Origin of the sequence: Kitasatospora phosalacinea (genome assembly GCF_000716545.1) — a bacterium.
Lineage (GTDB): Bacteria > Actinomycetota > Actinomycetes > Streptomycetales > Streptomycetaceae > Kitasatospora > Kitasatospora phosalacinea.
Genome location: NZ_JNWZ01000083.1, coordinates 1 through 55,179 on the forward strand (window position 1 = coordinate 1; position 55,179 = coordinate 55,179).

General features: G+C 74.1%; 58 protein-coding genes and 4 pseudogenes (1 of these 62 only partly in view). 35 read left to right on the forward strand and 27 right to left on the reverse strand.

Annotated elements, in window-relative coordinates; genetic code table 11:
* Positions 1 to 153 precede the first annotated feature (153 nt).
* Positions 154 to 246 (reverse strand): annotated as a pseudogene (locus tag OO48_RS41080) (transposase); the annotation flags it as partial.
* Positions 247 to 304: 58 nt separating this feature from the next.
* On the reverse strand, positions 305 to 1,195 hold the full coding sequence (locus tag OO48_RS29860) for an RNA polymerase sigma-70 factor (RefSeq protein ID WP_033221947.1): 891 nt from the start codon (positions 1,193 to 1,195) through the stop codon (positions 305 to 307).
* 181 nt (positions 1,196 to 1,376) lie between these two features.
* On the opposite strand from OO48_RS29860, the gene OO48_RS29865 reads away from it, so the two are divergent.
* A complete protein-coding gene (locus OO48_RS29865) occupies positions 1,377 to 1,862 on the forward strand; it encodes a carboxymuconolactone decarboxylase family protein (protein ID WP_033221949.1) in 486 nt (161 codons plus the stop codon).
* 807 nt (positions 1,863 to 2,669) lie between these two features.
* Here OO48_RS29865 and galE read toward each other — a convergent pair.
* Positions 2,670 to 3,680, reverse strand: coding sequence for a UDP-glucose 4-epimerase GalE (galE, locus tag OO48_RS29870; RefSeq protein WP_033221951.1), 1,011 nt, complete (start codon positions 3,678 to 3,680; stop codon positions 2,670 to 2,672).
* A 49-nt stretch (positions 3,681 to 3,729) separates the two neighbouring features.
* A complete protein-coding gene (locus OO48_RS29875) occupies positions 3,730 to 4,065 on the reverse strand; it encodes a cytochrome P450 (RefSeq protein WP_342449669.1) in 336 nt (111 codons plus the stop codon).
* Between the two features lie 128 nt (positions 4,066 to 4,193).
* On the opposite strand from OO48_RS29875, the gene OO48_RS34640 reads away from it, so the two are divergent.
* On the forward strand, positions 4,194 to 4,772 hold the full coding sequence (locus OO48_RS34640) for an IS5 family transposase (RefSeq protein ID WP_425338597.1): 579 nt from the start codon (positions 4,194 to 4,196) through the stop codon (positions 4,770 to 4,772).
* Between the two features lie 11 nt (positions 4,773 to 4,783).
* A complete protein-coding gene (locus tag OO48_RS41280) occupies positions 4,784 to 5,008 on the forward strand; it encodes a transposase (protein WP_425338598.1) in 225 nt (74 codons plus the stop codon).
* Between the two features lie 121 nt (positions 5,009 to 5,129).
* On the opposite strand, the gene OO48_RS38650 is transcribed toward OO48_RS41280, so the two are convergent.
* From OO48_RS38650 to OO48_RS40305, 3 genes and pseudogenes are all read right to left on the reverse strand, one after another.
* The gene (locus OO48_RS38650; protein WP_157845570.1) at positions 5,130 to 5,282 is read right to left on the reverse strand and encodes a transposase; all 153 of its coding nucleotides are present in this window, start codon (positions 5,280 to 5,282) and stop codon (positions 5,130 to 5,132) included.
* Positions 5,269 to 5,412: a hypothetical protein gene (locus OO48_RS38655; protein ID WP_157845571.1), complete on the reverse strand. Its 144-nt coding sequence runs from the start codon at positions 5,410 to 5,412 to the stop codon at positions 5,269 to 5,271. The genes OO48_RS38650 and OO48_RS38655 overlap by 14 nt, the downstream gene beginning before the upstream one ends.
* Before the next feature lie 185 nt (positions 5,413 to 5,597).
* Positions 5,598 to 5,961: pseudogene (locus OO48_RS40305) on the reverse strand (PIN domain-containing protein).
* 256 nt (positions 5,962 to 6,217) lie between these two features.
* Here OO48_RS40305 and OO48_RS38660 point away from each other — a divergent pair.
* Positions 6,218 to 6,343: an LPXTG cell wall anchor domain-containing protein gene (locus tag OO48_RS38660; RefSeq protein WP_157845572.1), complete on the forward strand. Its 126-nt coding sequence runs from the start codon at positions 6,218 to 6,220 to the stop codon at positions 6,341 to 6,343.
* A 125-nt stretch (positions 6,344 to 6,468) separates the two neighbouring features.
* On the opposite strand, the gene OO48_RS29890 is transcribed toward OO48_RS38660, so the two are convergent.
* Positions 6,469 to 7,626 carry a glycosyltransferase family 2 protein gene (locus OO48_RS29890; protein ID WP_051733110.1) on the reverse strand — a complete coding sequence of 386 codons (1,158 nt, stop codon included), beginning with the start codon at positions 7,624 to 7,626 and terminating at the stop codon, positions 6,469 to 6,471.
* Positions 7,627 to 7,904: 278 nt separating this feature from the next.
* On the opposite strand from OO48_RS29890, the gene OO48_RS29895 reads away from it, so the two are divergent.
* From OO48_RS29895 to OO48_RS35815, 3 genes are all read left to right on the forward strand, one after another.
* Positions 7,905 to 8,678, forward strand: a complete 774-nt coding sequence (locus OO48_RS29895; protein WP_245194858.1) for a class E sortase — start codon at positions 7,905 to 7,907, stop codon at positions 8,676 to 8,678.
* A gap of 297 nt (positions 8,679 to 8,975) precedes the next feature.
* Entirely contained in the window at positions 8,976 to 9,215 is a 240-nt protein-coding gene (locus OO48_RS41285; protein WP_425338600.1) for a transposase, read from the forward strand.
* Complete coding sequence (locus OO48_RS35815) at positions 9,178 to 10,656, forward strand: transposase (RefSeq protein ID WP_157845574.1); 1,479 nt, start codon at positions 9,178 to 9,180, stop codon at positions 10,654 to 10,656. Before OO48_RS41285 ends, OO48_RS35815 begins: the two co-directional genes overlap by 38 nt.
* On the opposite strand, the gene OO48_RS29905 is transcribed toward OO48_RS35815, so the two are convergent.
* Positions 10,649 to 10,957, reverse strand: a complete 309-nt coding sequence (locus OO48_RS29905; RefSeq protein WP_157845575.1) for a hypothetical protein — start codon at positions 10,955 to 10,957, stop codon at positions 10,649 to 10,651. The two genes, OO48_RS35815 and OO48_RS29905, sit on opposite strands and share 8 nt — an antisense overlap.
* Positions 10,958 to 11,029: 72 nt before the next feature.
* A complete protein-coding gene (locus OO48_RS29910) occupies positions 11,030 to 11,449 on the reverse strand; it encodes an ester cyclase (protein ID WP_033221960.1) in 420 nt (139 codons plus the stop codon).
* A gap of 111 nt (positions 11,450 to 11,560) precedes the next feature.
* On the opposite strand from OO48_RS29910, the gene OO48_RS29915 reads away from it, so the two are divergent.
* The 3 genes from OO48_RS29915 to OO48_RS35530 all read left to right on the forward strand — a co-directional run bounded on the left by OO48_RS29915 (position 11,561) and on the right by OO48_RS35530 (position 14,186).
* A complete protein-coding gene (locus tag OO48_RS29915; protein WP_033221961.1) occupies positions 11,561 to 12,133 on the forward strand; it encodes a PadR family transcriptional regulator in 573 nt (190 codons plus the stop codon).
* 22 nt (positions 12,134 to 12,155) lie between these two features.
* Positions 12,156 to 13,136 (forward strand): NADPH:quinone reductase, encoded by a 981-nt coding sequence (locus OO48_RS29920; protein WP_033221962.1) that lies wholly within the window; start codon positions 12,156 to 12,158, stop codon positions 13,134 to 13,136.
* Between the two features lie 549 nt (positions 13,137 to 13,685).
* Positions 13,686 to 14,186: a YcxB family protein gene (locus OO48_RS35530; RefSeq protein ID WP_051733111.1), complete on the forward strand. Its 501-nt coding sequence runs from the start codon at positions 13,686 to 13,688 to the stop codon at positions 14,184 to 14,186.
* Here OO48_RS35530 and OO48_RS41290 read toward each other — a convergent pair.
* A pseudogene (locus OO48_RS41290) lies at positions 14,183 to 14,631 on the reverse strand (IS982 family transposase); the annotation flags it as partial. The gene OO48_RS35530 and the pseudogene OO48_RS41290 sit on opposite strands and share 4 nt — an antisense overlap.
* A gap of 132 nt (positions 14,632 to 14,763) precedes the next feature.
* On the opposite strand from OO48_RS41290, the gene OO48_RS29935 reads away from it, so the two are divergent.
* The 3 genes from OO48_RS29935 (at position 14,764) to OO48_RS29945 (ending at position 19,040) form a co-directional block, all read left to right on the forward strand.
* On the forward strand, positions 14,764 to 15,591 hold the full coding sequence (locus OO48_RS29935; protein ID WP_051733114.1) for an alpha/beta hydrolase: 828 nt from the start codon (positions 14,764 to 14,766) through the stop codon (positions 15,589 to 15,591).
* A gap of 278 nt (positions 15,592 to 15,869) precedes the next feature.
* Complete coding sequence (locus tag OO48_RS29940) at positions 15,870 to 17,156, forward strand: glycoside hydrolase family 16 protein (protein ID WP_033221966.1); 1,287 nt, start codon at positions 15,870 to 15,872, stop codon at positions 17,154 to 17,156.
* A gap of 198 nt (positions 17,157 to 17,354) precedes the next feature.
* The gene (locus OO48_RS29945; protein WP_033221968.1) at positions 17,355 to 19,040 is read left to right on the forward strand and encodes a glycoside hydrolase family 64 protein; all 1,686 of its coding nucleotides are present in this window, start codon (positions 17,355 to 17,357) and stop codon (positions 19,038 to 19,040) included.
* A 171-nt stretch (positions 19,041 to 19,211) separates the two neighbouring features.
* On the opposite strand, the gene OO48_RS29950 is transcribed toward OO48_RS29945, so the two are convergent.
* The 11 genes and pseudogenes from OO48_RS29950 to OO48_RS30005 form a co-directional block, all read right to left on the reverse strand.
* Positions 19,212 to 20,702, reverse strand: coding sequence for an MFS transporter (locus OO48_RS29950; protein ID WP_033221970.1), 1,491 nt, complete (start codon positions 20,700 to 20,702; stop codon positions 19,212 to 19,214).
* A 206-nt stretch (positions 20,703 to 20,908) separates the two neighbouring features.
* Positions 20,909 to 21,775: a Rieske (2Fe-2S) protein gene (locus tag OO48_RS29955; RefSeq protein ID WP_063830768.1), complete on the reverse strand. Its 867-nt coding sequence runs from the start codon at positions 21,773 to 21,775 to the stop codon at positions 20,909 to 20,911.
* A gap of 50 nt (positions 21,776 to 21,825) precedes the next feature.
* Complete coding sequence (locus OO48_RS29960) at positions 21,826 to 22,584, reverse strand: 2'-5' RNA ligase family protein (protein ID WP_157845576.1); 759 nt, start codon at positions 22,582 to 22,584, stop codon at positions 21,826 to 21,828.
* Positions 22,581 to 24,062 (reverse strand): NUDIX hydrolase, encoded by a 1,482-nt coding sequence (locus OO48_RS35540; RefSeq protein ID WP_051733116.1) that lies wholly within the window; start codon positions 24,060 to 24,062, stop codon positions 22,581 to 22,583. The genes OO48_RS29960 and OO48_RS35540 overlap by 4 nt, the downstream gene beginning before the upstream one ends.
* Positions 24,063 to 24,423: 361 nt before the next feature.
* Entirely contained in the window at positions 24,424 to 24,882 is a 459-nt protein-coding gene (locus OO48_RS29975) for an SRPBCC family protein (protein ID WP_033221974.1), read from the reverse strand.
* A 60-nt stretch (positions 24,883 to 24,942) separates the two neighbouring features.
* Positions 24,943 to 25,113, reverse strand: coding sequence for a hypothetical protein (locus OO48_RS29980; protein WP_033222018.1), 171 nt, complete (start codon positions 25,111 to 25,113; stop codon positions 24,943 to 24,945).
* 105 nt (positions 25,114 to 25,218) lie between these two features.
* The gene (locus tag OO48_RS29985) at positions 25,219 to 27,684 is read right to left on the reverse strand and encodes a SpoIIE family protein phosphatase (RefSeq protein WP_157845577.1); all 2,466 of its coding nucleotides are present in this window, start codon (positions 27,682 to 27,684) and stop codon (positions 25,219 to 25,221) included.
* A 5-nt stretch (positions 27,685 to 27,689) separates the two neighbouring features.
* Positions 27,690 to 31,053 (reverse strand): annotated as a pseudogene (locus tag OO48_RS34655) (HAMP domain-containing protein).
* Positions 31,054 to 31,362: 309 nt separating this feature from the next.
* Entirely contained in the window at positions 31,363 to 31,821 is a 459-nt protein-coding gene (locus OO48_RS29995; RefSeq protein ID WP_051733121.1) for an ATP-binding protein, read from the reverse strand.
* Positions 31,821 to 32,291: an anti-sigma factor antagonist gene (locus OO48_RS30000; RefSeq protein ID WP_063830769.1), complete on the reverse strand. Its 471-nt coding sequence runs from the start codon at positions 32,289 to 32,291 to the stop codon at positions 31,821 to 31,823. The genes OO48_RS29995 and OO48_RS30000 overlap by 1 nt, the downstream gene beginning before the upstream one ends.
* 106 nt (positions 32,292 to 32,397) lie before the next feature.
* Positions 32,398 to 33,381 carry a SigB/SigF/SigG family RNA polymerase sigma factor gene (locus OO48_RS30005; protein WP_167346487.1) on the reverse strand — a complete coding sequence of 328 codons (984 nt, stop codon included), beginning with the start codon at positions 33,379 to 33,381 and terminating at the stop codon, positions 32,398 to 32,400.
* Positions 33,382 to 33,790: 409 nt separating this feature from the next.
* On the opposite strand from OO48_RS30005, the gene OO48_RS30010 reads away from it, so the two are divergent.
* Complete coding sequence (locus tag OO48_RS30010) at positions 33,791 to 34,114, forward strand: hypothetical protein (protein WP_033221975.1); 324 nt, start codon at positions 33,791 to 33,793, stop codon at positions 34,112 to 34,114.
* A gap of 5 nt (positions 34,115 to 34,119) precedes the next feature.
* Positions 34,120 to 34,398 carry a hypothetical protein gene (locus tag OO48_RS30015; protein ID WP_157845578.1) on the forward strand — a complete coding sequence of 93 codons (279 nt, stop codon included), beginning with the start codon at positions 34,120 to 34,122 and terminating at the stop codon, positions 34,396 to 34,398.
* Positions 34,399 to 34,457: 59 nt separating this feature from the next.
* Here OO48_RS30015 and OO48_RS30020 read toward each other — a convergent pair whose 3' ends face one another.
* Complete coding sequence (locus OO48_RS30020) at positions 34,458 to 35,081, reverse strand: TetR/AcrR family transcriptional regulator (protein WP_033221979.1); 624 nt, start codon at positions 35,079 to 35,081, stop codon at positions 34,458 to 34,460.
* 186 nt (positions 35,082 to 35,267) lie between these two features.
* Between OO48_RS30020 and OO48_RS34660 the strand changes: the two genes are divergently transcribed.
* From OO48_RS34660 to OO48_RS30060, 8 genes are all read left to right on the forward strand, one after another.
* Complete coding sequence (locus tag OO48_RS34660; protein WP_245194860.1) at positions 35,268 to 35,648, forward strand: DUF4345 family protein; 381 nt, start codon at positions 35,268 to 35,270, stop codon at positions 35,646 to 35,648.
* A 107-nt stretch (positions 35,649 to 35,755) separates the two neighbouring features.
* Positions 35,756 to 36,307, forward strand: a complete 552-nt coding sequence (locus tag OO48_RS30030) for a hypothetical protein (protein WP_033221980.1) — start codon at positions 35,756 to 35,758, stop codon at positions 36,305 to 36,307.
* A 158-nt stretch (positions 36,308 to 36,465) separates the two neighbouring features.
* Complete coding sequence (locus OO48_RS30035; protein WP_033221981.1) at positions 36,466 to 36,846, forward strand: VOC family protein; 381 nt, start codon at positions 36,466 to 36,468, stop codon at positions 36,844 to 36,846.
* A 137-nt stretch (positions 36,847 to 36,983) separates the two neighbouring features.
* On the forward strand, positions 36,984 to 38,777 hold the full coding sequence (locus tag OO48_RS30040) for a thiamine pyrophosphate-requiring protein (protein ID WP_033221982.1): 1,794 nt from the start codon (positions 36,984 to 36,986) through the stop codon (positions 38,775 to 38,777).
* Positions 38,774 to 39,199 carry a hypothetical protein gene (locus OO48_RS36850; RefSeq protein WP_033221984.1) on the forward strand — a complete coding sequence of 142 codons (426 nt, stop codon included), beginning with the start codon at positions 38,774 to 38,776 and terminating at the stop codon, positions 39,197 to 39,199. The genes OO48_RS30040 and OO48_RS36850 overlap by 4 nt, the downstream gene beginning before the upstream one ends.
* The gene (locus tag OO48_RS30050; RefSeq protein ID WP_081952491.1) at positions 39,196 to 41,571 is read left to right on the forward strand and encodes a GMC family oxidoreductase; all 2,376 of its coding nucleotides are present in this window, start codon (positions 39,196 to 39,198) and stop codon (positions 41,569 to 41,571) included. The genes OO48_RS36850 and OO48_RS30050 overlap by 4 nt, the downstream gene beginning before the upstream one ends.
* A gap of 17 nt (positions 41,572 to 41,588) precedes the next feature.
* Entirely contained in the window at positions 41,589 to 42,698 is a 1,110-nt protein-coding gene (locus OO48_RS30055; protein WP_051733123.1) for an enolase C-terminal domain-like protein, read from the forward strand.
* 86 nt (positions 42,699 to 42,784) lie between these two features.
* Complete coding sequence (locus OO48_RS30060; RefSeq protein WP_033221986.1) at positions 42,785 to 43,165, forward strand: hypothetical protein; 381 nt, start codon at positions 42,785 to 42,787, stop codon at positions 43,163 to 43,165.
* 98 nt (positions 43,166 to 43,263) lie between these two features.
* Here OO48_RS30060 and OO48_RS30065 read toward each other — a convergent pair whose 3' ends face one another.
* On the reverse strand, positions 43,264 to 44,280 hold the full coding sequence (locus OO48_RS30065; RefSeq protein WP_033221987.1) for an SDR family oxidoreductase: 1,017 nt from the start codon (positions 44,278 to 44,280) through the stop codon (positions 43,264 to 43,266).
* Between the two features lie 39 nt (positions 44,281 to 44,319).
* Entirely contained in the window at positions 44,320 to 44,859 is a 540-nt protein-coding gene (locus OO48_RS30070; RefSeq protein WP_033221989.1) for a DUF6328 family protein, read from the reverse strand.
* A 140-nt stretch (positions 44,860 to 44,999) separates the two neighbouring features.
* Here OO48_RS30070 and OO48_RS30075 point away from each other — a divergent pair, with 140 nt between their 5' ends.
* From OO48_RS30075 to OO48_RS30080, 3 genes are read left to right on the forward strand one after another with little or no spacing between them, the layout of a single operon-like run.
* A complete protein-coding gene (locus OO48_RS30075; RefSeq protein ID WP_033221991.1) occupies positions 45,000 to 45,686 on the forward strand; it encodes an HAD family hydrolase in 687 nt (228 codons plus the stop codon).
* Entirely contained in the window at positions 45,683 to 45,853 is a 171-nt protein-coding gene (locus OO48_RS38665) for a hypothetical protein (protein ID WP_157845580.1), read from the forward strand. Before OO48_RS30075 ends, OO48_RS38665 begins: the two co-directional genes overlap by 4 nt.
* A gap of 45 nt (positions 45,854 to 45,898) precedes the next feature.
* Entirely contained in the window at positions 45,899 to 46,228 is a 330-nt protein-coding gene (locus OO48_RS30080) for a DUF3040 domain-containing protein (RefSeq protein WP_157845581.1), read from the forward strand.
* A 34-nt stretch (positions 46,229 to 46,262) separates the two neighbouring features.
* Here OO48_RS30080 and OO48_RS30085 read toward each other — a convergent pair whose 3' ends face one another.
* Complete coding sequence (locus tag OO48_RS30085) at positions 46,263 to 47,360, reverse strand: AI-2E family transporter (RefSeq protein ID WP_033221995.1); 1,098 nt, start codon at positions 47,358 to 47,360, stop codon at positions 46,263 to 46,265.
* 286 nt (positions 47,361 to 47,646) lie between these two features.
* Between OO48_RS30085 and ddaH the strand changes: the two genes are divergently transcribed.
* The 9 genes from ddaH to OO48_RS30130 all read left to right on the forward strand — a co-directional run bounded on the left by ddaH (position 47,647) and on the right by OO48_RS30130 (position 53,494).
* Complete coding sequence (ddaH, locus tag OO48_RS30090; protein ID WP_051733126.1) at positions 47,647 to 48,495, forward strand: dimethylargininase; 849 nt, start codon at positions 47,647 to 47,649, stop codon at positions 48,493 to 48,495.
* A gap of 62 nt (positions 48,496 to 48,557) precedes the next feature.
* Positions 48,558 to 49,700, forward strand: a complete 1,143-nt coding sequence (locus OO48_RS30095; RefSeq protein WP_425338599.1) for an iron-containing redox enzyme family protein — start codon at positions 48,558 to 48,560, stop codon at positions 49,698 to 49,700.
* Positions 49,697 to 50,200, forward strand: coding sequence for a flavin reductase family protein (locus OO48_RS30100; RefSeq protein ID WP_033221997.1), 504 nt, complete (start codon positions 49,697 to 49,699; stop codon positions 50,198 to 50,200). The genes OO48_RS30095 and OO48_RS30100 overlap by 4 nt, the downstream gene beginning before the upstream one ends.
* Positions 50,197 to 51,327, forward strand: coding sequence for a carboxylate-amine ligase (locus tag OO48_RS40840; protein ID WP_051733128.1), 1,131 nt, complete (start codon positions 50,197 to 50,199; stop codon positions 51,325 to 51,327). Before OO48_RS30100 ends, OO48_RS40840 begins: the two co-directional genes overlap by 4 nt.
* 55 nt (positions 51,328 to 51,382) lie before the next feature.
* Entirely contained in the window at positions 51,383 to 52,066 is a 684-nt protein-coding gene (locus tag OO48_RS30110) for a methyltransferase (protein ID WP_033221999.1), read from the forward strand.
* On the forward strand, positions 52,053 to 52,379 hold the full coding sequence (locus OO48_RS40320) for a CDGSH iron-sulfur domain-containing protein (protein WP_081952494.1): 327 nt from the start codon (positions 52,053 to 52,055) through the stop codon (positions 52,377 to 52,379). The genes OO48_RS30110 and OO48_RS40320 overlap by 14 nt, the downstream gene beginning before the upstream one ends.
* Positions 52,380 to 52,402: 23 nt before the next feature.
* Positions 52,403 to 52,633, forward strand: coding sequence for a DUF6213 family protein (locus OO48_RS30120; RefSeq protein WP_063830770.1), 231 nt, complete (start codon positions 52,403 to 52,405; stop codon positions 52,631 to 52,633).
* Positions 52,630 to 52,809, forward strand: a complete 180-nt coding sequence (locus OO48_RS30125) for a hypothetical protein (RefSeq protein ID WP_033222001.1) — start codon at positions 52,630 to 52,632, stop codon at positions 52,807 to 52,809. The genes OO48_RS30120 and OO48_RS30125 overlap by 4 nt, the downstream gene beginning before the upstream one ends.
* 112 nt (positions 52,810 to 52,921) lie before the next feature.
* The gene (locus tag OO48_RS30130) at positions 52,922 to 53,494 is read left to right on the forward strand and encodes a hemerythrin domain-containing protein (protein WP_051733131.1); all 573 of its coding nucleotides are present in this window, start codon (positions 52,922 to 52,924) and stop codon (positions 53,492 to 53,494) included.
* Between the two features lie 51 nt (positions 53,495 to 53,545).
* Here the strand turns inward: OO48_RS30130 and OO48_RS38670 are convergent, their stop codons facing one another.
* Positions 53,546 to 55,179 carry the 3' portion of a SpoIIE family protein phosphatase gene (locus OO48_RS38670; protein ID WP_157845582.1) on the reverse strand. It continues 841 nt past the right edge of the window, so the window shows 1,634 of its 2,475 coding nt (coding positions 842-2,475); its start codon lies beyond the right edge, outside the window; it ends in the stop codon at positions 53,546 to 53,548.

Here is a 55,179-nt window from a genome sequence, read left to right on the forward strand (position 1 = left end):
CACGTGAGTTGCACGCGATCGCGGCAGATCGCGACACCGTGACCGCCTGGGCCGGGCGGCGCGTCGCCTCATGCCGGAGGAAGCTGGGCCTGGATCCTGTGCCGCTCGCGATCAGCTGAACAGACCCGCCCAGTAGATACTGACTTCGGCTCGTCAGGGTGAGGTTGGGGTGTCGAGGGTCAGGCCGGTGCCGGCTATGAAGCCGTCGAGGGTGTCGGGTCGGTACTGCAGGCGTTTGAGCCGGTTGCTGCGGTTCCCGCGGTGACACGCCATTGCGGCGCCGGCCCGGGCGGCGCTCCCGGCGTCAGCGGCCCATCGCCGTCTCGCGGTTCATACGTGACAGCTTCTCGGGGTTGCGGACGGCGTAGAGGCCGGTGATGAGGCCGGCGTCCAGGCGGAGGGCCACGATCGTGTCGATCCGGCCGTCGCGGCGGACGATCAGAGCCGGGTGGCCGTTGACCAGGGCCGGTTCCAGCAGGGCGCCGCCGAGCCTGGCCAGGACCTCGGTCACGTCGGCCGCGCCCACCACCGGTTCCACGGCGGCCCGGACGATTCCGCCGCCGTCCGTCAGGAGGACGACGTCCGGGGCGATCATGTTGAGGAGCCGGGTCAAGTCGCCTGTCTCCACTGCTTGTCGGAAGGCGGCGAGCGCGTCGCGGGCCTGGGACGGGGAGACCCTCTCACGAGGGCGGCGCGCGGCTACGTGGGTGCGGGCGCGGTGCGCGATCTGGCGGACGGCGGGCGAGGTCTTGTCCACGGCCTGCGCGATCTCGTCGTAGTCCAGGCCGAAGACGTCCCGCAGCACGAACACGGCACGCTCGGTCGGCGTGAGGGTCTCCAGCACGAGGAGCATCGCCATGGAGACGCTGTCCGCGAGTTCGACGTCCTCGGCCACATCGGGCGCGGTGAGCAGCGGCTCGGGCAGCCACGGGCCGACATAGGACTCCTTGCGGCGGCGGAGCGTGCGAAGACGGGTCAGGCACTGGCGGGTGGCGATGCGCACCAGGAAGGCGCGCGGGTCGCGGACCGCGGTGTGGTCGACGCCCGACCAGCGCAGCCACGTCTCCTGGAGGACGTCCTCGGCGTCGGCCGCCGAGCCCAGCATCTCGTAGGCCACCGTGAACAGCAGGTTGCGGTGGGCGACGAAGCCGTCCGTGGCCGCCCTCGCATCAGTACCGGCATCCCTGTCCGCCATCGTCAGCTCCTGACTTCTGTCGCGCTACGTGTGGTGCGTGTCGTACACGGGACGCCGCCACCCCCGGTTCTGTGACAGCCACACCCTGTGGCCCACATCACGTCCGCCCCGTGTCACAGGAGGGCGGTCCCCGGCACCTCATGGGCATCAGCCGCACGACTCCACGAGTGAGGAAGCTCCGATGGAAACCCGCATGAACCTGTTCGACACCGAGCTCGGCACGAAGGTCGGCAAGCGGATCTACGCCGTCAGCCAGGTCATCCAGGGCTCGCCGCTGCCCAAATCCACCCAGGAGCTGGTACAGCTGCGAGCCAGCCAGATCAACGGCTGCGGCTTCTGCGTCGACGTGCACGGCAAGGACGCCGCCGCGGCAGGCGAGGACCCGGCCCGGCTCGGCCTCGTCGCCGTCTGGCGGCACTCCAGCGTGTTCACCGACGCCGAACGGGCCGCACTGGCCCTCGCCGAGGAGGGCACCCGCATCAGCGACACCAACGGAGGGGTCACCGACGAGACCTGGGCCCGGGTGCGCGAGCACTACGACGAGGAGCAGGCCATCGCTCTCGTCTCCCTCGTCGCCATGATCAACGCGGCCAACCGGATCGGCGTGATCCTCAACAACCAGGGCGGATCGTACGCGCCCGGCAACCTGGCCACCCTCGCCAGCTGACGCACCGAGACCGCCCCGATCGAGGGATCGGGCCGCCGGTGGGGTGTCACCGGCCCGGTGACACCCCACCGGGCCGGGGCGCCGTCAACCCCCGCGCAGATCGCGGCCGGCTTCCGGATCAGCGTCGGCACCGCCCACGCCCACGTCCACCAGGTCACGCCTGCTGCCCGTCGAGCGCGCCCCGCACGTGGAGCCGGACACCGCGGTCGGGCCCGGGGCTGAGGTCGAGGCCGAGGCGTCTCCCGCCCGTAGCCGCCCGGGACGGGGCTACCTTGCCGAGCCGACCTGGCCCCGCCGAGGAGCAGGGCCCCGTCGAAGCCAGGCGGGGCCCTCACGTGTTCTTGCGGCCGCCAGGGCGCCGGAAGCCCGGCGGCGGCCGGTTCAGGCCAGGCGCGCGGTGCGCCCGGCCGTTGGCCGAACGTGGTGCCGAAGTCGAGCCACGCGAAGTACGTTGCCGCGCCGGGTCGGTAGGTGACGCGGTCGCGGTCAGCTGGTCAGCAGGATGTCCTCGCGTTCCAGGCGGGCGCCGTAGCGGTCGCGGTAGAACGCGGCGATCGTCTCCGCGGGCCGCTGGTGGTGCAGGGCGGCGGGTAGACGAGCAAGTGGGTAAGGCGCTCGCGCAGGGCGGTGAGGATCGCCGGGTCGGTGGGCTGGTCCATGCCGGCGTCGGTGAGCGGGATCGTGCCCGGGGGTGCTTCGCGCCAGCGCGCGGAGTAGGGGTTGGCGGTCGGGGAGGTCCGGGTGGCTGTCCCGGTGCTCCTGCGGTTCGGGTCCGGGGCCGGCCGTGTGGTCGGCCCCGGCCCTGGGTCAGCTGGCGCTGTCGAGTTGGGCCATCCACACCTTGCGCCAGGTCATGGCGTCGCGGATGCCGTCGGCGAGGCTGTGGCGGGGCTGCCAGCCCAGCACGGTGCGGGCGGTGTCGCCGGTGGTGTAGCAGCCGATCACGTCGCCGGGGCGCGGTCCGGCTTCGCGCACCTGGATCGGGCCGACGACCTCCTGGAACGCGGTGACGAGTTCGCGCACGGTGGTGCCGGAGCCGGTGCCGATGTTGAAGACGCGGTAGCGGTCCTCGGAGCCGGGGGCGATCGCGTCGTCGAAGTGCGCCAGTGCGGCGACGTGGGCGGCGGCGAGGTCCCAGACGTGGATGTAGTCGCGGATGCCGGAGCCGTCGCGGGTGGCCCAGTCGGTGCCGGTGACGGTGAACGGCCGGCCGCTCTCGTACGCCTCGATGAGCTTGCCCAGGGCGTGGGTCGGATTGAGGCCCTGCAGGCCGCTGCGCATCTGCGGGTCGGCGCCGACCGGGTTGAAGTAGCGCAGCGCGATGACGCGCTGCTCGGCGCCGTCGCCGCGGGTCCAGTCCTGCAGGACCTGCTCCATCATCGCCTTGGTGCGGGCGTAGGGGCTGGAGGCGTCGACGGGGCTGGCCTCGGTGACGCGGGCGTCCGGCGCGGGGGCGTAGATGGAGGCGGAGGAGGAGAACAGGACGCGGGGGCAGCCGTTGCGCTGGAGGGCTTCCAACAGCTCGATGGTCTTGCCGACGTTCTCGCGGTAGTAGTGCAGCGGGGCGGCGACGGAGTCGGGGACGACGATCTTCGCGGCGCAGTGCACGGTGGCGTCGATGTCGGGGTGCTCGGCGAAGACGCGGTCGAGCAGGCGGTGGTCGGCGATGTCGCCCTGGTAGAAGGCGCGGCCGTGCAGGAACTCGCGCCGACCTTTGGACAGGTCGTCCAGGATGACGGGGGTGTGGCCCTCGTCCTGGAGGGCGGAGGCGATGGTGGCTCCGATGTATCCGGCGCCGCCGGTGATCAGGATCTTCACGGGGGTGCTCCTTGTCTGACGGTTCGTCATCACGGTTTGGACAGTTCGGTCATGGCGCGCACGATGAGTTGGCTCTGCCACGAATGACCCGCCGTAGCCACCCGCAGGTTCGGCAGGCGGTCGAACAGGATCGGCGGGGCGACCTCGGCGGGTCCTTGGCGGCGAACGCGCCGGGGCGGCGGTGCGGGCCGTGTCCGAAGGCCAGGTGCGGGTTGCGGTCGCGGGCCACGTCCGGCTCGTCGGGCTCGTCGAAGACGGCCGGGTCCATGTTGGCGCTGATGGTGGACGGCAGCACGATCTCGCCCACCCGCAGGCGGTGGCCGGCGATGGTGACGTCCTCCACGGTGGTGCGCGGGAAGCCGCCGCTGAGAAAGTGTCGGGTAATTGGTCAACTACGCGGGGTGAGGCGCTGGCGGTGATCTTTGCGGTGTTTGGTCCGCGAAGATCACCACCATGTGTGTCTGTGCGTGCAAACCGTCCTACGACTCGTCGTTGACGGATGCTCAGTGAGCCGTGATCGAGCCGCTGCTGCCGCGGCGCGATCCGCGCGGGGCGGGCCGGCCGCTGAAGTTCCCGCGTCGGCTGAGCGTGGACACCGTGCTGTACGCGCTGGTCGGCGGGTGCGCGTGGAGGCTGGTCCCGCACGATCTCGCCCCGTGGGACGCGGCCTACCGGCGGTTTCGCGCCTGGAGTGCCGACGGCACCTGGGGCCGGGTCCACGACGCGCTGCGCGAGAAGGTGCGTGTGGCGGGCGGACGCGATCCGCAGCCCCCGGCGGCGGTGCTGGACTCGCAGTCGGCCCGCAGCCACCAGGGCGGTCAGGCGGTCGGCCACGACGCGGACAAGCGGGTGCGGGGCCGCACACGGCACCTGCTGGTGGACACCTGCGGCCTGGTCCTGCGGGCGGTGGTGCACTCGGCCTCCCTCCAGGACCGAGCGGGCGCGAAGCTGGTCCTCGCCGGGATCCGGGAGCTGTTTCCGCAGGTCGGACCGGTCTGGGTCGACGGCGGGTACGTGAACGCGGACTCGTGGGCTGGGCGGCCTCGCACGAGGACCTGGCGATCGTGGCGGTGCCGCGCAACGCGGATGTGAAAGGCTTCCGGGTGCTGCCCCGCAGGTGGGTGGTGGAGCGGACATTCTCCTGGCTGGGACGGTGCAGACGGTTGGCGAGGGACTACGAGCGCAAGACCGCGCACGCCGAAGCGATGATCAAGGTCGCCATGATCCGGCTCATGGCCGCCCGCCTCGCCGGCGAGGAGATCGAACCACACGGCCCCATCGAGACCGAAGCAGCCCGCCGCCTCGCCGACGACCTCAACAACCAGTAGCCGGCCAATTTCCCCACACTTTCTGAGCCGACGCCTTCTCCGGTGCCGACTCTGCGATGGTTGCACGGAGGCGCGGGCGGTGGCGGAAGACGCGCCGCTCGGCCGCTTCGTCGAGGTTGCGTCAGAGGTGGAACCGGTCGGCGACCTGGGCCGCGGTGGGTGCCCCGATCCTGGCGCCCTCGGCGAAGGACGGGGTGCGGTCGCGGCAGACGACCTCGATCCCCGGATGTTCGGCCGGCCAGGCCGCCACCGTGCCCGCTTCACGATCCGGCAAGTAGGTCCACCGGTCTGCGGGTCTCGACGTCGACCAGCACGGTCCCGTAGGCGCGGCCCTTGCGCATCGCGTACTCGTCGGCGCCAACTACGCGCGGGCCCTCGGTACCCGGACGGGGACGGACCGACATCTCGCACTCCTCGGAAATCTCGCGGCCATCGTGCACCCGCGAGACTGGCGCACCACCGTGATCATCTGCAGCCGAACACGAAGATCCCCGACCGGGTCAAGCCGAGTGGCCGGGGATCTCATTTTCGGCGACGCGCAGGACCGGCCGGTGGGATCAGCGGCACGGAGGGCAGTCGGGTGCCGTGTTCAGGGGACGAGGTCGATGACCCGGACCGGTTGGCCCTTCCATCGGGCGGCGGCGTCGGTGGTGGCAGCGACGGGGTCGTCCGGGCGCTCGGGGGTGGGCGCGGCCGCGTAGCGGGGGTGGGCCTCGGCCCAGGTGGTTTCGGCGGTGAGGGCGAGGGCTGCGGGCAGGTCGAGGACGGTGAGCGCGGGCAGGGAAGCTAGGTGGTCGGCGGGGACGGGGCGCTCGCGTCGGCTTCGACGGGGCGCAGGTGGGGGCGTAGAGGTGCCGGTCGGGTTCGGCGTGGGCGCGGTGAATCAGGCGGGAGGCGAGGAGGTTGCCGTGACCGGCGGCGACCATGGCGGTGTCGTCGAGGATGATGTGCAGTGCGGTCACCGGGCGTCCGCCTGGGCGAGGCGCTTGTCCAGCTCGGCGTCGAGGCGTGGAACGACCGGGCCCTGGGGCATCCGGATGCGGAGGAGTTCGCGTCATTGCCGTTCAGGCTTCACCCGAACAACATACGTGGCTATCGCGGAAAACCGCTGTCGTCGGTTTAAGACTTACTGGTACTAGCTGCCCGGCTGGACTGCCGGCCGGGTGTACCGGGGCTGAGGCCCCTCCTCCTCGAAAGGACAATCCCGCCATGGGTTACGGGCATTCTCTTCCCAAGACCGGTTTCAGTGGACTCGCCTACGTCGGTGTGGCGTTGGTTCTCGGCGTGTCCGGCATGGTCATGAAGTTCTTCGCCCGCCGCTCGGCGGTGCGCTGACCGCCCCGGCCGGTACCGGCATCCCACGCGCGTTGCTGCCTGGGCGCACCCCTTGCAAGGGGTGCGCCCAGGCAGCAGTGCGAGGGGCGCGGAAGCAGGTGCTCGGGGGCGCCCCTCCGGTCAGATCAGGAGGAGGGTGCCGTAGCGGGCTTCCCGGCCTCGAGGCCGGCCCGGGTGGGCGGTGCCGGGAGGGCCACGGGGGCGTCGGCGCGGCCCTTCTCGTACATCACCAGGCCCTTCGAGAGGCGCAGTGGTACCAGGATCAGTTCGACGACCAGGGCCTTCCACTGGTAGCAGAAGTCGACCAGTTTGGTGAGGAAGACATAGGGCAGGTTGCGCAGGACCCGGCGGAGGGGGATTTTGCGTTTGCGGGCGGCGTAGACGAGGGGCAGGCCGATCATGAGGGTGCTGGTGGACAGCCACCACAGGAACCACCAGAGGAAGGCGTCGCCGACGGAGAAGCCGGCGTCCGGCATGAGCAGCGGGAGGATCAGCCAGATCGGTACGGCGATGGTCTCCCATAGTTTCAGCGCGACCCAGAATGCGAGCATCGGCTTCTTGAAGATCATCCGGGGGAGGTGGATGCGGACGTTCTGGAAGTAGCCGGCCGCCCATCGCCAGGTCTGCTTGCGCAGGTAGGTGAGGTCTTCGGGGTCGGCGGCCCAGGCGACGGCCGAGCTGACGTAGACGGCCTTTTTCCCGGCCATCTGCACGGACCAGGTGTAGTCCATGTCCTCGACGATGGTCCGCTCGGGGAAGCCGCCGAAGTCCAGCAGCGGGCGGAGCCGGAAGACCGAGCAGCAGCCGGAGCAGACGACCGGCGAGTTGGCCATGTTCTCGATCGGACGGTTCCAGTGGAACCCGTACAGGTACTCCACGGAGCGGCCGCGTTCGGCCCAGGTCCGTTCGAAGCGGCTCTGCACGCAGCCGGCCGCGATCATCACGTTCTCGTCGTCGAAGGCCGGTTTGATGTTCTCGATGTAGTCGTCGGCCAGCACGGTGTCCGCATCCACGGCGAGGACCAGGTCGGTCGTGCAGAACGGCAGCGCATAGTTCTGCGCCTTGGCCTTGCTGCCGAGGTTCTGCGCAGGGCGCAGCACGGTCACCCCGTACCGTGCGGCGACTTCGCCAGTGCGGTCGGTGGATCCGTCGTCGATGACGACGATCTGTTCAGCCGGCACCGTCTGACGAAGCAGCGCCTCGAGTGTCGCGGGCAGGCCTTGCTCCTCGTTGTGCGAGGGAACGATGACCGTGAGGGTGAGAGGACGGGTGGCAGTACTCATGGCAGATGGCCTCGCAGGGGAACGGAGTGACGCCGGAAACGGGCGTTGAAGTCGAAGGGGCCGTGTGGTTCCAGAGTTGTATTCCGCGGTGCGGTGTCCGGTGCAGGGCGCGCGTGCCGTTCGAGTGAATGAACCCCACCGCACACCCCGCCGCCCTCCGACGGGCGACGCCACCCGAATGCCACGCTGCGCCTGCCCGGGTCCGTGTCCGGTGTTCGGGACACTGGCGGGAACGGACGAGCGGCGTCGCCGGGCGTGGGTCTGACGGCATCTGGCCGGTGCGCGGGCCGCACCTGGTGGGCGCCCTGCGGGAGGACCGGATGGACCGGGACCTGGCGGACACCGTGCGACGGCCCGGCGGCCGGTGGACGAACGCCCTCGGCAATGGGCTGGTGACGGTCGCCTTGGCGGCGATGTTGTTCGCCGTGTATTCGCTGTGGGGGACGGACGTTCTCGCCGACCGGCAGGCCGGGCAGGCCGGTGACCGGCTGCGGCAGAGCTGGGCGACGCCGGGCCCCTCCCGTGCCCCGGTGCCGACGGCCACCGGTGAGGATGTCGGCTTCCTGCACGTGCCCGCGATGGGCGCGGACCCGGTGATGATCAAGATGGGGACCGATCCTGCGGTTCTCGACCAGGGTGTCGCCGGCGTGTACCAGGACCCCCGTGCGGCGATGCCCTGGGATTTGGCCGGCAACTTCGCGCTCGCCGCCCACCGCGACGGCCACGGCGCGAGGTTCCATGACCTCGACGCGGTGGGCGTCGGCGCCCCGATCGTGGTCGAGACCCGCGATCACTGGTACGTCTACCGGGTCGACGGGGTCCTGCCGCAGACCGGGCCCGACAACATCGGCATTGTCGCCCCGGTGCCGGTCGGTTCCCCGTACCGAGCGCCCGGACGGTACATCACCCTGACGACCTGCACCCCTGTCTACACCTCGCTGTACCGGATGGCGGTCTGGGGCAGCCTGGTCCGGATCGACCCAATGGACGCCGCCCGCACCCCGCCCGCCGAACTGCGCAGCCCCACGCAGCCCGCTCCGACGAAGACCTGACCCCGCTGCGCCGCCCCGCTCCGCGGACGCGGCCCGGGGGAGGAGTGCCCGGGAGTGTCTGATCAACGGCTCTGCCCCGTAATCGGGGTGCTGTTGGTGATCTTCACTTGTGAGAGTGAGGTTGCTGGGATCGGTGGTCGCTGAGCGGGTCTTCCTGGTGTCCTGGCCTGGTAGTTCAGGCCGGTCGAAGGGTGGGCTGGGGCGGCGATGGGTTCCTGCTCAGGGCGGGAGGTCCCGGTGCTGACGGCGCGGATGGCGCGGATGGCGCGGGCGAGTAATCCTCGGGGCACGGCGGCGATGTGGGTGCGGGACCACTTGGACGGCCTGTTCACGGACCGCGACTTCGAGGAGTGGTACCCGACCGACGGGCGTCGTGGACTGTCGCCGGCTCGTCTGGCGATGGTGTCGGTGCTGCAGTACGCGGAGAACCTCACCGACCGGCAGGCCGCTGAGGCCGTGCGGTGTCGTCTGGACTGGAAATTACTGTCTGGGACTGGAGTTGGACGATCCGGGCTTCGACTTCTCTGTGCTCAGTGAGTTCCGCGACCGGATGGCCGAGGGTGACCGCGCCGACCGGCTGCTGGCCGTGATGGTGGAGCGTCTGGTCGAAGCGGGGCTGGTCAAGCGGCACGGACGGCAGCGGACCGACTCCACGCACATCCTGGCGGCGGTTCGGCGCCTGGACCGGATTGAGTTGGTGGGTGAGACCCGGCGCGCGGCCTTGGAGGAACTGACCGTCACCGACGAGGAGTGGGTGGCCGCCCGGATCACCGACGAGTGGGCACGGCGCTATGGACGGCCGGTGCGCTATGACCGGTTGCCCAAGGAGACGAAGGAACGCGAGCGGTACGCGCTCACGGTCGGCGAGGACGGTATGCGGCTGTTCCACGCTCTCCTTGCTCCCGACGCCCCGGCCCGACTCCGGCGGTTGCCCAAGGTCGAGGTCCTGCGGCAGGTCTGGATCCAGCAGTACTGGTACGACGAAACCGGCGGTCTGCGCTGGCGCGGGCCGAAGCAGACTCGGGACCGGCTCAGCCGGCGGTCCACCGACCGCCGCTCCGCTTCCGGGGCGACGGCCGGCCGCGGCAGTCCGGACCCCGCCTCGGCCACCGTCCCGTGGTCGCCGGTGGAGATCGTCTCTCCGCACGATCCGCAGGCGCGCTTCAGCCACAAGCCCGGCAAGGCCGAATGGGTCGGCTACAAGGACCACCAGACCGAGACCTGCGACGAGGGTCTGCCCAATGTGATCGTCCATGTCGCCACCACGCCGGCACCCGAGCAGGACATTGACGCCCTGGAGCCGATCCACGCCGACCTCGCGGCACGCGACCTCGCCCCGGCCGAGCACCTCGTCGACGGCGGCTACACCACCCCGGCCGCCATCCACAGGGCCAGGACCGAGTATGGAATCGATCTGGTCGGCCCCGTCCGCGTCGGGCCCGTCTCCCGGTCCCGCCCGGGCTTCAACAAAGAGGACTTCCATCCCAACTGGGCTGAGAAGACGCTGACTTGTCCGAACGGCGCAACCAGTCCGCCCTGGAAGCCGACCCTGGCAGACGGCCAGCCACGCCTGTCCGTGCTCTTTCCCCGCGCCGTCTGCCGGCCCTGCGAGGACCGCCTCAAGTGCACCGGAAACGTCGACGGCAAGGGCCGCCACGTCCTGCTGCTGCCGCAGCCCTTGCAGGAGATCCAGAACCGGGTCCGAAAAGAGCAGCAGACCCGGCCCTGGCACGACCGATATGCCCTCCGGGCCGGCTGCGAGGCCACCGTTTCGGAGACCGTGCACGCCCACGGCCTCCGCCACTGCCGCTACCGCGGCATCGCGAAGACCCACGTCCAGCACGTGCTCACGGCAGCCGGAACCAACATCATCCGCCTCCACCAGCACCAGCCGGACAGCGACCGAACCAGAGACACGACCCGGTTCACGCGCCTCTGCCGGAACCTGAGCGACGGGACTCGAACCCGCACTACTTGAAGATCACCAACAGCATCCGGAAGTTGAGCCAGAACCCGAGATTCGACAGCGTTTGTTCATGACTTCGGACAGCACCCGGTCGCCCCGTGTTCGATTCCTGGGGCCGCTGCGGCGGCACAGCGGTGGGTCGCAGCTCCGCAGAGAGGGCCCGCTCCTCGGCGAGCGGCTCACCGTGGCCACGATCGTCGGCACGGAGCTGATGGTCGTGGCCACCGGCGGCCGCGGTCGCCGAGTCGCGACCGAACGCGAGGAGCTGACCACCGGCGGGGTGACATGGGACGAGGGTGGTGTGCCAGACCATGGTCTGGCACACCACCCTCGTACCGCCGGAAGCCGGTGGACGTCCGGCGCTGCCGCCGACGGGCCTGTGCTCTCAAGGCGCAGGCACGGCACCGATCTGCTGCATCACCCCGAGGAGGTCGGGCTGGCCCCGCTCCTTGATGATCTTTCCGTCGGCCAGGTAGTAGAAGTTCATGGCCTGGACCGAGATGGTCTTTCCGGTGGCCGGGACTCCGAAGAACTCGCCCTGATGCGTTCCGCGCATGGTGAACCGGGCGGCCACCGTGTCGCCCTCGGCGACCGTCTCTTCCAGAGTCCACCGGACATCCGGGAAGCCCGTGCGCATCATCGCGATCAGCTCCAGGTAGCCCTCAGGGCCTCGCAGCGGTTCCGGGTGGCTCGGCGCATGAAACTCGGCATCCGGGGCGATGACCTCACGGGCAAGGCCCTCGTCGGCCGTGTTGATGAACTCGACGAAGCGACTCATCACGGATTCGGTGGATTGCGGCGACATGTCCGTCCGCCTCTCTTCTCGCACTGCCCCTCGCGACGAGCGAGCGGAAGAACCACAGTACATCGATTCGATGTGCGCATCGAACCGATGTAGGTGTGGGACGATAGGGCCATGCTTGACCTAGCGATACTGGGCTTCCTGGCCGAGCGGCCGCTGCCCGGACACGAACTGCGCCGCCGACTCTCGGAGCTGACGGGCTACACCCGGCCGGTGAGCGACGGCAGTCTGTACCCGGCGATCAAGCGTCTCGCCGCGGCGGGCCTGCTGGAACGGCGCGCGGATCCGGCCGCAGGCCCGGCCCGCTACATACTGAGCGTGACCGACGCAGGGCGCACCGACCTGCTGAAGCGGCTGCGCACACCCGCCGACCACGAGATCAGCGACTTCACGCGGTTCTTCACCGTGCTGGCGTTCCTGTCCCTCCTGCCGGACATCGCCGAGCAGCACGCGGTGCTGCGGCGGCGACTGGAGTTCCTGGAGGAGCCGGCGAGCTTCTTCTACGACGGCGACCGGCCGCTGCGTGCCGAGGACATGGCCGACCCCTACCGGCGCGGCATGCTGCTGACCGCCCGCGCCATCAGTAGCGCCGAACGGGCCTGGTTGCGCCAGGTTCTGGACGGTGACGAGCCAGTCACCGCGCGCACCGAGACGGACCCTTCTACGCTCGGACAACCTGTGCGCTGACCAGCCCCGGAGGTAGCCGCCCATGCTTGCGTCCTGGTACGACCGACAGGGCCCCGCCGCCGACGTGCTGCACGTCGGCGAGCTGCCCGACCCCGTCCCCGGTCCGGGCGAGGTCCGCGTCCGCGTCACCGTCTCCGGTGTCAACCCCGGCGACACCAAGAAGCGGCGCGGCTGGCTCGGCTCCTCGATGCCCTACCCGCGGGTGATCCCGCACAGCGACGCCGCCGGAGTCGTCGACGCCGTGGGCGAGAGGGTCGACGGGCGTCGGGTCGGACAGCGGGTGTGGATCTACGGCGCCCAGTCCTACCGGCCCTTCGGCACGGCCGCCCAGTACACCGTCGTACCCGCCGATCTGGCTGTTCCACTTCCCGACCACCTCAGCGACGAACTCGGAGCGGCCCTGGGCATCCCCGGCATCACCGCCCACCGCGCCGTGTTCGCCGACGGACCGGTCGACGGCAAGCTCGTGCTGGTGCACGGCGTTCTGGGCGGGGTCGGCTCCCTGGCCGCGCAGCTCGCCCGCTGGGGCGGGGCCAAGGTGTTCGCCACCGTCCGGCGCGGCGCGGATCTCGCACAGGTCGATCCGGCCGTCGTGTCCCACGCCGTGGCCCTGGACCAGGAGGACCCGGCGGCGGCGATCCGCGCGTACGCGCCCGAGGGCGTGCACCGGATCGTCGAGGTGTCCCTGTCCGACAACGCCGACCTCGACAACGCCGTCGCCGCGAACGGCGCGGTCATCGCCGCCTACGCGACGAGCGCGGACCGGACCGAGATCCCCTTCTGGCCCCTGCTGTTCAACAATGTCATCCTGCGCTTGATCGGCAGCGACGACTTCCCCGAAGAGGCGAAACGCCGGGCAGCACGCGATCTGACCGCCGCGGCCGCCGTGAGCGCCCTGACCGTCGAAGTCGGCGACCGTTACGAGCTGGCGGACATCGCCAAGGCCCACGACCGCGTCGACGCCGGCAGCCGCGGCCGCGTCCTGGTCACCCTCCCCCAGTGACCCCGCCCGTCGTTCACCATGCCCACGGGTGCGTCCCCTGATCAGCCGAGGCAGCAGCCGAGCGGTACCAGGGACGCGCGACGTTCTCAGCCGAGACAAGACCTGAGCGTGCCTCCCGTGACAGAACGTCTGATTCCGCTTTGACCTGCGAGGTCAAGAAGACATCCCAGATCGCGGTCGTCACCGGCACGGTGCTGATGCTCGCCTCCATCGGCGGCCTCGCGGTCGCACAGTCTCGGCTGAACGCGACGGACTGACGACGCGCCGAGACTGGTCAGCCTGGACACCCCGCCTGGTTAGCCAGCCCCATTCGGGCCGGTGACCAAACGGGCCGCAGGGCTGCGCTGTTCGAATTGCCTGACCAAGCCGTGCTGGCGGAAGTCATGAACAAACGCTGTCGAATCTCATGGACAGAGCCACCTGGTGCGCGTCGCAGAAGCCGAGTGGCCCGATACTCCAGCGACGCAGGCCGCTCGACTATGCGCCCGCCTTGCTCGAACGGGCGATCGCCCCTAGGCTCCCCGGACGATCGTCCCCGGGAGCAGTGCTGTGCACATCACCACGTCCTACCAGATCAGCTACGACGACCTGCGCCGAGGCATGGTCCTCGCCCATCGTGGGCGCCGCCGGTTCCTCTGGGTGTGCACCGGCATCCTGGTCATCTGCGCCGGGCTCATGGCCGTGGGCGCGGCCATGGGTGACGAGCCCTGGTTCTACCTGCTCGCCGTGTGGCCGCTGACGATGGCCGCGCTCTGGGCCTATCGGCTCACCCTGGGAACCAGCCGGAGCTTCCAGAAGGCGATGCCGGCCTTCGCCGGAACCACAGAGGTCACGCTCACGCCCGAGGGCATTCGCATCCACCGCCCGACGACCACGGCCGAGCTCGCCTGGAGCCTCTTCCCGAAGATCGAGGACACTCCCGACCACCTCTTCCTGCACCAGGACAAGCGGGTCGTGACGATGATCCTCAAGCGGCACCTGACCGCCGAACAGCGAGCCGAGCTGGCCGACTTCGTCTCCTCCGTCAGCCGCACACGAGCGGCCGCCTAGAAGACCGATGCGAAGGGTTGGTGGTCGTGGGCGGTCGATGAGCGCTGGACGGGTCGACCGGTGTGGTCGTCGTGCCAGATCGTGCTGGTCAGAGCGAGGATGCGTTGCAGAACGCGGACCATCACGCCTTTCGGGGTGCGGCCGTGGTGGTGTTCGACGTCGAGTTGGGCCTTGAACGTCCGGTTGACCGACTCGACGACCTGCCGCAGCGGTTTGAACAGGCCGGCTCCGGCCCGCTCGGGTTCGCCCCTGCCGACCGGGCGGAGCAGGCGGACCCCCACGCGGCGAGTTCGTGCTCGAAGGCGCGGCCGTAGTAGTGCCGGCCGGCGGTCAGGGCGCGTACCGGGTGCAGGCGAAGCCTCCGGAAGTGGCGGGAGTGGCTGGCGCAGTAGCCGTACTCGGCCCATCCGGCGAGCTCGGAGCGCTTGGCGGTCTCGCCCCGGCAGGCACACCGGGCCGGAGCTCGGCGCCGACTGGCTGCGCGCGGTCTGCCACCACAGCGCGGCCCGGCTGTTCGACCTGTGAGACGCCCCGCCGGGCGGGAATGAAGGGCGGGAGGCGGGCGCTCGGGGCCGTCATGGACATCTCCCTGCCCCCGGTCGCCCCCGTCCCGTCGCCGTACGGCGGCCTCTCCCGCCACGGTGTCAGCTACGCGCTGCGCACCGGTTTCCGCCCGCTGCTGCTGGACCTGCACGTACCGGCCGGGGAGGGGCCGTTCCCGGTGGCGGTGTGGCTGCACGGCGGCGCGTTCCGGGAGGGCGACCGCCGCTACCTGCCGAGCACGCTGCGGCCCGGTTCGGTGTTCGAGGCGCTGGTGGCGGCGGGCATCGCGGTCGCGACGGTCGACTACCGGCTCTCCGGCGAGGCCCACTACCCGGCCCAACTCGACGACGTGACGGCCGCGTTGCGCTACCTGCGGAAGTACGCCGGGGAACTCGGCCTGGACACCGACCGGCTCGGGGTGTGGGGCGAGTCCGCGGGCGGGACGCTGGCCGCGCTCGCGGCGCTGACCACCGACGCGGTCACCGCCGCCGTCTGCTGGTACCCGCCCACCGACCTGGCCGCCCTGGGCCACCACGGGCCGGACTCCCCGGTCACCCAACTGCTGGGCGGCTGCTCGTCCGAGCTCGTCGCGGAGGCCGACCGGGCCAGCCCGGTCCGGCACGTCACCCCCGACGCGCCGCCGTTCCTGCTGGTGCACGGCGTGCAGGACGACCTGGTGCCGCTGTCCCAGTCCGAGGCGCTGCACGAGCGCCTGCTCGCGGCGGGCGCCCGCTCCGTCCTGGTGCCGGTCGAGGGGGCCGGGCACTGCTTCGGCGAGTACCCGGACACCTCGGGGTTGATCGCCGATGCGGTGGCGTTCCTGTCCGCCGAGCTCTCGGTCCGTACCGCACAAGGGAGTTGACGGAACCGGTCCGGCGGCGCGCCGCCCCTGCCGGGCGACCGGCCGGGGCGCGCGGCCGGAGCGCGGGCCGGAGCGCGCCACTCGCGCAGAGAGCGCTCTCACGAGTACCGGCGGTCGCTCCGGCATCAGCTTCCAAGGTCTGAAGGGGAGTTGCGGCCAAAGGTCCGAGAAATCCACCGTTCTTTGACATTGCCATGCCGATAACCCGTCCGTACGATTCAGGCCAACCGGCGGAGGCGCCCCGCCGAAGAGAGCGCTCTCAAGCAAAGGATTCCACCATGGCTGCTGCCCCACGCACGCGCCGTTGGCCCCTCGGCGGGTTCGTGCTCCTCCTCGCCACCGCCCTGGTCGCCGCCGCCCCCTTCGGCTCCACCCCCACCGGCACCGCCTCCGCCGCCGCACCGCTCGCCGCCGCGCCGGTGGCCGCCACCAACTGGGGCGACGACTTCGACGGGCCGTCCGGATCCGCCGTCGACCCCGCCAAGTGGACGATGGAGACCGGCGGTTCGGGCAACGGAAACCACGAGCTGCAGTACTACACGGCGGGCGCCGCGAACGCCGCGCTGGACGGCCAGGGCCACCTGGTGATCACCGCCAAGCGCAGCACCGACCCCGGCCTGTCCTGCTGGTACGGCACCTGTCAGTACACCTCGGCCCGGCTGAACACCTCCCGCACCTTCACCCAGGCGTACGGGCACTTCGAGTCCCGGATCAAGATCCCGCGCGGACAGGGCATCTGGCCCGCGTTCTGGATGCTGGGCAACGACCTCGGCACGGTCGGCTGGCCCACCAGCGGCGAGCTCGACATCATGGAGAACATCGGCCGCGAACCCGGCACCGTGCACGGCACCATCCACGGCCCCGGCTACTCCGGCGCGGCCGGCATCGGCGCACCGTACAGCCTGCCCGCCGGGCAGTCCTTCGCCGACGCCTTCCACACCTTCGCCGTCGACTGGAGCCCCACCGCCATCACCTGGTCCGTGGACGGCACCGCCTACCAGACCCGCACCCCCGCCGACCTGGGCGGCAACCGCTGGGTCTTCGACCACCCGTTCTTCCTGATCCTCAACCTCGCGGTCGGCGGCGACTGGCCCGGCAACCCCGACGGCTCCTCCACCTACCCGCAGACCATGACCGTCGACTACGTCCACACCACCACCTGGGGCGGCAGCACCGGCGGCACCTACACCGGACGGATCACCGGCCCCGGCGGCATGTGCATGGACGTGGCGGGCGGCTCCAGCGCCGACAGCACCCCCATCCAGCTGCACAACTGCACCGGCAACGCCGCCCAGCAGTGGACGGTGGGCACCGACGGCACCGTCCGCGCCCTCGGCAAGTGCCTGGACGTCGCCGCCGCCTCCCACAACGACGGCGCGGCCATCCAGCTCTACACCTGCAACGGCACCAGCGCCCAGCAGTGGACGCACCGCTCCGGCAACGACTTCCTGAACCCCGGCTCCGGCAAGTGCCTGGACTCCCCCAACGGCTCCGCGGCCGACGGGACGAAGCTCCAACTGTGGACCTGCAACGGCTCCGGCGCGCAGAAGTGGATCTTCGGCTGACGGAAGGCCGCTGACGGCGCGGTACCGGTGCCGCGGCACCGACCGCCGCGTCCGCCGACCGCCGCACCGCCGACCACGGGCCGCCCTCACCGGCCCCTCCCCCGGCGCGGCCGACCGGTCCCCCCGCACCCGCCGCCGGTCGGCCGCGCCCCACCCGTTCCCGCCCCGCCTCCCCACCCGAGAGGACTCCCCCACGCCATGACGCCCCGTCCCCGCCACGCGGCGAAGCTCTCCCGCCGCACCCTGCTGACCGCCGCTGCGCTCGCCCTGCCCGCCGGGTACCTGGCGATCGGCGGGCAGGCCCAGGCGCAGACGCCCGCGACGCTGCCGCTCGACCTCGCCAACACCACCGGCAGCAACACCGTCTACGCGTACGTGGTCGGCCGCGACCCGGCGGCCGGCGGCGGGTGGGCCTTCCTGCGGTCCGACGGTTCCAGCCTGTACCACCCGCCGAACCCGGCCAACGACCAGACGCCGCTGGGCGCGGACTGCGCGATCGCGCTGAACGCCTCGGGGGCCGCGCCGCGCCGGGTGACGCTGCCGCACCTGGACAGCGGGCGGATCTACTTCTCGGTCGGCGCCAAGCTGACCTTCCTGATGAACCGCGGCGGCGGACTGGCCCTGCCCTCGGTGGTCAACCCGTCCGACCCGAACATCGACGTCCGGCACGACTTCTGCGAATTCACGTTCAACAACGACCAGTTGTTCGGCAACATCACCTTCGTCGACATGGTCTGCCTGCCGATCGCCTTCCAGCTGGAGACCGCCCAAGGGGTCACCCAGACGGTGCGCGGCCTGCCCGCCGACGGCCTGGCCAGGGTGGCGTCCGCGCTGCGCGCGCAGTCGGGCGTCGACGGTTCGGACTGGAGCCGGCTGGTGGTCAACCGTTCCGGCGCGGACCTGCGGGTGCTGGCGCCCAACCTGGCGATCCGCGGCAACAGCGCCCTGTTCAGCGGGTACTTCGAGCCCTACGTCGACCAGGTGTGGAGCAAGTACGCGAGCACCGACCTGCGGATCGACACCCAGTACACCTGGGGCGCGTTCACCGGCCGGGTCAGCGGCGGCACCCTGAACTTCCCCGGCGCCGGCTCCTTCGCCAAGCCGTCCACGCTGGCGGTCTTCTCGTGCAGCGACACCCCGTTCACCACCGGCAACGATCTGATGGGCAACCTGAGCGCCCGCCTGGCCGCCGCGTTCAACCGCACCACGCTGCTGAGCAACCCCGACCAGCCCACCGGCGAGAACCCGGCCGCCTTCTACACCCAGCCCCGCACCAACCACTACGCCCGGATCCTGCACTCCACCACGCCCGACGGCCTCGGCTACGCCTTCCCGTACGACGACGTCCACCCGGCCGGCGTCGACTTCGAGGGCAAGGTGCAGTCCGGCAGCCCGACCCGCTGGGTGATCACCGTCGGCGGCCTGGCCGGCAGCGGCGGGGGCGGGGGCGGCGGCACCATCACTCCGCCCCCCGGCGGCGGCAGCGCGTTCGCCACCGTGCAGGCCGAGTCGTACGCCGCCCAGTCGGGTGCGCAGACCGAGGCGTGCTCGGACACCGGCGGCGGCACGGACGTCGGCTGGCTGGCCAACGGCGACTGGCTGCGCTACTCGTTGGACTTCGGCTCCACCGGCGCGACCCGGATCGACGCCCGGGTGGCGTCCGGCGCGGCGGCCGGGGTCAGCGGGCTGGTCCAAGTCCGGCTGGGCAGCCCCACGGCCACCCCCGTGGGCAGTTTCGCCGTCGCCAACACCGGCGGCTGGCAGAGCTGGCGGACCGTCCCGGCGGACCTGAGCCGGATCACCGGCGTCCAGACCGTGTACCTGACCTTCAGCAGCGGCCAGCCCGCCGATTTCGTCAACCTCAACTGGTTCACGTTCTCCTGACGGGCTGTCAGGTACGGCGCGGTCCGTCAGGTACGGCGCGAGGGCGCCCGGCCCCCGTCCGGAGCGCCCCCGCGCCGCACCCGTCGCCCGCCGGCCCACCGCACGATCCGCAGGGCGGCCCACCACGCGGCCCACCGCGCGGCCCGTCGGAGGACCCGGAGGGGGAACACGTCAGGAGGGCGCGGTGCCCGCGCGCTCGACCTGGCTGAGCGGGGCGGCCAGCGACTCCAGGCTGCGCCGCTCGGCCCGGACCCCGAGGAAGGCTTCGACCACGCCCGCGGCCGTCATCAGGGCCGCGCCGATGCAGAACGCGAGCGTGGCGTCGCTGACCTCGCCGCTGCTGACCAGGCCGTTGAAGAGCAGCGGTCCGGAGATGCCGCCGGCCGCCGTGCCGACCGCGTAGAAGAAGGCGATGCACAGGGCGCGGGTCTCCAGCGGAAAGATCTCGCTGACCGTCAGGTACGCGGCGCTCGCCCCGGCGGAGGCGAAGAACAGCACGGCCGTCCAGCAGGCGGTCATGGTGGTGGCGCTCAGCGAGCCGTGGTCGAACAGCCAGGCGGTGCCGAACAGCAGGACGCCGGAGCCGATGTAGCTGCCCGCGATCATCGGTTTGCGGCCGACCGAGTCGAAGAAGTGGCCGAGCAGCACCGGGCCGAGGAAGTTGCCGACCGCGATCACCGCGAAGTAGTAGCCGGTGCGGCCCGCCGGGACGTCGAAGAACTGGGTGAGGATCACCGCGTACCCGAAGGTGATCGAGTTGTAGAGGAAGGACTGCCCGATGAACAGCGACAGGCCGAGGATCGTGCGGCGCGGGTAAGTGGAGACCAGGGTGCGGGCAATGGTGACGAAGCCGATCGGGCCGCGCTCGCGGATCGCGATCGGCGGTTCGTCCACCGGCGGCAGCGGCTTGCCGGTCTCGCGTTCGACGATCGCCTCGGCGTCCCGGACGATCTCCTCCGCCTCCTCGCCCTTGCCGTGCGTGAACAGCCATCGCGGGCTCTCCGGGACGTGCCGGCGCACCAGCAGGATGACCAGGCCGAGCACCACGCCGATGCCGAACGCCAGCCGCCAGCCGACGTCGGTGGCGAACAGCGAGGTGTTCAGCAGCGCGATGGAGGCGAACGCGCCGAGCGCCGCGCCGATCCAGAAGCTGCCGTTGACGACCAGGTCGACCCGGCCGCGCACCCGGGCCGGGATCAGCTCGTCGATCGCCGAGTTGATCGCCGCGTACTCGCCGCCGATGCCGAAGCCGGTGAAGAACCGGCAGACGAAGAAGAACCACGGCGTCCAGGACAGCGCGGTGACGCCGGTCGCGAGCAGGTAGACGGCCAGGGTCAGCATGAACAGCTTCTTGCGGCCCAGCCGGTCGGTCAGCCAGCCGAAGAACAGCGCGCCGCAGCAGGCGCCCGCCACGTAGATCGCGGCGGCGACGGTGGTGACCTGGGCGGTGCTGATCGCGATGCCGCTGCCGGGTTCGGCGAGCCGGGCGGCCAGGTTGCCGACGATGGTGACTTCCAGACCGTCCAGGATCCAGACGGTGCCCAGGCCGATCAGGATCCGCCAGTGCCAGGGTGACCAGGGCAGCCGGTCGAGTCTCGCGGGAACGTCGGTCTCGACGACTGCCGGGTCGTCCTCGGCTGTGCGGTGTTGCGGTGCGGACATCACGACCTCCGTCGTCCAGCCGCACACCCGGCCCGTCCGGGCGTGCCGCGGGCGCGTCTGCCCCGCCGCGCCCCGAACCATACGTCCGGGCCCCGTGCCGGATTCCGGGCCCGGCCCGGCCCGGCTCGGCCCCGGCCCGGTGCCGCCAGGGCGCGGCTGAACGGGCCGGCCGGGGGACGACCCCGGCCGGCCCGTTCGGCCGCGACTCAGCTCCCCGGCTGCGGCCGGGCCTCCAGCCGCCCGGCCAGGACGCGGGTCTCGAAGCGCGGCTGGTCGGCGGTGGCCGGGCCCCGGACCGGGCGGCCGTCGGAGAGCCGGAAGCGGGAGTGGTGCAGGGGGCACTCCAGGCAGCCGTCGACGATCTCGCCGCCGGACAGGGAGGCCGCCATGTGGGTGCAGCGGTCGGCGAGGACGGTCCAGCCGTCGTCGTGGGTGCGGACCACGACCACGGGGACGTCCCCGAGCATCCGGCGGACGGGGGCGCCGATGGGGATGTCGGCGGTCGCCCCGAGCGGGTGCCAGTCGGACGGGGCGAGCCGGGGTTCGGCCTCGGCGTGCGCGGCGCCGGCGGCCTGGTGGTAGGCCAGGTGCCCGCCGAGCGCGGCGGTCAGGCCGACGACGCCGGTGCCCGCCAGGCCGAGCAGGCGGCCCCGGGCGGTGCGGCCCTGGCAGCGGGCCCGCAGCGAGCAGGCGTGCAGCAAGGCGGCGGTGGCGGCCCCGGTGGCGTGCACCAGTCCGGTCCGGCGGTGGGCGGGCGGCAACCGGGACCAGTCGACCCAGCCGGCCAGCAGCACCGGCGGCAGCACAGCCAGCCCGGCGGCGGTGAGTCGGCGGACGGCCCGTTCGTCGCCCCCGGTCAGCTCCAGCAGGCTCGCGGCCGTCCAGCAGCCGATCGGGGCCTGCGCGAGCGCGGGGTGCAGCGGATGGCCGAGCCACACCCCGTGCAGCACGTCCCTGGCCGGGCCGAGCGGCAGCCGCTGCACGAGCGCGGCGATCCGCTCCGCCACCGGGTCCAGGAACGTCCAGCTCGCGGGGGCGTCCAGCCGGTCGGCAGCAGCGTGGTAGGTGTCCATGTCCTTGCGGCTGTCCGTCCCGCCCGGCCCCAAACACCCGGCCGCGCCGGTCAGCGGCCGGTGGGCGCGTCCGCGAGCCCTTCTTCCGCGAGCCCGTCCGTGGGCCGGTACTCCGAACTGTTCTCGGGGCTGTCCTCGGGCCCGCGCTCGGGGCTGTCCTCGGGCGGCCCGAGGAGCACCTGGTCCAGCACCGTCCAGTCGATCGTCCATCCGCTCGCCCCACCGACGGGTGTCTCGGCCCGGTGCCAGAAGACCTCCACCAGGGCGACCCGGCGCAGTGTCAGCGGGGCGTGTCCGGGCCGGACGCGGTGCAGCAGCACCGTGAGCGGGTCGGTGTCGGTGTCGGCGGCGGCGTAGCCGGCGCTGAGGTGGATGACCCCGAGGCGGTAGCCGGTGGAGTCGGGGCCGCGGACGGCGTGGATCGCGGCCCGCACGCGCCGCTGCAGGTCGGCGAGCTCGCCGTCGGGGTGGAGGTCGATCAGCACGCCCCGGGGTGTCACCGTGGCGGATCCGGCCAGCAGCGCGACCGGTGCCGTGCCGGCCAGGGCTTCGCGCAGGGCGCCGGCGAGGGCGGCGCGTTCCCGTGCGGTGACGGCGTGCGCGGGTGCGTCGGTGACCATGTCGAGGGTGACGTGGAGGCGCTCGTCCGGGATCGGCACGATCGGCGCGCCGGACATCGCCGCGCGCACCCCGCTCACCAGGGCGCGCAGCGCGGGTTCGGCGGGCGGGTCGGGCAGCGCGTAGACCTGGAGGACCCGCAGCCCCTCGGACCACGGGACGGTGCCGAACGTCGGATCGAAGCGCCTCATCGCGTCCACCCCTCCCCGGGACCGCCGAGCGGGACTCGGGCGGTCTCCTCCTCGCGGGTACCACCCCGTCCGGACGGCACGGGTCCGTCCGGACCGGCGCCGTCCGTACCGGCGCCGTCCGGGTGGTCCGCCGGTGCGGTGGTGAGCAGTGGCAGGTAGTGGTGCAGGTAGGGCGGGACGCGCAGGGCGGGGAGTTCGTCGAGCGGGACCATGCGGACGGCCGGGCCCTCGCCGCCGGGGCTCGGTTCGTGCTCGGGGCCGTCCCACCGGGCGTGCAGGACGCGGGTGGTGGGGTGGACGAGGTGGTGGTGCGGTCCGGGCACGGGGCGGATCCGGGTGATGGTGATGCCGGCCTCCTCGCGGGTCTCGCGGATCGCGGTCTCCTCGGGCGTCTCGTCGGCTTCCCGCCAGCCGCCGATCGGGGTCCAGTGGCCGGGCCAGGCGGTGCCCGGCCTGTCGTCGCGGTGGTGCATCAGCAGGCGGCCGCGCCGGTCGGTGACCAGGACCAGGACGCCTTCGAACTCGTCGTCGCGGTCGGGCCGTTCGAGGTAGAGGGCGCGTCCGGAGCGGTGCGCGCGCAGGACCTGGAGGAGCCACCGGTAGCGGTCGGGGTCCATCCGGGTGCGCCAGTCGTGGGCGGTGGCGAAGCGCCATTCGGTGTGTTCGGCCGGGTCGAGGCGGATCCTGGCCTGCTGTTCGGCGGTGAGGACGCCGCCGTCGAAGACGTAGCCGCAGAACGGGACGGGGTGTTCGGTGCCGGCCTGCTCGTGCAGGACGGCGACCAGGCGGCGGCGGGAGACGACGTCGGGGTTCTCGGCGGCGAGGTCGAGGCCGAGTTCCTCCCTGGTCTCGCGCAGGGCGGCGGCGAACGGGGTCTCGCCGGGGTCGACGTTGCCGCCGGGGATGTTCCACACCTCGGGGTCGGTGGTGGAGCGCATGCCGAGGACGCGGCCCTGCGGGTCGGTGAGCAGCAGGCAGCTGTAGGCGCCGGGCCGGTCGACGGTGGTGAGGTGGCCGCCGGCCGGGCGCCAGCCGGGGCGGGCGAGCCGGGCCAGCAGCCAGTCGATCACGCCGCGCTGGGCCTCGTCGGTGGCCGGCAGCCGGCCGGGATCGGCCCAGCGGTGCTGGTCGTGGTCGGCCGAGAGGCGCACGGGGGTGCCGTCCGGGACGACCGCGGTGAAGACGAACTGCCGTACGCGCAGGCCGCGTCGGTCGGTGAAGTCGAGGTGCCGGAGGTACTCGAGCGGCAGGCCGTCGAGCCCGGTCCGCTCGGCCAGTTCCCGCGCCGCGCCCGCCGGTACGCTCTCGCCGTCCCCCCGCGCGCCGCCCGGGTACTCCCAGTGGCCGGGCAGGACGTCGTGCGCGGCCCGGCGGATCAGCAGGATCCGGCCGGTCTCGTCGCGGGCCAGCACGCCGACGCCGATCCGCTCGATGCCCTCGCGCCGGGCCAGTTCGGTCAGCACCGTGAAGTCGATCACCGGTCGGTCCCCTCCTCGTTCTCCCGAATCCGGGCAGCGGGCACCCCAAGTCGGCGACGAAGGAATGGAGTTGGCGCTACGGCCGGGGTGGACGCGCTTCGATCATGCGGCCGTCCGGGTACGGGGTTCAAGTGCGCCGCCGACGGGCGGAGGCGGGCCGGACGGGGGTTTCCACCCGCTGTCCGGCCCCGGACCAAGGCGTCGCCGGTCGGCGGCGCCGCCCGGGCCCTCCACCGAATTCACCCGTTCGGACGACCGGCCCGCGAGCCCCGCCGGTGCGCGGGCCGACGGGCGCACGGGCGCGCCGCCCCGCCGAACGGTGCGGGGCGGCGCGAAGCGGCGCGGGGTCCGGTCGGGCCGGTCAGGCCGGGGTGATCCGTCCGCGCCAGCCGCCGTTCTCGACGCCGCGTTCCTCGATGAAGGACTTGAAGCGGTCGAGGTCGCCGCGGACCCGCCGGTCGATCATGCCCATGGTGTCGGCGGCGTGCTCGGCGACGCCCTGCGGTTCGTAGTCCATCGCCAGCCGCACCTCGCAGCGGGCGTCGTCCAGCCGGGCGAAGCTGACCACGCCCATCTGCTTGACGTCGCCGCCGACGGTCCGCCAGGCGATCTTCTGGTCGGGCAACTGGTCGACGATCTCGGTGTCGAACTCCCGGGTCACTCCGGCGATCTTGGTGCGCCAGTGGTTGTGTCGCTCGTCGATCTGCACGACCTCCTCGACGCCGTCCATGAAGCGGGGGAAGTCCTCGAACTGCGTCCACTGGTCGTACGCGGTGTGCAGGGGGACGTCCACCTCGATGGTCTCCTGGACCATGCTCATGCGTTCTCCTCCGTTTCGTTCAGTGGATTTTTCCGTGGCTGCGGACGGTGGCCGGGAGGGTCACCATCGGTACCAGCGGGTACGGCGGCCTCCGGTTCCGGCGCCCCGGGCGACGAAGCCGATCAGCCACAGGACCAGGACGGCGAGCGCGATCCACCACAGCACCTTCACGGCGAATCCCGCGCCGAACAGGATGACGATCAGCAGCAGTACCAACAGCATCGCGAGCACGGTGGTCACACCTCCTCGGTCCACGGACGGCCACCGGCACGAGGTGCGGTCGGCGACCGCCGACCCGCTGCGGGTCTGCCGGACGTCTGACCGGTTCGTCCCGGCTCAAACGTTTTCGTCCGCATCGGCTGCTCCGCCGTCCGCCGGCTCGGGCGGCTCGGACAGTTCGGGGGGCTCGGACGGCTCGGACGGCACGGGCGGTTCGGGCGGTTCGGGCGGTTCGGGCGGTTCGGGGGCGAGGACTTCGACGGCGATCAGGCAGGTGTCGTCGTCGGTGTCGGCGGTGCTGGTCTCCAGGGCGCGGTCGAGCAGGGCGTCGAGGTCGGCGGCGGGTTCGGCGAGGGTGCGGGCGAGGTGGTCGAGCGGTTCCTCGACGGACCGGTCGCGCCGTTCGACCAGGCCGTCGGTGTAGAGCAGCAGGACGTCGCCGGGGCGCATGGCGAGGCGGTGCTCCTGGTAGTCGGGGTCGTCGGCCGCACCGAGCAGGATGCCGTGCGGCATCGGGAGCGGGCGGGCGGTGCCGTCGCGCAGCAGGACGGGCGGGAGGTGGCCGGCCCTGGCCCAGTGCAGGGTGCGGGTGTCGGGGTGGTAGCGGGCGCAGACGGCGGTGGCGGTGGCGGCGCCGGTGAGGTCGGCGGTGGCCTGGTTGAGCCAGTCGAGCAGGCGGGCGGGGCCGGCCCCGGTGTAGGCGAGGCCGCGCAGCGCGTTGCGCAGGGCGACCATGCCGGTGGCGGCCTCGACGCCGTGCCCGGCCGTGTCGCCGACGACCAGCAGGGCGGTGCCGTCGGGCATCAGGACGGCGTCGTACCAGTCGCCGCCGACCCGGGCCTGCTGGGAGGAGGGCCGGTAGCGGACGGCGGCGCGCAGACCGGCGCTCTCCAGCGGGGGCGGGTCGGGCGGCAGGATGGCCTGTTGCAGGCGCAGCGCGAGCAGGTGGCGTTCGGCGGCTTCCTGCCGGGTGTAGGCGAGGCTCTCGGTGGTGGCGGCGAGCGCGGTCTCGGTCCAGTGCTGGGCGGAGACGTCCTGGAAGGCGCCGCGGACGGCGGCGGTGCGCCCGTTCGGGTCGGGGACGGGTTCGGCGACCAGCCGGACGTAGCGGGTGTAGCTGTCCAGGTGCCGCATCCGAAACACCGCGGAGTCGGAACGCCCGTTGTCGATGGCCGAGTTGACGACCCTCCGGACGGTCTGCTCGTCGTCGGGGTGGACGTGTGCGGGCAGGGCGGCGAGCGGGATGGGGGTGGCGTCGGCGGGCAGGCCGAGCAGGTCGGTGGTGCGCGGCGTCCAGTGGATCTCGCCGGTGCGCAGGTCCTCCTCGAAGCCGGCCAGGTGGCTGAGGCGCTGGGCGATGCGCTGCAGGCGGACGGTGCGGTCCTCGGCGGTGGTGGGCTGCCAGCTGACCAGCAGGCTTCCGGGCGGGGTGGTGAGCCGGGCGGCGGCCAGTTCGAGCAGGACGGGGACGGGGGTCTGGTCCTCCAGGAGGGTCAGGGCGAGGCTGTCGGCGTGGCGCGGGCGGCCGGTGGCGTGCACCCGCAGCAGCAGGTCGAGCAGGCCGTCGGCGCAGGCGCGCGGGTAGGTCTCGGTGAGGGTGCGGCCCTCGATGCGGTGCGGGGGGCGGCCGACGAGGTCGGTGAAGGCCGTGTTGACGCGCAGGACGCGGAAGTCGACGGGCGTTCCGGTGGCGGGTTCGGGGGTGAGCAGCAGGGCGGGGGTGAGTGCGGCGTCGAGGGCGGCGGTGTCGGGGTCCGTTCCTTCGGCGGTGGGGCCGGGGCGGTCGGTCAGGGCGAGGGCGCCGATCTCGGCGGCGGCGCGCAGGCGGCGGCGTTCGGCGGGGGTGGGGTCGGGCGGGCGGGTCTCCCAGGCGAGTTCGAGGACGGCGGCGGGGCCGGCGGCGCGGTGCAGCGGGACGGCGAGGCGGTAGGGGGCGCGGGCGGCGCCGAGGGTGGCGTCGACCGGCCCGGTGGGGCCCAGTTCGGCGCCGCTGGCCAGGGCCTGCTGGGCGGGGGTGGGCAGGCCGGGCGGGACGTGCCGCCAGACGGCGCGCTCGGTCTCGGTGAAGCCGGGTGCGGCGGCGGGGTGCAGGACACCGCCGGGTTGGACGGTCCAGAGCACGGCGGCGGTGGCCCCGAGCATGTCGGCGGCCTGGCTGAGCGCGGCCTCGACGACGGGGGACGGCCTGTGGGGCGGGGCGGCGGGCGGCGCGGGCGGGGCCGGGCCCGGCCCGGTGGTGGTGCCGGCGGTGTCGGTGGGCAGGGTGGTGAGGATGTCGGCGGCGAGTTCCTGCGGGCCGAGGCGGGCGCGTTCGGCGAGCGCGAGGAGTTGGGCCCCGGCCTCGGCGGGTCCGCAGCCGAGCCGTTCGGCGAGGACGCCGGTGGCCAGCGCGGTGAGCGGGCGGACGGCGAGCGCGGCGCGCAGTTCCTCGGTCTCGGCCTGGGCGTCCCGCAGCCGCAGCGCCAGCAGGTGGCGCACGTCCGGGCGCGGCTCGGACGGCGTCGGCGGCCCTGGCGTCAACGGCCCGGGCGGCGTTCCGGGCTCCGGACCGGCGGGCCCGCTGGGCTGTCCGGGCTCGTTCACGGGGGTCAACCCTCCACCCAGCGCTGCACGGTGGCGATCAGCTCGTCGGCGTCGACGGGTTTGGTGAGGTGGTCGTCGGCCCCGGCGGCGAGGCTGCGGGCGCGGTCGTCCGGCATGGCCTTGGCGGTGACCGCGACGATCGGGACGGTGGGCCGGTCGGTGCCCTCCCGGATGGCGGTGGTGGCGGCGTAGCCGTCCAGCTCGGGCATCATCAGGTCCATCAGCACCAGGTCGGTCTCGGGGTGGGCGCGCAGCAGGGCGAGTCCGGTGCGCCCGTTGGCGGCGTGCAGGGCGGTGGCGCCCTCGAGTTCGAGTGCGGTGCTGAGGGCGTAGACGTTGCGCGGGTCGTCGTCGATGACCAGGACGGTGCGCCCGGCGAGGCGTCCGGGCCGTTCGGCGGGCGGGGGGCCGGGCGGGTCGGCCGCCGGGGCGGGCGCGGAGTGCGGGGCGGCGGTTCGGGCGATGCGTTCGCGCAGTTCGTCCAGGCCGGTGGCGACCTCCAGCCGGTCGGCGGTCGGGAGGGGCGGCTCGGCGCCGCCGGCGTGGCCGAGGACGGGGACGGGGTCGGCGCGCCGTTCGAGGGCGGCGAGCAGGGTGCGGGCGCCGTCCCCGGGCAGGCCGAGGTCGAGGACGAGCAGGTCGTGGGGGGCGCGGTCGAGTGCGGCGAGCGCGCTGTCGGGGCTGTCCGCGCTGTCGACGGTGGTGGCCGGGTCGCGGCCGGTGACGCCGCTGCGGGTGAGCAGGGTGAGCAGCCCGGGCGGGTCGGGTTCGACCACCAGGATGCGGCGCTCCCCGCCCCGGCGTCCGGTCGCTCCCTCCCCTCCCCCGGCCTCCGGTTCCGCTCCGGCCTCCGGTTCCGTCCCGGGTTCGGTGTGCGCGGCGGGCAGCAGCAGGGTGAAGCTGCTGCCTTCGCCGGGTACGGATTCGGCGCTGACGGCGCCGCCGAGCAGCCGGGCGAGTTCGCGGCTGATGGACAGGCCCAGGCCGGTGCCGCCGTACTTGCGGCTGGTGGTGCCGTCGGCCTGCTGGAAGGCGCCGAAGATGGATTCCAGGTGGTCGGCGCCGATGCCGATGCCGGAGTCCTGGACGCGGAACGCGACGGTCGCCAAGTCCCGCCGTTCGGTCGGGAGTTCACCGGGCCTGGCGGGTTCGACGGCGAGTTCGACGAACCCCCGGTCGGTGAACTTCACCGCGTTGGAGAGCAGGTTGCGCAGGATCTGCCGCAGCCTGGCCTGGTCGGTGTGCAGTTGCTCGGGCGCGCCGGGCGCGGTGGTGATCCGGAAGTCGAGGCCCTTCTCGGCGGCGAGCGGGCGGAAGGTGGTGTCGACGTAGTCGAGCAGTTCGCGCAGCTCGAACGGTTCGAGGGTGACGTCGAGTTTGCCCGCCTCGACCTTGGACAGGTCGAGGATGTCGTTGATCAGTTGCAGCAGGTCGGAGCCGGCCGAGCGGATCACCTCGGCGTACTCGACCTGCTTGCCGGTCAGGTTGCCCTCGGAGTTCTGGGCGAGCAGCTGGGCGAGGATCAGCAGGCTGTTCAGCGGGGTGCGCAGTTCGTGGCTCATGTTGGCCAGGAACTCCGACTTGTACATCGAGGTTCGGGTCAACTGCCGCGCGCGTTCCTCCAGTTCGCGGCGGGCCTGTTCGATCTGCAGGTTCTTGGCCTCGATGTCGCGGTTCTGCGCGGCGAGCAGTTCGGCCTTCTCGCCGAGTTCGGCGTTGGAGCGCCGCAGCTCCTCCTGGCCGTCGACCAGCTGTTCGGACCGGGCCCGCAGTTCGGAGGTCAGGCGGCGGGATTCGCGCAGCAGTTCGTCGGTCCTGGCGTTGGCCAGCAGGGTGGCCAGGGTGGTGCCGATGTCCTGGGCCAGGCGTTCCAGGAAGTCCCGGTGCAGGCCGGTGAAGCGGTGCAGGGTGGCGACCTCGACCACGCCGAGCAGCCGGTCCTCCATGGTGATCGGCTGGATCAGCAGTTCGCGGGGGGACGCCGATCCCAGCCCCGACCCGATCTCGGCGTAGCCGGGCGGGAGTTCGGTGATCGCGATGGGGCGGCGGCTGCGCGCGGCCTGGCCGATCAACGACTCGCCGAGGACGAACCGGCGCGGGGTGTCGGCGTGGTGGTGGCCGTAGGCGGCGGCCCGGGTGAGCACGGCGCCGCCGTCCTCGGTGTCCTCGGCGAGGTAGCAGGTGCCGTACTGGGCGTCCAGCAGCGGGCACAGCTCGTCCATCAGCAGTTCGGCCACCGCGGCCGGTTCGCGCCGGCCCTGGATCAGCGCGGTGAGCCGGGCCAGGTGGGTCTTCAGCCAGTCCTGTTCGCGGTTGGCGCGGGTGGTCTCGCGCAGCGACTCGACCATCACGTTGATGTTGTCCTTGAGGTCGGCGACCTCGCCGGAGGCGTCCACCGTGATCGAGCGGGTCAGGTCGCCGGCGGTGACGGCGCCGGTCACCTCGGCGATCGCCCGGACCTGCCGGGTCAGGTTCCCGGCGAGCTCGTTGACGTTCTCGGTGAGCCGCTTCCAGGTGCCGGAGACGCCCTCCACAGGTGCCGGCGACGTTCGGCACCCGGGCCTGGCCGCCGAGCGTGCCGTCCGTGCCGACCTCGCGGGCGACGCGGGTGACCTCGTCGGCGAACGCCGAGAGGGTGTCCACCATGGTGTTCAACGCCCCGGCCAGCGCGGCGACCTCGCCCTCCGACTCGACGGTGACCCGCTGCGACAGGTCGCCCCGGGCCACCGCGGTGGCGACCTGGGCGATCGAACGGACCTGGCCGGTCAGGTTGGAGGCCATCACGTTGACGTTGTCGGTCAGGTCGCGCCACGTCCCGGAGACGCCCCGGACGTCGGCCTGCCCGCCGAGGATGCCCTCGGTGCCGACCTCGCGGGCCACCCGGGTCACCTCGCCGGCGAACGAACTCAGCTGCTCCACCATCGTGTTGACGGTGCTCTTCAGCTCCAGGATCTCGCCGCGCGCCACCACGTCGGTCTTCCGGGTCAGGTCGCCCCGGGCCACCGCCGTGGCGACCTGGGCGATCGAACGGACCTGCGCGGTCAGGTTGCCCGCCATGAAGTTGACGCTGTCGGTCAGGTCGCGCCACGTCCCGGAGACGCCCCGGACGTCGGCCTGCCCGCCGAGGATGCCCTCGGTGCCGACCTCGCGGGCGACGCGGGTGACCTCGGCGGCGAACGAACTCAGCTGCTCCACCATGGTGTTGACGGTGTTCTTCAGCTCCAGGATCTCGCCCCGGGCGTCCACGTCGATCTTCCGGGTCTCGTTGTAGACCCCGGAGATCTCGCCCAGCACGCCCGGCGCGTCCGGCAGCCGCAGCGTGAGGTCGCCGTCCCGGACGGCTGTCAGGCCGGCCAGCAGGCGGCGCAGCGCGGCGCCGTCCGATCCGGCGGATCCGGCCGGTCCGGGGGCCGACCGCGGGTGCTCCGCGCCCCGGTCCGACCCGTCGAAACCGCCCGACCCGTCGAAACCGCCGGGGCCGTCGAACCTGCCGGGGCCGTCGGGCCTGCCAGGCCCTCCCGGAGGACCGCCCGGCCTCCCCGGCTCGCCGCCCGGGAACGGCGGGTGCGGCCGTCCGGGATCGGGTGTGCTGTCCACGTGACCACCACCTCGGCTCCGAGAACGCGGCGCGGCCCCGGCGAACGGGACCGTTCTGCTTCCACTGTGGCACTTCCGCGCTCAGGGTTCCGCCGGAGGGCGGACGACCTCCAGCCACACCGTCTTGCCGCCGCCCGCCACCGGATCGCTGCCCCAGGCGGCGGCCAGCCGGTCGACCACCCGCAGCCCGTACCCGCCCGGCCTGGCGGGCAGCCGGACCGGGCGCAGCACCGGCGGCCGGTCGTCGGCGTCCCGGACGGCGACCCGCAGCAGCGGCCCGTACCTGGTCAGTTCCAGCAGGTAGGGGCCGGTGGCGTGCTGGCAGGCGTTGGTGACCAGCTCGCTGGTCATCAGCAGCACGTCCTCGGCGGCGATCCGGGTGTCGGCGTCCGGCGCGGGCAGCCAGCCCCAGGCCCGCAGCGCGTCGCGGGCGAACTCGCGGCCCAGGGCGACGGTGCCGGGCTCGCCGGCCAGCGGGAGGCTGCGCCGGTCGGTGCCGGTCCGCAGCGGCCGGGCGGGACCGAGGGGGTGGCCGGCCATCACCGGGCCCCGCTCACGTCGCCCGCACCGCCCGTACCTCCCGCACTGCCCGTACCGCCCGCACCGCCCGCGCCGGGCGGCACCCCCGCGTCCGGGCCCGTCACCGGCGCCGCGAGCGCCTCCTCGACGCTGGGGTGGACGTCGAGCACCTCGTCCGCGCCGGTGATCTCCAGCATCCGGGCGACCACCGCCCCGGGGGCGGCCAGCAGCAGCGGGAGGCCGGCCCGGCCGGCGGCGGCGTGGGCGCGCAGCAGCAGGTTGAGGCCGGTGGAGTCGCAGAACTCCAGGCCGCCGCAGTCCACCACCAGCCGTTCGGACGGGTCGGCGACGGCCTGTTCCAGGGCTTCGCGGAGCGGGGCGACGCTGTCGTGGTCGAGTTCGCCCTCGGGACGCACCACCAGTGCTCCGGTCGGGTGGCGCAGCGCGACGGTGAGCGGGGCGCCTGGCCCGGTGCCCGGTTGTGCGTCCACGGCTCGCACACCTCCTGCCGTACGGTGTCGGGTCCTTCCGCCCCGGGGCTCGCGCCCCGGGGCGGCCACGGGCTACGGGCTCGCGGGTACCCGACCGGGCCGGAACTCAATCAGCGGTCCCGGCCTCCGCCGTCTCGTCGGCGGTCTTCCCCTCGATGTGCTCGCGGAGCCCGGTGAGGGTGGCGGAGAGGATGCGGGAGACGTGCATCTGGGAGACGCCGATCTCGGTGGCGATCTCGCTCTGGGTGAGCCCGCCCCAGAAGCGCAGCAGCAGGACGGTGCGTTCGCGTTCCGGCAGGCGGTTGAGGAAGGGCTTGGCCATCACCCGGAGCTCGGCGACCTCCAGTTCCGGGTCGCAGCTGCCGAGCCGGTTGACCAGGGCGCTGCCGCTGTCGTCGGAGTCGTCGTCGCGCAGCGAGTCGAGCGAGTCGCAGCGGCACAGCCGTCCGGCCTCCAGTCCTTCGGCGGCCTCCTCCTCGGTGACGTGGAGTTCCGCGGCCAGTTCGGCGGTGTCGGGCAGCCGACCCAGGGACTGTTCGAGCCGGTCGGAGGCGTGGACGGCCGCCAGGTAGCGCTCCTGCACGCTGCGCGGGACGCGCAGCGGCCAGGAGGTGTCGCGGAAGAAGCGTTTGACCTCGCCGGAGATGGTGGGGATGGCGTAGGTGACGAACTCGACGCCGCGGTCCGGGTCGAAGCCGTCGACGGCCTTGATCAGCCCGACGGTGCCGACCTGGATGATGTCGTCGAGGTCCTCGGGACGGTGTCGGAACCGGGCGGCGACGAACCGCACCAGCGGCATGTTCAGCTCGATCACGGTGCCCCGGACGTAGCTGTGGGCGGGGTCCTCGGGCGGCAGTTCGGCGAGCCTGCGGAACAGCGCGTCGCTGAGCCGGCGCGCCTCGTACTTGCCCATGGCGCGCATCTCGCGCCGGGTGGGGCGGTGCATCGGGTCGATCTCGATCTCGGCCCCGGCCCGGGCGGTGCCCGGACGGGACGCCGAGACGGAGACCCGGACGGAGGACTGACGGGACGCCGGAGTGGAGACCGGGGTGGGGGCCGCACCGGACGCAGCAGTGGAGGTGGTGGTCACGGGGAGTCATCTCCCGGGTACGGTGGGGACCTGCCCCGGCGGCCCGTGCGGTGCGGGCACGCCGCGCGCCGGACGGTGGGGACCGTCCGGGACTCGGCGGGCCGCGCGACGGCGGGGCGGGCGGCGGGGCGGGCGGAGAACCGTGGAACCCGGCTTCTTCAGGCGACGGCTCCCGGCACGCGGCGCGCGACTCGCGGCTCTCGGCTCGCGACTCTCGGCTCACATACCGTGACGTGGCGGCCCCTGGGAGGGGCCGGCCGCGCCGAGCGGTGCGCGCTCGGCGTGGCGCCATAGTCCTACCCCGTTTTGTCCCTTCTGAACCGAATTCACCGGATTGTCTCCGGTTCGACGGCTCCGAGGCGGGTATGCGCGCCGGGTGACCCTGTCCGGTGACGAAAGGAGTCCCACCATGCCCGCCGGATCGAGCCCCAAGCGGGAGCGCCAGTACGAGCACATCAAGGAGGGCGAGCTGAAGCGCGGCGCGAGCGAGAAGCGCGCCACCGAGATCGCCGCCCGCACCGTCAACAAGGAGCGCGCCCGGCACGGCGAGAGCCGGACGGCCAGCCGCAGCTCCACTCACGACGTCTCCTCCGGGCACCGGGGCGGCAAGCGTTCGCACCACGGGGCCGGGGGTCCGACGTACGACCAGCTGTACAACGAGGCGCGGCAGCGCAACATCAAGGGCCGCTCGAAGATGAACAAGAGCCAGCTCGAACACGCCCTGGGGCGGTGACCACGATGACCGTTCCGATGCCCGTGGACCCGGACGTCCGGCCGCCCGACCCGCCGGACGCGCCGCCCCGGCCGACCGACCCGCCCGATCCGCTCGGCCCCGCCCGGCCGCTGCCGGACCCGGACCCGTCGATCGCCCCGCCGATGCCGCACGACCCGCAGCCTCCGAACCCCGGGCCGCCCGGCCCCGGTCGGCCCGACCCGCTCCCGGACCCGCAGCCGCCGAGCCCCGCTCCGCAGCCGCCCGGCCCGGAGCCGGAGCCCGTCCCGCAGCCGAGCCCGTGAGCGCCTGAGACGAACCGCCCGGCGGACCGCCGCCGGGCGGTTCGTCGTGCACGCACCCGTCAGAGGCCGCGGCCGTCCCACTCGGGGGCCGGGTCGAGCGGGAGCAGCGGGCGCAGCGCGCCGAGCACCGCGCCGATGCAGACGTCGCGCAACTCGGCGCGGCTGCAACCGGGTTCGGCGAGCCAGTCGACGCAGAGCACCTGGACGAACACCAACCAGCCCTTCAGCACGGTCGAGACGGCGGCCCGGGCCTGCGCCCCGGTCGGCGGCAGGACGGCCAGCAGGCGGGCGCGCAGCGCGTCCAGCTCCTCCGCCATGATCGTCTGCACCACCGGGTCGCCGGCCAGCACCCGGTTCGCGGCGAGCACCGCGTGGCGGTTGGCCACGAAGTAGTCCAGGTGCGCGTCCAGCCCCTGGGCGAGCTGCTGCACCAGGGTCTCCCCCGGGTCGATCCGGGTGGCGGCGAGCAGCCGGTCGGCGGCCTGCTGGTAGACGGCGGCGAACAGTTCGCGCTTGCCCGGGAAGTGGCGGTAGAGCAGCGCCCGGGAGACCCCGGCCCGCTCGGCGACCTCCTCCATCAGCACCGCCTCGTACGGCTGCGCCGCGAACAGCTCCGCCCCGACGGCCAGCAGTTGGGCCCTCCGCTGGTCGGGAGTGAGGCGGCGGCGCGGGGCGGTCGACATGCCGCGATCCTATGCGACACGTGTCTACTTGACACGCGCCCACCCGCGCGCCCACCCTGGAACCGACCCACTAGTAGACACGTGTCAACCAGCCCGCGCCGGGTGTCCGGCCGGGGAGCGGAGCGGTGAGCGATGGCCAGGGCACTGCGGTTCCTCTGCTACGCGATGGGCTGAGCCTGCGCGGCCATCGGCCTCTTCCACGTCCTGGCGGGCAACGCCGCCGTCCCCGGCGCCACCGACGCCGGCCCGACCACCGACTCCCTGGAGCGCTTCTTCGGCGCGGTCTTCACGGGCTACGGCCTGGCCTGGCTCCACACGGCCGGGCAGCGCCCGATCCCGCCGGCCCCGGTCCGCGTCCTGTCCGGCCTCCTCCTGCTGGGCGGCCTCGGCCGCCTGCTGTCGCTGGCCGTGGCCGGGCGGCCGCACTGGTTCCAACTCGCCCTGATGGCCGTCGAACTGGCCCTTCCCCTGGTCTACTTCCGACTGGCCACCGCCGACCTCCGGGCGGGCGCCCCCGCCACGGCCCCCGCGGGAGGACGGGAACAGCGGCTCGCGGACGGCGGCTGAACCCCCTGCCCGCACCCGCCGTCCGCCCGCACAGCCGTACGGTTGCGCGGTGCCTGCGGCGGGTAGTGCGCCCTGGAGCGGGATCACCTGGGGGCGGGGGCGTCGCAATGCGCGGGACGCAGTGGCTGGGCCGGACGGGGCCCTGGCGGGTGGCCGGCGGGTTCGCCGTGCTGTGGCTGGCGGGCGCGGCGGTCCTGACCTGGCTGCTGTTCGGCGGGCCGCTGCTCGCGACGAGCGGCCTGGCGGGGCCCACCGGCAGCTACGTCGTCGCGAGTTGCCAGGAGGAGGTGGAGAGCACCTCCGTGAGCTGCCGGGGCAGGTACACGCCCTCGTCCCCCTTCGGGGCGCCCTCGCGGCCGATGACGCTGCGCGGCGCCGACGGGAAGCACCGGGTCGGCACCCGGTTCGCCGTCCGGGAGGTCGGCGGCCGGGCCTTCGAGCCCTCGCCGGTCGCGGCCGGCGAGTACGTCGCCTTCACCGGCTGGACGCTCTCCACCCTCGCCCTGCCCGCCCTCTGGCTGCTGGCCTGCGCGCGCAGGGGACGCGCCCGCAGCGGCGACGGCTACGTCTTCGCCTGGCTCGCCGCCCTGTTCGCCGCGTGCGTCCTCGGCGTCGTCCTCCTCCCGCTGTTCTGGCTGACGGCCCTCGTCCGGGGGTAGCCCCACGTGCCGGACGAGCCGGCCGGCGGGTGGGAGCGGCTCCGCCTCCGCCGCCACGACCCGTGACGCGTCACGGCACGCACCGCGCGGCGCGTACGGGCACCGGGACCCGGGTAGGCGAACGGGTGTTCGCCCCCTCACCGGAAGCAGGTTCCACGATGGCGTGTCGGATCAGTGAACTCGTCCTGGGCTGCCGCGAGCCCGAGGTGCTGGCGCGCTTCTGGTGCGAGGTGCTGGACTTCGTGGAGCTCGGCCGCGAGGAGGACGGCAGCATCGAGATCGGCCCGCGCGAGGGCTTCGGCGGTGCGCAGCCCACGCTGGTCCTGAGCCCCGAGGCCGAACCGCACCCGGACCTGCCCCGCCTGCACATCGACGTCAGCGCCACCGACCGCGACCAGGACGCCGAGTTGGAGCGCCTGCTCGCCCTCGGCGCCCGCCCGGCCGACATCGGCCAGACCGGCGAGGAGTCCTGGCACGTCCTGGCCGACCCGGAGGGCAACGTGTTCTGCCTGCTCAAGGCGCGGATCAAGGAGCTTTGACCGGCACCCCCGACGCGAGCACCGGTTCCCCCTCCTCCGCACGCCGACCGCCCCGCCGCCGCTCCCGGTGTTTCCGTTCGGGCGTGGGCGGTCAGACGCCCCGCAGTGGTGTCGTCGCGTGCGAAGGAGGACGTCCCGTGTCCAGGACTGTCGCGGATCAGGTGCTCGCCCGCTTGCGCGAGTGGGGCGTGGAGCAGGTGTTCGGGTACCCGGGGGACGGGATCAACGGGTTGCTGGCGGCGTGGGGACGGGCCGACGACCAGCCGTCGTTCGTGCAGGCCAGGCACGAGGAGATGGCGGCGTTCGAGGCGGTGGGGTTCGCCAAGTTCTCCGGGCAGGTCGGCGTGTGCGTGGCGACCTCGGGGCCGGGCGCGATCCACCTGCTGAACGGGCTGTACGACGCGAAGCTGGACCACGTGCCGGTGGTGGCGATCGTCGGGCAGACCGACCGCAGCGCGATGGGCGGCTCGTACCAGCAGGAGGTGGACCTGCTGAGCCTGTACAAGGACGTGGCCTCGGCGTACTGCCAGATGGTGACCGTCCCGCAGCAGCTGCCGAACGTGCTGGACCGGGCGTTCCGGACGGCCGCGACGTACCGCACGGTGACCGCCGTGATCATCCCGGCGGACGTGCAGGAGCTGCCCGAGCAGCCGCCGGAGCACGCGTTCAAGATGGTGCCCTCCAGCCTGGGCGTCCCGCACTCGCACCCCGTCCCGGACGACGCCGAACTGGTGCGGGCCGCCGAGGTGCTGAACGCGGGCGGCAAGGTCGCGATGCTGGTCGGCCAGGGCGCGCGCGGGGCGCGCCGGCAGGTCGAGCAGGTGGCCGAGCTGCTGGGCGCGGGGGTGGCGAAGGCGCTGCTCGGCAAGGACGTGCTGCCCGACACCCTGCCGTACGTGACGGGGTCGATCGGGCTGCTGGGCACCCGGCCCTCGTACGAGCTGATGCGGGACTGCGACACGCTGCTGACGGTCGGCTCCAGCTTCCCGTACAGCCAGTTCCTGCCGGAGTTCGACCAGGCGCGGGCGGTGCAGATCGACGCCGACCCGTTCATGGTGGGCATGCGCTACCCGTACGAGGTGAACCTGGTCGGTGACGCGGCGGCGACGCTGGACCGGCTGCTGCCGATGCTGCGCCGCAAGAAGGACCGGAGCTGGCGCAAGCAGGTGGAGAAGAACACCGCGCGCTGGTGGGACGTGATGGAGGAGCGGGCGAAGGTGCCCGCCGACCCGGTCAACCCGGAGTACCTGGTGCACGCGCTGGACGCGCTGCTGCCCGAGGACGCGATCCTGACGGCGGACTCCGGCTCGGCGGCCAACTGGTACGCCCGGCACGTGCGGATGCGCGGCACGATGCGCGGTTCGCTGTCGGGGACGCTGGCGACCATGGGGCCGGGCGTGCCGTACGCGATCGGCGCGAAGTTCGCCCACCCGGACCGGCCGGTGGTGGCCCTGGTCGGGGACGGCGCGATGCAGATGAACGGGCTGGCCGAGCTGGTCACCATCGCCCGCTACCGGGAGCGCTGGAGCGACCCGCGGCTGGTGGTGTGCGTGCTGAACAACCACGACCTGAACCAGGTGACGTGGGAGATGCGGGCGATGCAGGGCGCGCCGAGCTTCCTGCCCTCGCAACAGCTGCCGGACGTGCGCTACGCGGACTTCGCCGAGTCGGTGGGCCTGCGCGGGCTGCGGGTCGAGGACCCGGGCAAGGTGCGGGCGGCCTGGGAGTGGGCGCTGGGCGCGGACCGGCCGTGCGTGCTGGACGTGCGCACCGACCCGGCGGTGCCGCCGATCCCGCCGCACGCCGAGTGGTCGCAGATCAAGGACGCGGCGGAGTCGGTGCTGCGCGGCGACAGCGACCGGACGGCGGTGGTCAAACGCGGGCTGCGGGCGAAGCTGGCCGAGCTGCTGCCGCACCGGAGCAAGTCGTGAGCGGCCCACTGGCGGCGGTGCGCGAGGGCCGGTTCCAGCGCTCGCTGGCGCTGGCCACCGGCGCGGGTTCGCTGGTGGCCGCCGCCGAGATCTACCTGGAGCACGACCGGGCCGGGTTCGGCAACCGGATGATGTGGTGGCCGGTGGTGCTGGGCCCGGTCGGCGCGGCGGCGGGCGTCGCGGGCGCGGTGAACACCCGGGCGGCCCGGACGCTGCTGCCGCTGGCCTCGGCGGCGATCGCCGCGAACGGGCTCCAGGGGTTCTGGCTGCACGTGCGCGGGGTGGCCCAGAAGCCGGGCGGCTGGCGGATGGCCCGGTTCAACCTGGAGACCGGCCCGCCGGTGTTCGCCCCGCTGCTGCTGGGCATGGTCGGCGGGATGGGCCTGGTCGCGGCGGTGCTGCGGCGCGAGGGCCGGCCGTGAGCGCGGAGGAGCGGCCGGCGCCCGGGGAACGGCCGCCGTACGAGGGCCGCTTCCCCGGCTACGACTCGCTGGCCCGCCGCCCGCACTGGGACGAGGTGACGGCCGCCGTGGTGACCGCCCGGGTGGCGGGCCCGCGCCCGCCGCTGCGGCTGTTCGCGCCCGCCGAGGAGGCCGCCGCCCGGGCGCTGCTGGACCGGCTGCTGGACCACCCGCCGGTCGACCTGCTGCCGATGATCGACGCCCGGCTGGCCGAGCGGGAGACCGACGGCTGGCACTACGCGGACCTGCCGCCCGACGACCGGGCCTGGCCGGAGACGATGCGGGCACTGGACGAGGACGCCCGCGCGCTGCCGGGCCGCCCCTCCTTCGCCGAGCTGACGGAGCGCCAGCAGGACGGCCTGGTCGAGGAGGTGCGCCGGGCCGAGCGCTGGCACGGCTGGCCGGCGAAGCACGTGTGGAGCCTGTGGACGCGCTACGCCTGCACCGCGTACTACTCCCATCCGGCGGCCTGGGACGAGATCGGCTTCGGCGGCCCGGCGTTCCCGTCCGGGTACGCCCGGCTCGGCGTCGGGCGGCGCGAGCGCTGGGAGGTCGCCGACGCGCACCCCGAGCGGCAGCCGCAGGCCGAGCGCCCCGACCCGCCGCCGCTGCCCGCCGTCACCGACCCGGGCCGGCACGGCGAGGCGGGGGCCGCGCTGGCCACCCTGCGCCGGACCACCCGCCGGCAGCGGTCGGTGCGCCGGCGCAACGCCTCGGCCTGGCTGCTGCCGCAGGACGGGCTGGGCTTCGACCGGCGATTGATCGAGCGGATGCGCCGCCACCGGGACGAGGACGAGGTCGACCTGGTGATCGTCGGCTGCGGCGCGGGCGGCACGGTGCTGGCGCAGCGGATGGCCCGGGCGGGCTGGTCGGTGGTGGTGCTGGAGGCGGGCCCGTTCTGGGACCCGCTGCGCGACTGGTCGAGCGACGAGTACGCCGCGCACCAGCTGTACTGGACCGAGCCGCGGGTGCTGTCCGGCTCCGACCCGGTGCCGATGGGGTCGAACAACTCCGGGCGCGGGGTGGGCGGTTCGATGGTGCACTTCGCCGGGTACGCGCCGCGCTTCCACCCCTCGGACTTCGCCACCCGCAGCCGGGACGGGGTGGGCGCCGACTGGCCGCTGACGTACGACGACCTGCGCGGCTCGTACGAGCGGCTGGAGGCGGAGCTGCCGGTGGCGGGCCAGTACTGGCCGTGGGGCGAGCCGCACGCCTACCCGCACGCGCCGCACCCGGTGGGCGGCAACGGCGAGGTGTTCCTGCGCGGGGCGGCGGCGCTGGGGCTGGAGGCCCGGGTGGGGCCGGTGGCGATCTCCAACGGCCGCTTCGGGCGGCGCCCGCACTGCGTGTACCGGGGCTTCTGCCTGCAGGGCTGCAAGGTCAACGCGAAGGCCTCGCCGCTGATCACCCACCTGCCGGACGCGCTGGCGCACGGCGTGGAGGTCCGCGCCGACGCGATGGCCTGCGCGGTCGAGCTCGGCCCGGACGGGCTGGCGCGCGGCGTGCGCTACCTGCGCGGCGGGCGCGAACACCTCCAGCGGGCCCGGACGGTGGCGGTCGCCGGGTACGCGATCGAGACGCCCCGGCTGCTGCTCAACTCGGCGAACGGGCGCTTCCCGGACGGCCTGTGCAACGACTACGACCAGGTCGGCCGGTACGTGATGGTGCAGGGCGCGCCGCAGGTCTCGGGCCGCTTCGAGCAGGAGGTGCGGGCGTACAAGGCGCCGCCGCCGGAGGTGTCCACGGAGGCGTTCTACGAGACCGACCCGGCCAAGCCGTACCGGCGCGGGTTCAGCGTCCAGACCGTCTCGCCGATGCCGATCACCTGGGCCGAGCACGTGGTCGCCCAGGGGCACTGGGGCGCGAACCTGCGCCACTACCTGTCGGACTACGTGCACTGGGCGACGCTCGGCGGGCTGGCCGAGCTGCTGCCGCAGGCCGACAACCGGGTCACCCTGGCCGAGGAGAAGGACCGGCACGGGCTGCCGGTGGCGAACTTCTCCTACTCGCAGTGCGACAACGACCGGCGGCTGATCGCGGCGGCGCGCGGCGCGATGGAGACGATCCTGGCGGCGGCGGGCGCCGGCGAGGTGATCGCCATCGACCGGTACGCGCACCTGGTGGGCGGCTGCCGGATGGCCGCCAGGCCCGAGGACGGCGTGGTCGACCGGGACCTGCGCTCCTTCGCGGTGCCGAACCTGCTGATCACCGACGGCAGCGTGCTGCCGACCCAGGGCGCCGCCAACCCGGCGCTGACCATCATGGCCCTGGTCGACCGCGCGGCGGGCGTGCTCGCCGCCGGCGCCCGGTCGGGCCTGCGCACCCCGAGGTGACGAACGGAGTGACGAACATGTGGTCCGACCACCCGATCGACTGGCTGACGGCGCGGGTGTACACCGTCCCGACCGACCGGCCGGAGGCCGACGGCACCCTCGCCTGGGACGCCACCACCCTGATCCTGGTCGAGGCGGCCAGCGGCCCGGTCACCGGCCTGGGCTGGACGTACGGCGCGCCCGCCACCGCCGCGCTGGTGCGCGAGCCGCTCGCGCGGACCGTGCTCGGCCGCGACGCGCTCGACACCGCGGGCGCGTACGAGGCGATGCGCCGGGCGCTGCGCAACGCGGGCCGGCCCGGCCTCGGCACGTACGCGCTGTCCGCCGTCGACCTCGCGCTGTGGGACCTGGCGGCGCGGCTGCTCGACGTCCCGCTGGTGGGGCTGCTGGGCGGGCGGCCCCGGCCGGTGGAGGTGTACGGCAGCGGCGGGTTCACCACGTACCCGGACCGGGTGACGGAGCGGCAGCTGCGCGGCTGGGTGGAGGAGCAGGGCATCCCGCGCGTCAAGATCAAGATCGGCGAGTCCTGGGGCGGCCACCCCGAACGGGACCTGGCCCGGATCTCCGCCGCCCGCACCGCGATCGGCCCGGACGCGGCCCTGTACGTGGACGCGAACGGCGCCTTCACCGCGAAGCGGGCGATCCGGCTGGCGGAGGCGTTCGCCGGGGAGGGGGTGACCTGGTTCGAGGAGCCGGTGCCCTCCGACGACCCGGCCGGGCTGGCGGCCGTCCGCGCCGCCGTCGCCCCCGACGTCACGGCCGGCGAGTACGGCGACGAACCGCGCTACTTCGCCCGGCTCGCCCCCGCCGTGGACTGCCTCCAGGCCGACGCCACCCGCTGCGGCGGCCTGACCGGCTTCCTGCGCGCCGCCGCCGTCGCCGAGGCGGCCGGCGTCCAGCTCTCCGGGCACTGCTCGCCGCACGCGCACGCCCACGCGGCGGCCGCCCGTTCGGCCGGGATCAGGCACCTGGAGTGGTTCCACGACCACGTCCGGGTCGAGTCGCTGCTGTTCGACGGCGTCCTCGACCCGGCGGGCGGCACCGTCACCCCCGGCGCGGACGGCGCGCCCGGCCACGGCCTGACCCTCGCCGAGGGGCGCGCCGCGCCGTACCTGGTGGACGCCTGACCGGCCGCCGGGCTGATTCGTCCCGGGCCCTCCCGGGCAGACGCCCGCCGACCCGGAGCAACGGAGCAAGCGAAAGGACTTGGACCATGCTGCTGCTCGGACTCCTGCTGTTCGCCGTGACCGGCGCCTTCGCGGGCCTGCTGATCGCCGACAACCTCGGCGGCGGCCCAGAGACCGGCGTCACCGTGCTCGGCCACCAGATCGCCACCATGAGCACCCTGGGCGCGTTCCTGGCCGGCCTCGCCCTCGCCCTGCTCTTCTGCGCCGGCCTCGCCCTGGTCCGCAGCGGCCTGCGCATGCGCCGCCGCCACCGGGAGGCCGCCCCGGCGTCCGCCACCACGACGCTGGACCGCACCGACGACCCCGGCACCTCGACGGACCTGCCCACCACCTCCGGCGGTTCCACCGCCACCCGGCCCCCGCAGGGCCGACCGCGCCACCGCTTCACCCACCGCTTCACCCACTGACCGGCCCCCGTACGAACGACCCCGGGCCCGACCGGCGAGCGGTTCCCCACCGTCCGCCGGTCGGGCCCCCGCACGCGGCCGCACCGGCCCGCCGGGTGTCAGTGGCAGCGCCGTCGTCCCCGTGCCCCGACGGCGGCCCCGGCCGCCAGCAGCAGGGCGGCGGCCGCGAGCGGGGCGCGGTGGCGGTCGGCCCAGGCCTGGCCGGAGCGGGCGCGCGCCTCGTCGTCGAAGCGGCCGTGGGCGCCGTGGTCGCGGTGCTCGTCGAGCGGGGTCCACAGGTTGTCGGGCAGGTCGGGCGGGCGCGGGGCGTCGGTCTGCTGGCCGTCGTAGCCGTTCCGGGCCAGGTAGCGGTCGAACAGGCCGGGGGCGAGCGCGTTGGCCAGCAGGGTGACGACGGTGGAGGCGCCGACCCGGTACTCGCGGCGGCCGGGGTGGTCGGCGGCGTGCACGATCGCCCGGGCGATCGGCTCGGGCTGGTAGACGGATCCGAGGGGGCGGCCCATCCAGGGCAGCCGGGAGCGCACCCAGTCGAACTGCGGCGTGTTGACGGCGGGGAGCTGCACCATCGTGCAGCGCACCGCCGTGCCCTGGTGCAGCAGTTCGCAGCGGACCGCCTCGTTCCAGCCCTGCAGGGCGTGCTTGGCACCGCTGTACGCGCTCTGCAGCGGGATGCCCCGGTAGGCGATCGCGGAGCCGACCTGGACCACGCAGCCGCGGTCGCGCGGCAGCATCCGGCGCAGCGCGGCGCGGGTGCCGTACACGTAGCCGAGGTAGGTGACCTCGGTGACGCGGCGGAAGTCGGCGGGGGTGATCTCGGTGAAGGGCGCGAAGACGGAGGCGAGGGCCGCGTTGACCCAGACGTCGATCGGGCCGAGGGCGCGTTCGACGCTCTCGGCGGCGCGTTCGACGGCGTCGGGGTCGGCGAGGTCGACGGTGACGGCCATCGCGCGGGCCCCCGTGTCGCGGGCCTCCTGCACGGCGGCGTCCAGGCCGGCCCGACCGCGGGCCAGCAGGGCGAGGCGGTCGCCGCGGGCGGCGAAGGCGCGGGCCACGGCGCGGCCGACGCCGGCCGAGGCGCCGGTGACGACGACGGTGCGGGGTTCGGTGGGTGCCATGGTGGGCGTCTGGTCGGCGGCGGCGTGCGGAAACCGGCCTCAGCTCCCGCGACCGGCGCCGTCTCCGCTCCCGCGCTCGTCCCCGTTGCCGCTGCTGCCGTTGCGGTGCAGCAGCAGCCAGGGCAGCACCAGCCACCACAGCGCGAACCAGGCCATCACGGCGCCGACGATCAACCAGGCGAGCGGGCTGCCGCCGGTGGCCAGGTACAGCAGCATGAGCAGCGCGGAGCCGACGGTGAGGGCGAGCAGGACGACGCCGACGGCGACCACCCGGGCGGTGGCGTCGACGAGTTGGGGCTTGAGGCGGCGCCCGGCGAGCAGCCGGTGGTAGGCGACGGGGGCGATCAGTGCCCCGGTGGCGAGGGCGCCGAGGACGACGGTCACCACGTACAGGCCGCGTTCGAAGCCGTTGAGCGTGGTGAAGCGCGGCGTGAAGACCACGCTCAGCAGGAAGCCGAACAGGATCTGCGCGCCGGTCTGGGCGACCCGGACCTCCTGGAGGAGGTCGGTCCAGCGCCGGTCCGCGCCTTCCTCGGGCGTCTCGTGGCGGCCCAGGTGCTCCTCGTGCTCCTCGGACATCGTGACGGCCCCTTCCGTCCCGGGCGTCTGTCCGTCCCGGACCGGCCGAAAACGGGGGTGTGGAGCGCGGCGGCCGGGGTAGACGGGGGCACGCACCGGAAGAGGCCCGGGCAGGGACCCTGGTCGGAGGAGGCGACGGAATGGCAGCGGACGCCGCGGCCGCACTGTTCGACGTGGACGGAACCCTGGTGGACACCGTCTACCTGCACACGCTCGCCTGGTGGCAGGCGCTGGCGCAGTACGGCCACGAAGTGGACGCGGCCCGGATCCACCGGGCCATCGGCATGGGCAGCGACCAACTGCTCGACCACCTGCTCGGGGACGACCGGGACCGCTCGGAGGACGACGCGCTCGACGCCTCGCACCTCGCGCTGTACGCCCAGCACTGGCCGGGCCTGCGGGCCTTCCCCGGGGCCGGCGACCTGCTGCGGGAGTGCGCCGGGCGGGGGTGGCGGGTGGTGCTGTCGACGTCCGCCTCGGGGCGGGAACTGGACGTGCTGCGCCGGGTGCTGGACGCCGACGACGCGGTGTACGCGGTGACCGACTCGGACGGGGTGGGCGCCTCGAAACCCGCCCCGGACCTGGTGCGCAAGGCGCTGGAGCAGGCGTCCGCCCCGGCGGAGCGCTCGGTGTTCGTCGGCGACAGCGTGTGGGACGTCCAGGCGGCGGGTCGGGCCGGGACGCCGTGCGTGGGCGTGGAGACCGGCGGTTTCGCCGCCGCGGAGCTGCGCGGCACGGGCGCCGTCGAGGTGCACCCCTCGGTGGGCGCGCTGCTGGACGGCCTGGACGGCAGCGTGCTGTCCCGCCCCGGGGCCGGTGCGCGGTGAGCGGGACGAGGACGGCCCCCGGCCGGAACCGGCAGCTGGCCCGCCGCCTGGCCTACCGGGCGAGGGCGGCGTCCTGGACGGCGCTGTGCGCCCTGGGCGCGCTGCTGAGCACGGGCCCGGCCCCGGACGCGGAGACCGGCCCGCTGCCCGGAACGGCTGACGGCTGACGGCTGACGGCTGACGGCTGACGGCTGACGGCTGACGGCCGGGCCTTGACCGTCGAAGCTGAACGACTGGTGGTGAGGACCGTGGACGGCGCGACGCTCTCCCCCCGGGAGCGCCGACTGCTGGCGGCCCTGGAGGCCGAACTGCGGGTGGACGTCGAACTCGACCTGCGGCTGCGCACCATGCGCCCCCACCGGTGCCGACACGTCCTCGGCCCGCCCTGCCGGGCGCTGCTCACCGTGTTGCTCGCGCTGGCCGCGCTCGTGGCGGTGACGGTGGCGGTGGTCGTGGTGGTGGCGGCGACCGCGGTGATCAGACCGAACATCCGGTCATCGCCTCATGATGATCGGACCGGCTCCGGACCGCCCGTCGGATAGTCGCTCGTCGGATCGCCACTTGACGATGATCCGGTCATCCCTTCCGCCCGCCCCCGTTCCCCTTCCCGTTCCCGTTTCCGTCCCGCGGTTCGTCCTCGTCCCGCAGTTCGCGGAACACCGCCCAGCCCACCGACAGCACCGGCACCGCGACGGCCGCGCCGACGATCCCGCCGAGGGTGCCGCCGACGGCCACCGCCAGGGCGACGGCGACGGGGTGCAGCCGGACCGCCCAGCCCATCACCAGGGGGTGCAGGACGTGGCCCTCCAGCTGGCCGATCAGCACGATCAGGGCCAGCACCAGCAGGGCGGTGACCGGCCCCTTGGTGGCGAGGGCGACCAGGGCGGCGACGGCCAGCGCGATCGGCGAGCCGACCAGCGGGATCAGCGCGGCCACGAACTCCAGTGCCGCGAGCGGCACGGCCAGCGGGACGCCGAGGGCCGCCAGCGCCACGCCGACCAGGACGGCGTTGGTGCCCGCGACCAGGAACAGGCCCCGGGTGTACCCGGCGAAGGCGTGCCACGCGGCGTGCCCGGCCCGGCGCCAGCGGGCCGCGTTCCGGGGCGGCAGCAGGTCGGTCGCCCAGTGCCACATCCGCTCCCCGGAGTGGGTCAGGAACACCGCGCAGAAGACCGCGAGCGCGAGCGCGGCCGCCGCCTCGACCAGCCATCCCGCGCTGGTGACGGCGGTGGACAGCACGGCCTGCCGGTGGGTGCTGAGCAGGTCGCCCAGCCGGTGCCGCAGGTCCGACAGGGTGCCCGTCCTGGCGTGCAGCGGCGGCCCCTCCAGCCAGTGCTCCAGCCGGTCGACGCCGTCGCGCACCTGCCCGCCGAGCTGTCCCGTCTGGGACCGGACCACCACCACGGCCAGCAGTCCCAGCCCGGCGATCAGCGCCAGCGCGCCCAGCAGCGTCAGCAGCACCGCCGGCGCGCGCGGCATCCGGCGGGCCAACAGGTCGACCGGCGGCCGCAGCACGGCCGTGATCACCAGCGCGACGAACACCGCCACCACCGGCAGGATCAGCCGGCTGGCCAGCAGGTAGCCCGCGTACCCGGCCGCCGCCACCACGAGCAGCCGCCAGGCCCGCCCCGCCGCCCGCTCCAGCCCGCTCCCCCGGCCGGCCCCCGGCCCCACCCGCGTACGGACGGACGGCACCGGCGCCGCACGACGCCCGCCGTGCACCCGGCCGCCGGACGGCGGCTGCGGGTACCGCCCCGCCCGCCGTACCCGGCCGCCGACGCGCCGCCCGTTCGGACGGGACCCAGGTCCTGGCATCGCCGCACCACCTCCGGCCGTACCGTCTGCCCGGCAGGAGCCGTTCCACCCCCACCCCCACCCCGACGGCCCCGTCCCGGCGCCCCGGCCCCGGTGACCCGCGGCCGGCCGTTTCGGCGCGGGCGGCGAGGGACAGACGCGTCGCATGAACGCGCTACCGGCCCCCGTCGCCCCCGCCCGCTCCGCGCCGGGGGTCCGACGGCGGCGCTACCTGCTGTGCCCGCCCGAGCACTTCGCGGTGGAGTACGCGATCAACCCGTGGATGGACCCGGACCGCCCGGTGGACCGGGACGGGGCGCTGCGGCAGTGGAACGCCCTGGCGTCGGTGCTGCGCTCGCTCGGCCACCGGGTCGACCTGCTGGCACCGCGGCCCGGCCTGCCCGACATGGTGTTCACCGCGAACGGGGCGACGGTGGTGGACGGCCGGGTGCTGGTCGCGCGCTTCCGCCACCGGCAGCGCGCGGGCGAGTCTGCCGCGCACCGGCGCTGGTTCGAGGCCGCCCGGTTCCGCCAGGTGCGCACCGCCGCCGAGGTGAACGAGGGCGAGGGCGACCTGCTGGTGGCCGGGCCCCGGATCCTCGCGGCCAGCGGCTTCCGCACCACCACCGCCGCCCACCAGGAGGCCGAGCGGGTGCTCGGACTGCCGGTGGTCTCCCTGCGGCTGACCGATCCGCGCTACTACCACCTGGACACCGCGCTGGCCGTCCTGGACGACACCCGGGTGATGTACTACCCGGACGCGTTCGCCCCGGAGGCCCGCCGGCTGCTGCGCCGCCTCTACCCGGACGCGATCCTGGCCGGCGCGCCGGACGCCGCCGCCTTCGGCCTGAACGCCATCAGCGACGGCCGCCACGTGGTGCTGCCGGCCGCCGCCCGGGGCCTGGCCGAGCAACTGCGGGCGGCGGACTTCGTCCCGGTGCCGGTTTCGCTCCCGGAGCTGCTGAAGGCCGGCGGCGGCCCCAAGTGCTGCGTGCTGGAAATCCGTTCGGCATGAGCGGGCGGAGAGCGGAGACCAGGAACGCAGGGACCAGGAACCACGAAGAACGGGAGAACGAGGTGGGAACCGTGCCGACCGCCACCCGCACGAACACCGGTGCGCCGCCGCTGCCTGCGGCCCGCGGCCCGCTCTCGGCCGCCGTCCTCGCCGCGCTGCGCCGACCCGCCCCGGCGCACCTCTCGCCGCCCCCGCTCGACGACCCGGCGGACCCCTGGGGCGAGGACGTCCAACTCGCCCTGTACGTCTGCTACGAGCTGCACTACCGCGGCTTCGCGGGCGTCGACGACGCCTGGGAGTGGTCGCCGTCGCTGCTCGCCCTGCGCGGGCGGCTGGAGCGGGCCTTCCTGGCCGCGCTGCGCCGGGAGGTGGGCGAACCGCCGCCGCTGGCGGACGTGCTGGCCGACCTGCTGGTCGAACCCCCGGACGGCGACGGGCCCTCGTACCACCTGCTGACGGCGGGCACCCGGCAGCAGGCCCGCGAGTACCTGGTGCACCGCTCGGCGTACCACCTGAAGGAGGCCGACCCGCAGATGTGGGCGGTGCCCCGGCTGCCGAACCCGGCGAAGGCGGCACTGGTCGCCGTGCAGTACGACGAGTACGGCGCGGGCCGGCCGGAGCGGGCGCACTCCGAGCTGTTCGCCGCGATGATGGCCGACTTCGGCCTCGACCCGGCGTACGGCGGGTACCTGGACGCGGTGCCCGCGCCCGCGCTGGCCGTGGTCAACACGATGTCGATGTTCGGCCTGCACCGCTCCCTGCGGGCCGCGCTGGTCGGGCAGTTCGCGGCGGTGGAGATCACCTCCCCGCCCGGCGCGGCCCGGCTCGCCGCGGCCTTCGAGCGGCTCGGCGCCTCGCCGCGCGGCACGCTCTTCTACCGCGAGCACGTCCTCGCCGACGCCGTCCACGAGCAGTTGGTGCGGCACACCGTGATCGAACCGCTGCTCGCCCGGCCCTCGGACTGCCCCGAGCAGGAGATCGCCTTCGGCGTGCTGGCCTACGCCCGGGCCGAGGACCGGCTCGCCGACCACCTGATGGCCGCCTGGCGCTCCGGCACCTGCTCGCTGCGCGCCCCGCTGCCCGAGGAGCGACCGGCCGAGGAGCGATCGACCGAGGAGCGACCGGCCGAGGAGCGCGCGTCCGAAGCGCCGGCCCGGGAACCGGCCGACCCGGCGGCCCGGCCGGCGGAAGGAGCCCTGCGATGAGCGCGTCGGGCGGCGCCGGGGCGTTCCTGGACCTGCTCGACCCGCCCGTGTACGTCGTCACCGCCGAGGCCGGGGGCGACCGGGCCGGCTGCCTGGTCGGCTTCGGCTCGCAGTGCTCGATCGACCCGGAGCGGTTCGCCGTCTGGCTGTCGCACGCCAACCGCACCCACCGGGTGGCGTCCCGCGCGGCGGCGCTGGCCGTCCACCTGCTGCCGCCCGACGACGCGGGAACGGCCCTGGCCCGGCTGTTCGGCGCGAACACCGGCGACGAGGTCGACAAGTTCGCGCGGGCCGCGTGGCGCCCGGGCCCGGCCGGGGTGCCGGTGCTCGCGGACGCGGCCGCCTGGTTCGCCGGGCGGATCACCGACCGGATCGAGGGCGGCGACCACACCGGGTTCCTGCTCGACCCGCTGGCGGGCGGCCGCGCGGACGGACCGCCGCCGCCCGCCGTGCTCACCCTGCGGGACGTCATCGACCTCGACCCGGGGCACCCGGCGTGAACACCGCCCGCGACGACGACCGCCGGCCCCCGCTGCTGCGCTTCGGCGTCGAGGAGGAGTTCCTGCTGACCGGCCCGCGCAGCCGGGTGACCGTGCCGGCCGCCGAGGCGGTGGTCGCGGACGCCGCCCGGACGCTCGGGCCGCGCGCGCAGCACGAGTTCCTGGCCACCCAGGTGGAGGGCTGCACCCGGCCGGTCGCCACCGCCGCCGAGCTGCGCTCCGAACTCGCCCGCACCAGAGGCGTGCTGGCCGCCGCAGCGGACCGGGCCGGCTGCCGGATCGCCGCCACCGGCACCCCCGTCCTGCCCAGCCACCACCCGCTGACCGTCACCCCGAAGCCCCGCTACCTGCTGCTGGCCGAACGGATCGACGGCGTCGCCGACCAGATCGGCGCCGAATTCTGCGGATGCCACGTCCACCTGGGGGACCTGACGCCCCGCCAGGCGCTCGCGCTCAGTGCCCGGATGCGCGGCTGGCTGCCGCTGTTCCAGGCGTTCTGCGCCAACTCCCCGTTCTGCGAGGGCACCGACCACGGCACCGCCTCCGACCGCCCCGAACGGTACGCCCGTTGGCCGACCTTCGGCCCGGCACCGGTCCTGGACGAGAAGGGCTACCGCAGCACCCTGGACCGGCTGCTCGCGGACGGGGTGGTCCTGGACCGCCGGATGCTCTACTGGTACGCCCGGCCGTCCGAGCACCTGCCCACCCTGGAGGTGCGGATCGCCGACAGCAGCGCAGACCTGGACACCGTCGTGCTGCTCGCCGTCCTGCTGCGCGCCCTCGCCCACACCCTGCTCGACCCGCGCACCCCGGCCCGGCCGGTCCCCGTACCGGACGCGACCCTGCGCCCGGCCCACCGGCGCGCCGCGGCCGCCGCGCTGGACGCCCGGCTGCCCGACCCGCTCACCGGCCGTCCCCGACCGGCCCGCCAGCTGCTGCCCGCACTGGTCGAGTTCACCGCGCCCGCGCTACGGCGCACCCACGAACTCGGCCTCGCCCGGCAGCTGTCCACCCACCTGCTGGCCACCGGCTGCGGCGCCGACCTCCAACGCGCCGCCCTCGCCCGGCACGGCCACCTCTCCGCCGTCGTCGACGACCTCACCCGCCGCACCGCCGATCCCCGCTGACCCCGCCGGACCGACCGGACGTGTCACCCGCCGATCACCGGGCATACGCGCACCCATGCTGCTGCTTCGACCCCCTGGCGTGTACCCCGCCCAAGGAGACACCGACCTGCTGCTGGACGTGCTCGGCCGGGAGCCGGTGCCCCCCGGCACGCGGTGCCTGGACATCGGCACGGGCAGCGGCGCCCTCGCCCTGGCCGCCGCCCGGCGCGGCTGCCGGGTGACCGCCGTGGACCTGTCCCGGCTCTCGCTCGCCACCGCCTGGCTGAACGCCCGCCTGCACCACCTCCCGCTGCGCGTCCGGCACGGCGACCTCACCGTGCCGGACCCGGACGGCCGGAACGGCGGCGGGGGCGGCCGGAACGACGGCCGGTACGACCTGGTGCTGAGCAACCCCCCGTACGTGCCCGCCCCCCACCCGGGAGCGCCCTCGTCCGGCCCCGCGCGGGCCTGGGACGCCGGGCCGGACGGGCGGCTGCTGCTGGACCGGCTGTGCCGCCGGGTGCCGTCGCTGCTCGCGCCGGGCGGGGTGCTGCTGCTCGTGCAGTCCTCGCTGGCCCGCCCCGACGCCACCGTGCGGCAGCTGCGCGCGGCCGGCCTGCGGACGGAGGTGGCCGCCCGGCGGCTCCAGGCGTTCGGCCCGGTGATGACCGCCCGCGCGCCCTGGTTCGAGCGCATCGGACTGATCGAACCGGGCGTCCGCACCGAGGAGCTGGTGGTGATCCGCAGTGTCCGCGACTGACCCGGGCACCACCGCCGGCCCGCCCCCGCCCCGGCTCCGGCTGACCGAACGCGGCCCGCTGCTGGTCGACGGCCCGGTGGACCTGCTGCTGCCGGACGGCACCGTCCTGCACTGCGACCGCCCGGTCGTCGCGGTCTGCACCTGCCGGCGCAGCCACCGCTACCCGCTGTGCGACACCAGCCACCGCACCCACCGCCGCGCCCGGCAGCAGGCCGGCCCCGCCCGCGAGCCCGGCTCCGACCCCGGTGGACCGCCGTTTCCGCCGGACGGCTCCGGGCAGACGCCCGGACGAGGGGCGCGTGAGCGCACGTGAGAGCTCAGGAGGAGGTGGACGCCGTGGGACAGCTCAGTGTTCCGGTGATCTGTGGACTGTCCGGGGGCCTGGCCATTCCGGCCCTCCAGGTGGTCGAACTGCTGCGGGCGCTGCCCGAGGAGTGGGAGGAGTGGGCCGGCCGCCCGGACAGCGGACTCGACCCGGAGACCACCGGCACCCTCGCCGGCCTGGTGCGCCAACTCGCCGACCAGATCGACCTGGCCTGCATCGAGATAGCCAGCGACGAAGAATGAGGCGCGCAGCGGACGGCGCGCCCGGCGACGCGCCCGCCGATCTCCCCGCCGACCCGTCCGACGACCTCCCCGTGCCGCTCGCGGACTACCTGGCGGAGCACCTGCCCGACCGGTCCCACCGGTGGCGCCGGGTGGAGACCGTCGAGCTGCCGCCGGACGACGTCCCGCCGTCGTGAGCCGCCCGCCCCCGGCCGGTCCGGCACCCGGGCTCACCAGGTGTTTCCCCGCCGCACCGATGGGCAGGCGCGCGCCGAGGAGGGGAAGGACGACCGGAGGAGGCGCGCGGGCATGGCGGGCTATCGCGAACCGGACCTGCTGGAACAGCTGACGACCGACCACGAGGTGCTGCGGGTGCGTTTCAGCGAACTCGCGGGGCTGCCGCCGGGCGACCTGCGGCGCTGCCGGCTGGCGGCGGTCACGGCCGACGCCCTGGTGCGGCACCTGACGGCCGAGGAGGAGCACCTGTACCCGCTCGCCCGGTCCGGCCGGCCGCCGGGGGACGACACCGTGGACGACGGCCTCCAGGCGCACGCCGCGCTGCGGGCCCTGGTCCGGGAGCTGCGCGGGGCGACCGCGGGCTCGGCGGAGTTCGACCGGCTGGTGGCCCGGATGGTGGAGGCGGCCACCGGGCACTTCGGCCGGGAGGAGGTACGGCTGTTCCCGGCGGTGCGCGAGCGCGTCGACCCGGTGCGCCTGACCGCCCTGGGCGCGCAGGTCCGGGCCACCGAGGCGGCGGCCTCCGCGATGCCCCGCCCGGGCCCGCTGGCGCAGGCCCCGCCGGACGAGCTGGTGGCCCCGGAGCTGTCCTGGCACGAGCGGATGCACCGGCGCTTCCGCTTCGGCGACTCCAGCCGGCCCTGACCCGCCGAGGCCCTCCCCGGGCCTGCGCAGCCCGTGCCCGCGCGGGCGGGCTCAGGCCCGGTGGCGGCGGACGGCGAGCAGGCAGATGTCGTCGAAGGGGTTGGGGCCGCCGAGGCGGCGCAGCAGGTGGTCGAGCAGGCCGGCCGGGTCGGGGGCGGCGCGGTAGTCGGTGCAGGCGCGCAGCAGCCGGGCGGTGCCGACGTCGAGGTCGGTGCCGGTGCCCCGGCGTTCGACCAGGCCGTCGGTGTGGAGCAGCAGGGTGTCGCCGGGGGCGAGGCGGAGTTCGGCGGTGGGGCGGTGGGGGCGGGGGGTGACGCCGAGGATCAGGCCGGGGGGCGGGTCGAGGGTGCGGGCGGTGCCGTCGTGGATCAGGACGGGTGGCAGTTGGCCGGCCCGGGCCCAGGCGAGGTGCCCGGTGCGGGGGTCGAGCCGGGCGACGGTGACGGCGGCGATGTGGTCTGCGTGCTGGTGGCAGAGCATCCGGTCGAGCCGGTCGAGGAGCTGTCCGGGCGGGGTGCCGTCGTAGGCGATCCCCCTTAGTGCGTAACGGAGTTGGGACATCGCGGTGGCGGCGGGCAGGCCGTGTCCGGAGACGTCTCCGACGGCGAGCAGGACGGTGCCGTCGGGCAGGTCGAGCAGGTCGTACCAGTCGCCGCCGACCTTGCGTTCGCGTTCGGCGGGCAGGTAGCGGGCGGCGGTGTCGAATCCGGGGACGGGGCGGCCGGCGGGGGCGCCCATCAGGGCCTGTTGGAGGGCGCGGACGGCGCGCTGTTCGTCCTCGGTGCGGCGGCGCTGGTCGGCGAGGCGGTCGCGGGTGTCGTGGAGGGCCTGTTCGGCGCGCCGCCAGGGGGTGACGTCCTGGACGACGCCGCTGAGCCCGAGCAGGCGGCCGTCGTCGGCGCGGGCGGCTTCGCCGAGGGCGCGCAGGTTGCGCTGTCCGTCGGCGGCGCGGACGGCGAAGTCGGCGGTGACGGAGGGGCGGCCGTCGAGCAGGGCGCGGGCGGCGGCGCGGATGGCCTCGCGGTCGGCGGGGACGACCGCGTCCAGGGCGGCGCGCGGGTCGAGGCCCTCGGTGCCGGCGGGGGCGCCGAAGAGTTGCGGGACGCCGTCCGAGCAGGTGATCCGGCGTTCGCCGGGGCGCCACTCCCAGGTGCCGACCCGGGCGAGGCGGCCGGTCTGGGCGAGTTGGGTGATCCGCCGGTCGCGTTCGTCGTGGGTGCGCCAGGTGAGCAGCAGGCCGTCCTGGAACGGGGTGGCGTGCACCGTCATGGCGCTGGCCCGGACGGTGCCAGCGACCGTCTCGACGTACCGCCCGGTCTCGTCCCGGTAGGGGATGCCGTCGGCGGCGGCGGTGCGCAGGCGGTCGAACGTGCCGGAGGCGACCATGCCGGGGTACAGCTCGGTCAGCCGGCGCCCGCGCAGGTCGGCGGCGGCCCGGCCGGCCAGGTCGACGGTGGGCGCGTTGGCGTGCTCGACCCGCAGGTCGGTGACCTTCCCGTCCTGGTCGCGGACGGCGCGCAGCAGCAGCACCGGGTCGAGCAGGCCGTCCAGCACGGCCCGGAACCAGGGGGCGCCGGCCGGGTCGAGGGTGTCGGGGGGCGGGGCGGAGGAGGCGGCGGACAGCGGGGCGCCGGGCAGGCGCAGCAGGGTGTCCGCGGTGAGGTCGGCGAGGGCCGCGAGGTGTG

Excerpts from the sequence above, each read along its gene's own strand:
- OO48_RS29860 (WP_033221947.1), bottom strand. The coding sequence starts at position 1,195 with ATGGCGGACAGGGATGCCGGTACTGATGCGAGGGCGGCCACGGACGGC.
- OO48_RS29865 (WP_033221949.1), top strand. The coding sequence starts at position 1,377 with ATGGAAACCCGCATGAACCTGTTCGACACCGAGCTCGGCACGAAGGTC.
- OO48_RS38655 (WP_157845571.1), bottom strand. The coding sequence starts at position 5,412 with ATGTCGGTCCGTCCCCGTCCGGGTACCGAGGGCCCGCGCGTAGTTGGC.
- OO48_RS38660 (WP_157845572.1), top strand. The coding sequence starts at position 6,218 with ATGGGTTACGGGCATTCTCTTCCCAAGACCGGTTTCAGTGGACTCGCC.
- OO48_RS29890 (WP_051733110.1), bottom strand. The coding sequence starts at position 7,626 with ATGAGTACTGCCACCCGTCCTCTCACCCTCACGGTCATCGTTCCCTCG.
- OO48_RS41285 (WP_425338600.1), top strand. The coding sequence starts at position 8,976 with ATGTGGGTGCGGGACCACTTGGACGGCCTGTTCACGGACCGCGACTTC.
- OO48_RS29905 (WP_157845575.1), bottom strand. The coding sequence starts at position 10,957 with ATGGTCTGGCACACCACCCTCGTCCCATGTCACCCCGCCGGTGGTCAG.
- OO48_RS29910 (WP_033221960.1), bottom strand. The coding sequence starts at position 11,449 with ATGTCGCCGCAATCCACCGAATCCGTGATGAGTCGCTTCGTCGAGTTC.
- OO48_RS29915 (WP_033221961.1), top strand. The coding sequence starts at position 11,561 with ATGCTTGACCTAGCGATACTGGGCTTCCTGGCCGAGCGGCCGCTGCCC.
- OO48_RS29920 (WP_033221962.1), top strand. The coding sequence starts at position 12,156 with ATGCTTGCGTCCTGGTACGACCGACAGGGCCCCGCCGCCGACGTGCTG.
- OO48_RS29935 (WP_051733114.1), top strand. The coding sequence starts at position 14,764 with ATGGACATCTCCCTGCCCCCGGTCGCCCCCGTCCCGTCGCCGTACGGC.
- OO48_RS29940 (WP_033221966.1), top strand. The coding sequence starts at position 15,870 with ATGGCTGCTGCCCCACGCACGCGCCGTTGGCCCCTCGGCGGGTTCGTG.
- OO48_RS29945 (WP_033221968.1), top strand. The coding sequence starts at position 17,355 with ATGACGCCCCGTCCCCGCCACGCGGCGAAGCTCTCCCGCCGCACCCTG.
- OO48_RS29950 (WP_033221970.1), bottom strand. The coding sequence starts at position 20,702 with ATGTCCGCACCGCAACACCGCACAGCCGAGGACGACCCGGCAGTCGTC.
- OO48_RS29955 (WP_063830768.1), bottom strand. The coding sequence starts at position 21,775 with ATGGACACCTACCACGCTGCTGCCGACCGGCTGGACGCCCCCGCGAGC.
- OO48_RS29960 (WP_157845576.1), bottom strand. The coding sequence starts at position 22,584 with ATGAGGCGCTTCGATCCGACGTTCGGCACCGTCCCGTGGTCCGAGGGG.
- OO48_RS29975 (WP_033221974.1), bottom strand. The coding sequence starts at position 24,882 with ATGAGCATGGTCCAGGAGACCATCGAGGTGGACGTCCCCCTGCACACC.
- OO48_RS29995 (WP_051733121.1), bottom strand. The coding sequence starts at position 31,821 with ATGGCCGGCCACCCCCTCGGTCCCGCCCGGCCGCTGCGGACCGGCACC.
- OO48_RS30010 (WP_033221975.1), top strand. The coding sequence starts at position 33,791 with ATGCCCGCCGGATCGAGCCCCAAGCGGGAGCGCCAGTACGAGCACATC.
- OO48_RS30015 (WP_157845578.1), top strand. The coding sequence starts at position 34,120 with ATGACCGTTCCGATGCCCGTGGACCCGGACGTCCGGCCGCCCGACCCG.
- OO48_RS30020 (WP_033221979.1), bottom strand. The coding sequence starts at position 35,081 with ATGTCGACCGCCCCGCGCCGCCGCCTCACTCCCGACCAGCGGAGGGCC.
- OO48_RS30030 (WP_033221980.1), top strand. The coding sequence starts at position 35,756 with ATGCGCGGGACGCAGTGGCTGGGCCGGACGGGGCCCTGGCGGGTGGCC.
- OO48_RS30035 (WP_033221981.1), top strand. The coding sequence starts at position 36,466 with ATGGCGTGTCGGATCAGTGAACTCGTCCTGGGCTGCCGCGAGCCCGAG.
- OO48_RS30055 (WP_051733123.1), top strand. The coding sequence starts at position 41,589 with ATGTGGTCCGACCACCCGATCGACTGGCTGACGGCGCGGGTGTACACC.
- OO48_RS30060 (WP_033221986.1), top strand. The coding sequence starts at position 42,785 with ATGCTGCTGCTCGGACTCCTGCTGTTCGCCGTGACCGGCGCCTTCGCG.
- OO48_RS30065 (WP_033221987.1), bottom strand. The coding sequence starts at position 44,280 with ATGGCACCCACCGAACCCCGCACCGTCGTCGTCACCGGCGCCTCGGCC.
- OO48_RS30070 (WP_033221989.1), bottom strand. The coding sequence starts at position 44,859 with ATGTCCGAGGAGCACGAGGAGCACCTGGGCCGCCACGAGACGCCCGAG.
- OO48_RS30075 (WP_033221991.1), top strand. The coding sequence starts at position 45,000 with ATGGCAGCGGACGCCGCGGCCGCACTGTTCGACGTGGACGGAACCCTG.
- ddaH (WP_051733126.1), top strand. The coding sequence starts at position 47,647 with ATGAACGCGCTACCGGCCCCCGTCGCCCCCGCCCGCTCCGCGCCGGGG.
- OO48_RS30100 (WP_033221997.1), top strand. The coding sequence starts at position 49,697 with ATGAGCGCGTCGGGCGGCGCCGGGGCGTTCCTGGACCTGCTCGACCCG.
- OO48_RS30110 (WP_033221999.1), top strand. The coding sequence starts at position 51,383 with ATGCTGCTGCTTCGACCCCCTGGCGTGTACCCCGCCCAAGGAGACACC.
- OO48_RS30125 (WP_033222001.1), top strand. The coding sequence starts at position 52,630 with ATGAGGCGCGCAGCGGACGGCGCGCCCGGCGACGCGCCCGCCGATCTC.
- OO48_RS30130 (WP_051733131.1), top strand. The coding sequence starts at position 52,922 with ATGGCGGGCTATCGCGAACCGGACCTGCTGGAACAGCTGACGACCGAC.